56 protein-coding genes (2 of these 56 only partly in view) are annotated in these 56,673 nt (G+C 68.4%); 25 read left to right on the top strand and 31 right to left on the bottom strand.

The genetic code is table 11. The features are described 5' to 3' along the window. From BST42_RS02790 to hemE, 4 genes are all read right to left on the bottom strand, one after another. Window positions 1-527, bottom strand: partial view of a putative bifunctional diguanylate cyclase/phosphodiesterase gene (locus tag BST42_RS02790; RefSeq protein WP_133057402.1) — the 5' end (the start) only. Its footprint begins 1,882 nt before the window's first position; only the first 527 of its 2,409 coding nucleotides appear in the window; it begins with the start codon at window positions 525-527; the stop codon falls past the left edge of the window. Window positions 528-620: 93 nt separating this feature from the next. Further along, a complete protein-coding gene (gene hemQ, locus BST42_RS02785; protein ID WP_083117261.1) occupies window positions 621-1,325 on the bottom strand; it encodes a hydrogen peroxide-dependent heme synthase in 705 nt (234 codons plus the stop codon). Window positions 1,326-1,354: 29 nt separating this feature from the next. Next, entirely contained in the window at window positions 1,355-2,704 is a 1,350-nt protein-coding gene (locus tag BST42_RS02780) for a protoporphyrinogen oxidase (protein WP_083116997.1), read from the bottom strand. Then, window positions 2,701-3,750, bottom strand: coding sequence for a uroporphyrinogen decarboxylase (gene hemE, locus BST42_RS02775; protein ID WP_083117260.1), 1,050 nt, complete (start codon window positions 3,748-3,750; stop codon window positions 2,701-2,703). The genes BST42_RS02780 and hemE overlap by 4 nt, the downstream gene beginning before the upstream one ends. A gap of 139 nt (window positions 3,751-3,889) precedes the next feature. Between hemE and BST42_RS02770 the strand changes: the two genes are divergently transcribed. Further along, complete coding sequence (locus BST42_RS02770; RefSeq protein WP_036338522.1) at window positions 3,890-4,471, top strand: DUF3000 domain-containing protein; 582 nt, start codon at window positions 3,890-3,892, stop codon at window positions 4,469-4,471. 1 nt (window position 4,472) lies between these two features. After that, window positions 4,473-5,753, top strand: coding sequence for a ribonuclease D (locus BST42_RS02765; protein ID WP_083116996.1), 1,281 nt, complete (start codon window positions 4,473-4,475; stop codon window positions 5,751-5,753). Between the two features lies 1 nt (window position 5,754). Here BST42_RS02765 and dxs read toward each other — a convergent pair whose 3' ends face one another. The 4 genes from dxs to BST42_RS02745 all read right to left on the bottom strand — a co-directional run bounded on the left by dxs (window position 5,755) and on the right by BST42_RS02745 (window position 12,318). Then, window positions 5,755-7,671: a 1-deoxy-D-xylulose-5-phosphate synthase gene (gene dxs, locus BST42_RS02760; protein WP_083116995.1), complete on the bottom strand. Its 1,917-nt coding sequence runs from the start codon at window positions 7,669-7,671 to the stop codon at window positions 5,755-5,757. 28 nt (window positions 7,672-7,699) lie between these two features. Beyond that, window positions 7,700-9,022: a Na+/H+ antiporter NhaA gene (gene nhaA, locus BST42_RS02755; RefSeq protein WP_083116994.1), complete on the bottom strand. Its 1,323-nt coding sequence runs from the start codon at window positions 9,020-9,022 to the stop codon at window positions 7,700-7,702. Window positions 9,023-9,110: 88 nt separating this feature from the next. After that, window positions 9,111-10,340, bottom strand: a complete 1,230-nt coding sequence (locus tag BST42_RS02750) for a class I SAM-dependent RNA methyltransferase (protein ID WP_083116993.1) — start codon at window positions 10,338-10,340, stop codon at window positions 9,111-9,113. Further along, entirely contained in the window at window positions 10,315-12,318 is a 2,004-nt protein-coding gene (locus BST42_RS02745; protein ID WP_197935820.1) for an APC family permease, read from the bottom strand. The genes BST42_RS02750 and BST42_RS02745 overlap by 26 nt, the downstream gene beginning before the upstream one ends. Before the next feature lie 78 nt (window positions 12,319-12,396). Between BST42_RS02745 and BST42_RS02740 the strand changes: the two genes are divergently transcribed. Both BST42_RS02740 and BST42_RS02735 read left to right on the top strand, forming a co-directional pair. Then, entirely contained in the window at window positions 12,397-13,074 is a 678-nt protein-coding gene (locus BST42_RS02740; protein ID WP_083116991.1) for a potassium channel family protein, read from the top strand. Further along, complete coding sequence (locus tag BST42_RS02735; protein WP_083116990.1) at window positions 13,074-13,757, top strand: potassium channel family protein; 684 nt, start codon at window positions 13,074-13,076, stop codon at window positions 13,755-13,757. Before BST42_RS02740 ends, BST42_RS02735 begins: the two co-directional genes overlap by 1 nt. Here the strand turns inward: BST42_RS02735 and BST42_RS02730 are convergent. Genes BST42_RS02730 through BST42_RS02720 form a run of 3 tightly spaced genes read right to left on the bottom strand, consistent with a single transcriptional unit; the run spans window position 13,754 to window position 16,265 of the window. Beyond that, the gene (locus BST42_RS02730) at window positions 13,754-15,175 is read right to left on the bottom strand and encodes an MFS transporter (protein WP_083116989.1); all 1,422 of its coding nucleotides are present in this window, start codon (window positions 15,173-15,175) and stop codon (window positions 13,754-13,756) included. The genes BST42_RS02735 and BST42_RS02730 overlap by 4 nt on opposite strands. A 2-nt stretch (window positions 15,176-15,177) precedes the next feature. Beyond that, window positions 15,178-15,897, bottom strand: coding sequence for a DUF3159 domain-containing protein (locus BST42_RS02725; protein ID WP_435405998.1), 720 nt, complete (start codon window positions 15,895-15,897; stop codon window positions 15,178-15,180). Next, window positions 15,894-16,265: an OB-fold nucleic acid binding domain-containing protein gene (locus BST42_RS02720; protein WP_036338547.1), complete on the bottom strand. Its 372-nt coding sequence runs from the start codon at window positions 16,263-16,265 to the stop codon at window positions 15,894-15,896. Before BST42_RS02720 ends, BST42_RS02725 begins: the two co-directional genes overlap by 4 nt. 122 nt (window positions 16,266-16,387) lie before the next feature. On the opposite strand from BST42_RS02720, the gene BST42_RS02715 reads away from it, so the two are divergent. Continuing rightward, the gene (locus tag BST42_RS02715) at window positions 16,388-17,092 is read left to right on the top strand and encodes an alpha/beta fold hydrolase (protein ID WP_083116987.1); all 705 of its coding nucleotides are present in this window, start codon (window positions 16,388-16,390) and stop codon (window positions 17,090-17,092) included. On the opposite strand, the gene BST42_RS02710 is transcribed toward BST42_RS02715, so the two are convergent. Continuing rightward, the gene (locus tag BST42_RS02710) at window positions 17,093-17,884 is read right to left on the bottom strand and encodes a DUF3710 domain-containing protein (RefSeq protein ID WP_237159173.1); all 792 of its coding nucleotides are present in this window, start codon (window positions 17,882-17,884) and stop codon (window positions 17,093-17,095) included. After that, the gene (dut, locus tag BST42_RS02705; RefSeq protein ID WP_083116985.1) at window positions 17,881-18,345 is read right to left on the bottom strand and encodes a dUTP diphosphatase; all 465 of its coding nucleotides are present in this window, start codon (window positions 18,343-18,345) and stop codon (window positions 17,881-17,883) included. Before dut ends, BST42_RS02710 begins: the two co-directional genes overlap by 4 nt. 25 nt (window positions 18,346-18,370) lie before the next feature. On the opposite strand from dut, the gene BST42_RS02700 reads away from it, so the two are divergent. Then, window positions 18,371-18,856 (top strand): DUF3093 domain-containing protein, encoded by a 486-nt coding sequence (locus BST42_RS02700; protein ID WP_083116984.1) that lies wholly within the window; start codon window positions 18,371-18,373, stop codon window positions 18,854-18,856. An 8-nt stretch (window positions 18,857-18,864) separates the two neighbouring features. On the opposite strand, the gene BST42_RS02695 is transcribed toward BST42_RS02700, so the two are convergent. After that, window positions 18,865-19,167 (bottom strand): DUF4193 domain-containing protein, encoded by a 303-nt coding sequence (locus BST42_RS02695; RefSeq protein ID WP_083116983.1) that lies wholly within the window; start codon window positions 19,165-19,167, stop codon window positions 18,865-18,867. A 170-nt stretch (window positions 19,168-19,337) separates the two neighbouring features. Here BST42_RS02695 and cei point away from each other — a divergent pair, with 170 nt between their 5' ends. Continuing rightward, on the top strand, window positions 19,338-19,988 hold the full coding sequence (gene cei, locus BST42_RS02690; RefSeq protein WP_083116982.1) for an envelope integrity protein Cei: 651 nt from the start codon (window positions 19,338-19,340) through the stop codon (window positions 19,986-19,988). Here the strand turns inward: cei and BST42_RS02685 are convergent, their stop codons facing one another. After that, entirely contained in the window at window positions 19,989-20,837 is an 849-nt protein-coding gene (locus tag BST42_RS02685) for an inositol monophosphatase family protein (RefSeq protein ID WP_083116981.1), read from the bottom strand. Window positions 20,838-20,938: 101 nt separating this feature from the next. Between BST42_RS02685 and ppgK the strand changes: the two genes are divergently transcribed. From ppgK to BST42_RS02660, 5 genes are all read left to right on the top strand, one after another. Beyond that, on the top strand, window positions 20,939-21,721 hold the full coding sequence (gene ppgK, locus BST42_RS02680) for a polyphosphate--glucose phosphotransferase (protein WP_083117259.1): 783 nt from the start codon (window positions 20,939-20,941) through the stop codon (window positions 21,719-21,721). Between the two features lie 175 nt (window positions 21,722-21,896). Beyond that, entirely contained in the window at window positions 21,897-23,393 is a 1,497-nt protein-coding gene (locus BST42_RS02675) for an RNA polymerase sigma factor (RefSeq protein ID WP_083117258.1), read from the top strand. 211 nt (window positions 23,394-23,604) lie between these two features. Then, the gene (locus tag BST42_RS02670) at window positions 23,605-24,897 is read left to right on the top strand and encodes a serine hydrolase domain-containing protein (protein ID WP_110918458.1); all 1,293 of its coding nucleotides are present in this window, start codon (window positions 23,605-23,607) and stop codon (window positions 24,895-24,897) included. 165 nt (window positions 24,898-25,062) lie between these two features. Then, complete coding sequence (locus tag BST42_RS30270) at window positions 25,063-26,517, top strand: hypothetical protein (RefSeq protein WP_165760763.1); 1,455 nt, start codon at window positions 25,063-25,065, stop codon at window positions 26,515-26,517. Window positions 26,518-26,579: 62 nt separating this feature from the next. Further along, window positions 26,580-26,957, top strand: a complete 378-nt coding sequence (locus BST42_RS02660) for a RidA family protein (RefSeq protein ID WP_083117256.1) — start codon at window positions 26,580-26,582, stop codon at window positions 26,955-26,957. Here the strand turns inward: BST42_RS02660 and BST42_RS02655 are convergent. Beyond that, window positions 26,933-27,298 carry a DUF952 domain-containing protein gene (locus tag BST42_RS02655; RefSeq protein ID WP_083116980.1) on the bottom strand — a complete coding sequence of 122 codons (366 nt, stop codon included), beginning with the start codon at window positions 27,296-27,298 and terminating at the stop codon, window positions 26,933-26,935. The two genes, BST42_RS02660 and BST42_RS02655, sit on opposite strands and share 25 nt — an antisense overlap. A gap of 159 nt (window positions 27,299-27,457) precedes the next feature. Between BST42_RS02655 and BST42_RS02650 the strand changes: the two genes are divergently transcribed. Both BST42_RS02650 and BST42_RS02645 read left to right on the top strand, forming a co-directional pair. Next, window positions 27,458-27,649, top strand: a complete 192-nt coding sequence (locus BST42_RS02650) for a DUF7455 domain-containing protein (RefSeq protein WP_036338582.1) — start codon at window positions 27,458-27,460, stop codon at window positions 27,647-27,649. Window positions 27,650-27,709: 60 nt separating this feature from the next. Continuing rightward, on the top strand, window positions 27,710-28,717 hold the full coding sequence (locus tag BST42_RS02645) for a YihY/virulence factor BrkB family protein (RefSeq protein ID WP_083116979.1): 1,008 nt from the start codon (window positions 27,710-27,712) through the stop codon (window positions 28,715-28,717). Here BST42_RS02645 and BST42_RS02640 read toward each other — a convergent pair. Beyond that, window positions 28,704-28,943, bottom strand: coding sequence for a DUF3039 domain-containing protein (locus BST42_RS02640; RefSeq protein WP_036338588.1), 240 nt, complete (start codon window positions 28,941-28,943; stop codon window positions 28,704-28,706). The genes BST42_RS02645 and BST42_RS02640 overlap by 14 nt on opposite strands. A gap of 77 nt (window positions 28,944-29,020) precedes the next feature. On the opposite strand from BST42_RS02640, the gene BST42_RS02635 reads away from it, so the two are divergent. The 3 genes from BST42_RS02635 to BST42_RS02625 all read left to right on the top strand — a co-directional run bounded on the left by BST42_RS02635 (window position 29,021) and on the right by BST42_RS02625 (window position 31,337). Then, window positions 29,021-29,416 (top strand): DUF3099 domain-containing protein, encoded by a 396-nt coding sequence (locus BST42_RS02635; protein WP_083116978.1) that lies wholly within the window; start codon window positions 29,021-29,023, stop codon window positions 29,414-29,416. Window positions 29,417-29,533: 117 nt separating this feature from the next. Beyond that, window positions 29,534-30,523 carry a sigma-70 family RNA polymerase sigma factor gene (locus BST42_RS02630; RefSeq protein ID WP_264028713.1) on the top strand — a complete coding sequence of 330 codons (990 nt, stop codon included), beginning with the start codon at window positions 29,534-29,536 and terminating at the stop codon, window positions 30,521-30,523. A 124-nt stretch (window positions 30,524-30,647) separates the two neighbouring features. Further along, window positions 30,648-31,337, top strand: a complete 690-nt coding sequence (locus BST42_RS02625) for an iron-dependent transcriptional repressor DtxR (RefSeq protein WP_083116976.1) — start codon at window positions 30,648-30,650, stop codon at window positions 31,335-31,337. Window positions 31,338-31,344: 7 nt separating this feature from the next. Here BST42_RS02625 and BST42_RS02620 read toward each other — a convergent pair whose 3' ends face one another. Continuing rightward, the gene (locus BST42_RS02620) at window positions 31,345-32,400 is read right to left on the bottom strand and encodes a DUF4192 domain-containing protein (RefSeq protein WP_083117255.1); all 1,056 of its coding nucleotides are present in this window, start codon (window positions 32,398-32,400) and stop codon (window positions 31,345-31,347) included. 175 nt (window positions 32,401-32,575) lie between these two features. On the opposite strand from BST42_RS02620, the gene sthA reads away from it, so the two are divergent. After that, window positions 32,576-33,988 carry a Si-specific NAD(P)(+) transhydrogenase gene (sthA, locus tag BST42_RS02615; RefSeq protein ID WP_083116975.1) on the top strand — a complete coding sequence of 471 codons (1,413 nt, stop codon included), beginning with the start codon at window positions 32,576-32,578 and terminating at the stop codon, window positions 33,986-33,988. 4 nt (window positions 33,989-33,992) lie between these two features. Here the strand turns inward: sthA and BST42_RS02610 are convergent, their stop codons facing one another. Further along, entirely contained in the window at window positions 33,993-34,778 is a 786-nt protein-coding gene (locus BST42_RS02610; protein WP_083116974.1) for a trypsin-like serine peptidase, read from the bottom strand. A 186-nt stretch (window positions 34,779-34,964) separates the two neighbouring features. Here BST42_RS02610 and BST42_RS02605 point away from each other — a divergent pair, with 186 nt between their 5' ends. From BST42_RS02605 to BST42_RS02595, 3 genes are read left to right on the top strand one after another with little or no spacing between them, the layout of a single operon-like run. Further along, complete coding sequence (locus tag BST42_RS02605) at window positions 34,965-35,939, top strand: proteasome assembly chaperone family protein (RefSeq protein WP_083117254.1); 975 nt, start codon at window positions 34,965-34,967, stop codon at window positions 35,937-35,939. 17 nt (window positions 35,940-35,956) lie between these two features. Next, a complete protein-coding gene (locus tag BST42_RS02600) occupies window positions 35,957-37,009 on the top strand; it encodes an alpha/beta fold hydrolase (protein ID WP_083116973.1) in 1,053 nt (350 codons plus the stop codon). Between the two features lie 23 nt (window positions 37,010-37,032). Further along, on the top strand, window positions 37,033-37,719 hold the full coding sequence (locus tag BST42_RS02595) for a PhzF family protein (protein ID WP_083116972.1): 687 nt from the start codon (window positions 37,033-37,035) through the stop codon (window positions 37,717-37,719). A gap of 5 nt (window positions 37,720-37,724) precedes the next feature. Here BST42_RS02595 and nrdR read toward each other — a convergent pair whose 3' ends face one another. Together nrdR and BST42_RS02585 are read right to left on the bottom strand one after the other, a co-directional pair. Then, entirely contained in the window at window positions 37,725-38,189 is a 465-nt protein-coding gene (gene nrdR, locus BST42_RS02590) for a transcriptional regulator NrdR (protein WP_036338613.1), read from the bottom strand. An 89-nt stretch (window positions 38,190-38,278) separates the two neighbouring features. After that, on the bottom strand, window positions 38,279-38,761 hold the full coding sequence (locus tag BST42_RS02585; RefSeq protein WP_083116971.1) for a LysM peptidoglycan-binding domain-containing protein: 483 nt from the start codon (window positions 38,759-38,761) through the stop codon (window positions 38,279-38,281). Window positions 38,762-38,975: 214 nt separating this feature from the next. Between BST42_RS02585 and lexA the strand changes: the two genes are divergently transcribed. Further along, window positions 38,976-39,635, top strand: a complete 660-nt coding sequence (lexA, locus tag BST42_RS02580; protein ID WP_083116970.1) for a transcriptional repressor LexA — start codon at window positions 38,976-38,978, stop codon at window positions 39,633-39,635. Window positions 39,636-39,653: 18 nt separating this feature from the next. On the opposite strand, the gene BST42_RS02575 is transcribed toward lexA, so the two are convergent. Together BST42_RS02575 and BST42_RS02570 are read right to left on the bottom strand one after the other, a co-directional pair. Next, window positions 39,654-41,771, bottom strand: a complete 2,118-nt coding sequence (locus BST42_RS02575; protein WP_083116969.1) for an LGFP repeat-containing protein — start codon at window positions 41,769-41,771, stop codon at window positions 39,654-39,656. Between the two features lie 220 nt (window positions 41,772-41,991). Beyond that, window positions 41,992-43,164 carry an acyl-CoA dehydrogenase family protein gene (locus BST42_RS02570; RefSeq protein ID WP_083116968.1) on the bottom strand — a complete coding sequence of 391 codons (1,173 nt, stop codon included), beginning with the start codon at window positions 43,162-43,164 and terminating at the stop codon, window positions 41,992-41,994. A gap of 138 nt (window positions 43,165-43,302) precedes the next feature. Between BST42_RS02570 and BST42_RS02565 the strand changes: the two genes are divergently transcribed. Then, on the top strand, window positions 43,303-45,585 hold the full coding sequence (locus tag BST42_RS02565) for a molybdopterin-dependent oxidoreductase (RefSeq protein WP_083116967.1): 2,283 nt from the start codon (window positions 43,303-43,305) through the stop codon (window positions 45,583-45,585). Between the two features lie 95 nt (window positions 45,586-45,680). Then, the gene (locus BST42_RS02560) at window positions 45,681-47,105 is read left to right on the top strand and encodes a PE-PPE domain-containing protein (RefSeq protein ID WP_083116966.1); all 1,425 of its coding nucleotides are present in this window, start codon (window positions 45,681-45,683) and stop codon (window positions 47,103-47,105) included. On the opposite strand, the gene BST42_RS02555 is transcribed toward BST42_RS02560, so the two are convergent. From BST42_RS02555 to BST42_RS02530, 6 genes are all read right to left on the bottom strand, one after another. Continuing rightward, window positions 47,102-48,259 (bottom strand): PE-PPE domain-containing protein, encoded by a 1,158-nt coding sequence (locus BST42_RS02555; protein WP_083116965.1) that lies wholly within the window; start codon window positions 48,257-48,259, stop codon window positions 47,102-47,104. The genes BST42_RS02560 and BST42_RS02555 overlap by 4 nt on opposite strands. 137 nt (window positions 48,260-48,396) lie before the next feature. Further along, entirely contained in the window at window positions 48,397-49,800 is a 1,404-nt protein-coding gene (gene hflX / locus BST42_RS02550; RefSeq protein ID WP_083116964.1) for a GTPase HflX, read from the bottom strand. A 72-nt stretch (window positions 49,801-49,872) separates the two neighbouring features. Beyond that, on the bottom strand, window positions 49,873-50,742 hold the full coding sequence (gene dapF / locus BST42_RS02545) for a diaminopimelate epimerase (protein WP_083116963.1): 870 nt from the start codon (window positions 50,740-50,742) through the stop codon (window positions 49,873-49,875). A 15-nt stretch (window positions 50,743-50,757) separates the two neighbouring features. Then, complete coding sequence (miaA, locus tag BST42_RS02540; protein ID WP_083117253.1) at window positions 50,758-51,675, bottom strand: tRNA (adenosine(37)-N6)-dimethylallyltransferase MiaA; 918 nt, start codon at window positions 51,673-51,675, stop codon at window positions 50,758-50,760. Then, entirely contained in the window at window positions 51,672-52,358 is a 687-nt protein-coding gene (locus BST42_RS02535; protein WP_083116962.1) for a class III extradiol ring-cleavage dioxygenase family protein, read from the bottom strand. The genes miaA and BST42_RS02535 overlap by 4 nt, the downstream gene beginning before the upstream one ends. A 19-nt stretch (window positions 52,359-52,377) precedes the next feature. Beyond that, window positions 52,378-53,262 (bottom strand): DMT family transporter, encoded by an 885-nt coding sequence (locus BST42_RS02530; protein ID WP_083116961.1) that lies wholly within the window; start codon window positions 53,260-53,262, stop codon window positions 52,378-52,380. 214 nt (window positions 53,263-53,476) lie between these two features. Here BST42_RS02530 and BST42_RS02525 point away from each other — a divergent pair, with 214 nt between their 5' ends. Further along, entirely contained in the window at window positions 53,477-54,802 is a 1,326-nt protein-coding gene (locus tag BST42_RS02525) for a DUF349 domain-containing protein (RefSeq protein WP_083116960.1), read from the top strand. On the opposite strand, the gene BST42_RS02520 is transcribed toward BST42_RS02525, so the two are convergent. Both BST42_RS02520 and miaB read right to left on the bottom strand, forming a co-directional pair. Beyond that, on the bottom strand, window positions 54,799-55,404 hold the full coding sequence (locus BST42_RS02520; RefSeq protein ID WP_110918433.1) for an Rv2732c family membrane protein: 606 nt from the start codon (window positions 55,402-55,404) through the stop codon (window positions 54,799-54,801). The genes BST42_RS02525 and BST42_RS02520 overlap by 4 nt on opposite strands. After that, window positions 55,392-56,673: the 3' portion of a tRNA (N6-isopentenyl adenosine(37)-C2)-methylthiotransferase MiaB gene (gene miaB / locus BST42_RS02515; RefSeq protein ID WP_207569426.1), read on the bottom strand. It continues 245 nt past the right edge of the window; the window shows 1,282 of its 1,527 coding nt (coding positions 246-1,527); its start codon lies off the right edge, out of view; the stop codon is at window positions 55,392-55,394. The genes BST42_RS02520 and miaB overlap by 13 nt, the downstream gene beginning before the upstream one ends.

Below are 56,673 nucleotides of genomic sequence, written 5' to 3'. Positions count from 1 at the left end.
AGCACCGGGTAGCCGGCCGAGACCGCCACTCTCAGCCGGTCGTCGGGCGCCGACTTCCAGAGGTCCTCGAGCACGGCGATCCAGCCGACAATGCTGAAGGACCCGGCGACGACGAGCGCGTCGAGGACCAACCGCGTCCGCGACGTACGACTGAACCCCGAGGACAGCAACAACATGGCGATCGCGGTGGCAATCGGCAACGCCAGGTACGCGGCGTCCGCCACCGATGGGTATGGATGCTCGAATTCGGTCAGCCGGTAGACGAACCACAGAACAGCACCGACTGTGAAGGATCCGAGTCCGATTGCCATGGCGGCCCACGCGATTCGCACCCGGCCGTGAGCAGTCCGCGCGGTGATGACCGAGGCCACCATCGCAACGGCGGCCAGCGAGGTCATCACGTTGTCAGCGAGGGAAGCAAGCGAAATGCGCGACCCGCACAGCCATCCGGTGAGGACCAAGGCGATGGCACATGCCACGACGCCGACGACCAAGGCGATCGTCTGCCTCGCCCTCAGCCCTGTCATCGGGCCCCCGATCGTGTCGGCCGCGCAGAACTCACGGTCACGCAATCGTAGCGAACTCCGGGCCCCTGAGCGGGAGGTACGCGGACTTGTTTGCTAGGGCAGTTTGGCGACCAATTGCTCCACGCCGATCCGCGGACCGGTGAAGAACGGGACTTCCTCGCGAACGTGGCGTCGGGCTTCGGTGGCGCGCAAGTCGCGCATCAGGTCGACAATGCGGTACAGCTCAGGGGCTTCGAACGCCAGAATCCACTCGTAGTCACCCAGCGCGAAAGCAGGAACCGTGTTGGCTCGCACATCCTTGTAACTGCGGGCGGCCATGCCGTGATCGGCCAGCATCTTGCGGCGGTCCTCGTCGGGCAGCAGATACCAGTCCAGCGAACGCACGAACGGGTAGACGCAGACGTAGTTGCCCGGCTCCTCGCCGGCCAGGAACGCCGGGATGTGGCTCTTGTTGAACTCCGCGGGCCGGTGCAGGGCGACGGCGCTCCACACCGGGGTGACGGCACGGCCCAGCGTTGTGGTGCGGCGGAAGTCGTTGTAGGTCGCCTGCAGAGACTCGATCCGCTCGGCGTGCGTCCAGAACATGAAGTCGGCGTCGGCGCGCAGACCCGCGACGTCGTAGATGCCGCGCACCACCACGCCGTTGTCCTCCTGCTGTTTGAGGAACGTCGCCGTCTCGTCGACGACGGCGGCGCGGGTCTCTTCGTCGAAGCCCAGCTCGCCCGGTTCCGCCGCGAACGCCGAGAACATGACGTAACGGATCGTGGCGTTGAGCTCGTCGAAGTCCAGTTTGGCCATGGCACCCATCGTGCCACGCGGCGGTTCGCCTATCGGCGGATGGTGGCGGCCACCACAGCCTCGGCGGCGCGGCCCGCCACGCCCACGCAGGCAGGCACCCCGATGCCGTCGAGGTAGTTGCCTGCGAGGGCAAGGCTGGGCGGCAACCCGGTGCGCAGCTCGGCGGCGAGCTCGCGATGACCGGGCGAATACTGCGGCATCGCGTCCAGCCAGCGGTGCACCCGGACATCGACCGGGTCGACTGCGATCCCGAACACCGTCAAGACATCGGCCAGCGCCCAGCTCTGCAGCTCGGCGTCCGACGTCGTGCGCGCCAGGTCGTCACCGAAGCGCCCGAACGACAACCGCAACAACTCGGCGTTGCCGCGCGATCCCCACTTGCGGGTGGACAACGTGATTGCCTTGGTGTGCAAGCGTTCTCCGGTGGCGACCAGGACACCGGACTGAGCAGGCAGCGGTGTCCCGCCCGGGACGGCCAGCGCCAGCACCGCTGCGGAGGCGACCGGAATCCGGGCGGCCGCCGCGGCGGCGTCGGGCGCGACGTCGGCCATCAGCGGCGTGAGCCGGGCGGCGGGCACCGCGACGATCACGCCGTCGGCACCCCACGGCCGGCCCTCGTCATCGCACAGACTCCAGCCGGTCCCGTCGCGAGCGATGCGCTCTATCGACGTCTGCACCCATTGAAATCGGCTGCGCGCCACCAGTGCGTCGAGCAATACCTGGTAGCCGCCGTCGATGGCACCGAACACCGGACCCTGCGTGCTGCCCGGCAGTGCGCGGCGGCCGGCGTCGGTCAGACTGGGGGCGCCGGCATCAAGGGCGGCCGCCACCGTGGGCACCGCGGACCGGATGCCGATGGTGGCCGCCGAACCGGCGTAGACGCCCGACAGCATGGGATCAACCGAGCGGGCGACGACCTGGTCGCCGAACCGGTCGGCGACGACGGCGCCGACGGCCGGGTCGGCACCGACCCGCCAGTGCAGCGGCCGGCTGGGCTCGGCGGCCATCTGCGCGATCGTCGCATCGTCGACCAGGCCGGTCATCGACGCGGCCGACGTCGGAATGCCGTTGACGGTGTCCGCAGGCAGCGGATGCAGGCGGCCCTGGCTGTAGATGGTGGGACGCACCCCGGTGGTGCTGATCTGACGACCCGCCAGGCCGAGCTCGGTCAGCAGGGCAGGCACCTCGGGCCGGCGCACCACGTAGGCCTCGGCGCCGATGTCCATCGGCTGGCCTGCGATCCGCTCGGTGCGCAGGATGCCACCGAGGCGGTCGGCCGGGTCGAACACCGTGATCTCGGCATCCGCGCCGGCCAGGGTGCGTAGCCGATAGGCCGCGACCAAACCCGAAATGCCGCCTCCGACAACGCTATATCTCACAACGAGTGCACCAGTGAGACCAGATCTGTCAGGATCCCCGGGTCGGTGGGCGGCAGGACGCCGTGGCCGAGGTTGAAGATGTGCCCGGCGGCACCGGCGTCGAGAGCAAGCCGTCCGTCGTCGACCACCGCCCGCGCCGCCTGCTCGACGACCGGCCAGCCGGCCAGCAGCACGACCGGATCCAGGTTGCCCTGAAGTGCCTTCTTCGGACCCACCCGCAGCGCCGCATCGGCCAGCGAGGTGCGCCAGTCGACGCCGACGACCGTCGCGCCCGCCTCGCCCATCGCGCCGAGCAGTTCAGCGGTACCGACCCCGAAATGCGTCATCGGCACCCGGTAATCGGCCAGCGCGGCGAACACCCGCGAGCTGTGCGGCAACACATGGGTGCGGTAGTCGGCCAATGAAAGTGTGCCCGCCCACGAGTCGAACACCTGGATGGCGTCGACGCCGGCGTCGAGCTGGACCTTGAGGAAGGCGATCGTCAGGTCGGTCAACAACCCCATCAGCGCGTGCCATGTCGACGGGTCGGCGAACATCATCGCCTTGGTGCGTTCGTGCAGCTTGCTGGGCCCGCCCTCGACCAGATAGGACGCCAGCGTGAACGGAGCGCCGGCGAAACCGATCAGCGGCACCTCACCGAGCTCGCCGACCAGCAGACCGACCGCGTCCGAAACCGCGCTGACCCGCTGCAGCTCAAGACCTTTCAGCGCGGCGACATCGGCCGCGGTCCGCACCGGGTTGTCGATCACCGGGCCGACGTCGGGCACGATGTCCAGGCCGATGCCCGCAGCGCGCATCGGTACCACGATGTCGGAGAACAGGATCGCCGCGTCCACCCCGTGCCTGCGCACCGGCTGCAGCGTGATCTCGCTGATCAAAGCCGGGTCGAAGCAGGCCTGCATCATCGTGTTCTTGGCCCGCAGTTGGCGGTACTCGGGTAACGATCGGCCGGCCTGGCGCATGAACCAGACCGGGACGCGGCTGGGTTTGCGGCCAGTGGCGGCGGCCAGGTAGGGCGCCTCGGGCAGCTGGCGTCGGGTACTCATCGCGTCCATGGTCCCACGAGCCGGCGAACCCCCGGGCGCCCAGCCCATCCCCCGGGTCGCTCCGCTCCTGCCCGCCGGAAGGCACCAAATCGGCGCGCCTGCCCCCCCGACCTCGACGATAGGGCTAGCGTCATCTGGCGTGACCACTGCGGAACCCGCGCTTTTCCGCGAGGCGGTGGCGGCGATGAACACCGCCCAGGTGCGGGCGGAGATCGAACTCGGTCCGATCCGTCCCCCCCAACGCCTCGCGCCGTACAGCTATGCGCTGGGTGCCGAGGTCAAGCACCCCGATACCGAGATCGTCCCGGAAACCTCCGACGGCGATGCGTTCGGCCGGCTGATCCTGCTGCACGACCCCGACGGCTCGGAAGCCTGGGACGGCACCATGCGACTGGTCGCCTACATCCAGGCCGACCTGGATTCCAGCGAGGCTGTCGACCCGCTGCTGCCCGAGGTGGCCTGGAGTTGGCTCGTCGACGCGCTGGAAAGCCGCTCCGAGCACGTCACCGCCCTGGGCGGCACCGTCACGGCCACCACGTCGGTGCGCTACGGGGACATCTCCGGTCCGCCCCGCGCCCACCAGCTCGAGATGCGCGCATCGTGGACGGCCACCACGATGGCGCTCGACACCCACGTCCAGGCATTCTGCGAGGTCCTCGAACACGCCGCGGGTCTGCCGCCGGTGGGAGTGACGGACCTAGGTTCCCGCTCCCGCGCCTGACATGACACCAGACGATGACGCCGCGAGCACGGCGCCCGATGCCGCAGCCGAGGACGCCCCCGAGGCGACTCCCCTGCTGCGCCCGTCCGAAGGTGTGCCGCCGCTGTCGGTCAGCGCCGACGAGATCGCCCGGGCGGCCGACCAACTGGCGAAGGGCACCGGCCCGTTCGCCGTCGACGCCGAGCGCGCGTCGGGTTTCCGGTATTCCAACCGCGCCTACCTGATCCAGATTCGCCGCACCGGCGCAGGCACCGTGCTGATCGACCCGGTCAACCACGGCAGCAGTCCAATCGACGTGCTGCGACCGGTGGCCGAGGTGCTGGCCGACGACGAGTGGATCCTGCACGCCGCCGATCAGGACCTGCCCTGCCTGGCCGAGGTGGGCATGCGCCCGCCCGCGCTCTACGACACCGAACTGGCCGGCCGGCTGGCCGGGTTCGAGCGGGTCAATCTGGCGGCGATGGTGCAACGCCTGCTCGGGCTGGGGCTGGCCAAGGGACACGGCGCTGCGGACTGGTCCAAGCGTCCGCTGCCCGACGAGTGGCTGAACTACGCCGCGCTGGACGTCGAAGTGCTGATCGCCCTGCGCGACGCGATCGACGAAGTGCTCACCGAGCAAGACAAATCCAATTGGGCCGCAGAAGAATTCGAGCACCTCCGGCGCTCCGAAGCCACCCCGACCCGGCGTGACCGGTGGCGGCGCACCTCAGGTCTGCACAAGGTCCGCAACCGCCAGGCCCTGGCCGCGGTGCGCGAACTGTGGACGGTGCGCGATCAGATCGCCCGCCGCCGGGATATCGCTCCAGGGCGGATACTGCCGGACTCGGCGATCATCGCCGCGGCCGTCGCCGACCCCAAGACCGTCGAGGAACTGACCAAGCTGCCGATCTTCGGCGGCCACAAGCAGCGCCGCAGCGCCCACGTCTGGTTGGCGGCGCTGGAGTCCGCCCGCACCAACCCCGACCCGCCGGACAGCGCCGAACCGCAGAACGGGCCGCCGCCCGCGGTGCGCTGGGCCAAACGCAAACCGGAGGCGGCCGCCCGGCTCGACGCCGCCCGGGCGCGCCTGTCCGAGTTGTCCGAACGAGTGCGGGTTCCCACCGAGAATCTGGTGTCGCCGGAACTCGTCCGCAGGCTGTGCTGGGACTGGCAGGAGACCGGCGACGTCAGCGGGGCCGTCGACACAGTCCTGCGCGAAGGCGGGGCCAGGCAGTGGCAGCGCTCGCTCGTCGTCCCGGTGCTCGCCGAGGCGCTGAGTTCTGCTCCCGCCGACGAGGCGTGAGTCAGTTCGTCTTTTCGGCCGAATCGCTGACGGTCTCGTCAAGCGTTCCGAGCGCGGCCACCCAGCCGGTCACCTGACGGGCGATGTTCTGCTCGGTCAGGCCGATCTCCTCGAGCACCTCACCGCGACCGGCGTGGTCGATGAACTGTTGCGGCACACCGAGATCGCGACACGGCACGTCGATGTCGGCGGCACGCAGAGCAGCCGAGACGGTGGAGCCGATGCCACCGTGCACACCGCTGTCCTCCATCGTCACCACCAACTTGTGCGAGATGGCAAGCGGCGCAATCCCGTTGGGCACCGGAAGCACCCAGCGCGGGTCGACCACGGTCACGCCGATCCCCTGATTGCGCAGCCGCTGTGCGACCTTCAGCGCCATCGACGCGAACGAACCCACCGCCACGAGCAGGACGTCCTGACTCAGGCCGTCGGCCGGGCGCGCAAGAAGGTCCATCCCGGACACCCGCTCGAGTGCCGGAATATCTTCGCCCACTTCACCTTTGGGGAAACGGATGGCGGTCGGGCCGTCGTCGACCTCGAGCGCCTCGCCGAGTTCTTCCCGCAGGCGGGCGCCGTCGCGCGGCGCAGCCACCCGCATCCCCGGGACGACGCCCAGGATCGACAGATCCCACATGCCGTTGTGGCTGGCGCCGTCGTTGCCGGTGATCCCGGCGCGGTCCAGCACGATCGTGACCGGCAGCTTGTGCAGCGCGACGTCCATCATCATCTGGTCGAACGCGCGATTGAGGAACGTCGAATAAATCGCCACCACCGGATGTAGGCCGCCCATCGCCAACCCGGCCGCCGATGTCATCGCGTGCTGCTCGGCGATGCCGACGTCGAACAGCCGGTCCGGAAAGCGCTCACCGAACGCCGACAATCCGGTCGGGCCGGGCATCGCCGCGGTGATCGCCACGATGTCGCGCCGCTTGGCGGCGTACGAAATCAGCGCATCGGAGAACACCGACGTCCAGCCGGGTGCGGCGGACTTCGTAGCCAGCCCGGTGTCGGGGTCGATGACGCCGCAAGAGTGCATCTGCTCGGCCTCGTCGTTCTCGGCCGGCGCGTATCCCATGCCCTTGCGGGTGACGACATGCACGATCACCGGCGCCTTGAAGCCACGGGCGTGCCGCAGCGCGGTCTCCACCGCATGCTCGTCGTGGCCGTCGATCGGGCCGACGTACTTCAGGCCGAGGTCGGTGAACAGCACCTGCGGTGACAGCGCATCCTTGATGCCGGCCTTCACGCTGTGCATCGCCTGGTAGCAGGCTTCGCCGATGATGGGCATCCCGCGGACGGCGACCCGGCCGCGCTCCAGCACCCGCTCGTAGCCCGGCTGCAACCGCAGCCCGGCCAGATGGTCGGCCAGCCCGCCGATGGTCGGCGCGTAGGACCGCCCGTTGTCGTTGACGACGATGATCACCGGCCGCTTGGCGGCGGCGATGTTGTTCAGGGCCTCCCAGCACATGCCGCCGGTCAGCGCCCCATCGCCCACCACCGCCACCACGTGCCGGTTGCGATGTCCGGTCAGCTCAAAGGCCTTCGCGAGGCCGTCGGCATAGGACAGGGCGGCCGACGCATGGCTGGACTCCACCCAGTCGTGCTCGCTTTCGGCCCGCGCGGGATAACCCGAGAGGCCGTCCTTCTTGCGCAGCGTGTCGAAGTCGGCGGCACGGCCGGTGAGCATCTTGTGCACGTAGGCCTGGTGGCCGGTGTCGAAGAGGATCGGATCGTGCGGCGAGTCGAAGACCCGGTGCAGCGCAAGGGTCAATTCGACAACACCGAGATTGGGGCCGAGGTGGCCGCCCGTGGCAGCGACCTTGTGGATCAAGAACTGGCGAATCTCGGCAGCCAGTTCGGTCAGCTGCGCCTGGGACAGGTGTTGCAGATCTGCGGGGCCGCGAACCTGTTCAAGCATCTGGCCAGTCTACGCACCGTCGTAGAGATCAGTCCTGTCCAGACTCGTAGATGTCGGGCACACCATCGTGGTCGAGGTCGCGGTTCTCCAGCTCCCACACCAGCCGGTAATGCCGGTTGCGCAGCCGCAGCACCACCGACGCGAGCAGGGCGGCCAGCAAACTTCCTGCCAGCACCGCGACCTTGACGACATCCTGGCGCTCAGAGCCCGGATCGTAGGCCAATTCGCCGATCAGCAGGGACACCGTGAACCCGATGCCGGCCAGCATCGACATGCCGAACACGTCAACCCAGCGCAAAGCCGAGTCGAGCCGGGCGCGGGTCACCGCGGCAAGTACCCAGGTGGTCCCGAACACCCCGACGGTCTTGCCCACAACCAGCCCGCCGACGATGCCCACCGCGATCGGATCGGACAACGCCGTTATCAAACCGTCATAGCCGCCGAACGTGACACCGGCGGCGAAGAACGCGAACACCGGCACCGCGAAGCCCGCCGACACCGGACGCATCCGGTGCTCGAAATGTTCGGCCAGCCCGGGGCCTGCCTCCGGACCTCCGGCGGCTTCGCTGCGCATGACCGGCACCGCGAACCCCAGCAGCACCCCCGCGACCGTCGCATGCACGCCGGACTCGTGGACGAAGGCCCAAGTCAGCGCGGCCAGTGGGATCAGCAGCCACCAGGACCGGATCCGGCGCTGTACCAGCACCGTGAACAGTGCCAGTGGGATCAGTGCGGTCAGCAGCGCGGGGAGATTGATCTTGTCGGTGTAGAACACCGCGATCACCGTGATCGCCAGCAGGTCGTCGACGACGGCCAGGGTGAGCAGGAATGTGCGCAGCGCCCCCGGCAGATGCGTGGAGAGGACGGCCAGCACCGCCACGGCGAACGCGATGTCGGTCGCCGTCGGGATGGCCCACCCTCGAGCCGCGCCGCCACCCTCACCGAAGGTGAACGAGACGAAGATCACTGCCGGCACGACCATGCCGCCGACGGCGGCGGCGATCGGCAGCGCGGCGCGACCAGGATCACGGAGGTCGCCTGCGACGAATTCACGCTTGAGTTCGAGCCCGACGACGAAGAAGAAGATGGCCAACAACCCGTCGGCCGCCCAGCCGCCCAGCGTCAGATCGAGGTGCAGGCCCAGCCGGTCGGTGCCGACGTGGACCTGCCCGAGCCGGTGATAGGCCGCCGACCAGGGTGAGTTCGCCCAGATGAGGGCTATCGCCGCGGCCACCAGCAGCAGCGCCCCACCCACGGTTTCCTTGCGCAGGATCGTGCTGATGCGGGATGTCTCCGACCACGACCCCCGGGCGAACAGCGAGCGGGAGACATACGAGTTTCGGTCGGCCACCAATCTCCTCAGACCTCGACGAGCACGGGAAAACTATCGCCGACCAGACTTCCCGGCACACCTGCGGACCGAGTCTAGTCGCCCGACGTCACCGGGTGAGTATCGCGACGCACTCGACATGATGGGTGAGCGGAAACGAGTCGAACACCCTCAGCTCCTCGACGGTGTAGCCCTGCTTGCGATAGAGCCCGATGTCGCGGGCGAATGATGCTGCCTCGCAACCGATGTGGATCACCCGTGGAACACCCGCGGTCGCGAGCTGGTCGATGACCTCCCGGCCGGCGCCGGCTCGCGGCGGGTCGAGGACCGCGACGTCGGCACGGTGTGGCTGTGCGCTCAGCGCCCGCCGGACCGAATCGGTGACCACCGATACGCAGGTGAGGTCGGCCAGCGCCGCGTGCGCCGCCCGGGACGACCCGCGCGAGGTGTCGACGGTGATCACCTGCCCGGTGTCACCGACGCCGTCGGCCAGCGCCGCCGCGAAAACGCCCGAGCCGCCGTACAGATCCCACGCCGTCATCCCGGCGTCCAACTGTGCCCACTGACCGATCAGGCCGCTGTAGACCCGGGCCGCATCGCGGTGCGCCTGCCAGAACGCCGTCACCGGTATTCGCCAGAGCCGGTCGCCGACCCGTTGCACCGCTTCGTAATTGCCCTCGACGACCCGTGTCGAGACCTTGCGGCCCGACCGCGGCCCGGACTGCACGACGTGCCGGTCGCCGTCGTCGTCGACCGCCACATGCACGTGCGCCCCCGGCGCCCAGGCGACATCCGCAAGCCCGTCGAGCATGCCGGGTGGCAGCTGCGCGCAATCCAGATCGGTGACGAGTTCCGAACTGTGATAACGGTGGAACCCCACCTGGCCCGCAGCGGTGGTGTCCAGCCGCACCCGGGTTCGCCAGCCGCGCGCCGCGCCGTCACCGAGCGGTTCGGCCACCCCGTCCCAGTGAAAATCACCGAGCCGGGCCAGCTGATTGGCCACCACCTGCCCCTTGAGCACCCGGGCCGCCTCGGGCGTGGCGAACGCCAGATCGCAGCAGCCTGCCCCGCCGACCCCGGCGATCCGGCAGTGCGACTCCACCCGGTCGGGTGACGGCTGGATGACCTCGATTGCCTCTGCGTGCCAATAGGATCCGCGGTCTCCGGTCACCCGGGCCCGCACCACTTCGCCGGGCAGGGCATACCGGACGAACACCACCCGGCCGTCGTGGCGTGCCACGCAGCTACCCCCGTTGGCGGCCGCGCCGGTGGTCAGTTCCAGCTCGACCGTGTCCCCCTGACTCACTATCGATTCACTCCAAAAAGCCCCGTCGTACATCGCCCGGAGCGTTCTGCGACTGCAACTCGTGCACGCGCTCCGACGAATTGAGTTGCCACGGAACCGAAGTCACCATCACGTTGGGCATGAACAGCAGTCGACCCTTGAGTCGCAGCGCGCTCTGATTGTGCAGCACCTGCTCCCACCAATGGCCGACCACGTATTCCGGGATGAAGACCGTCACCACCGTGCGGGGCGCTTCCTTGCTGATCCGCTTGACGTAGTCGAGGACCGGACGGGTGACCTCTCGGTACGGGGACGCAACGACTTTCAACGGAACAGTGATGTCGCTGTCTTCCCACTTGTGGACCAGCTGACGAGTTTCGGAGTCGTCGACGTTGACCGTGATGGCCTCGAGCACATCAGGCCGGGTGGCCCTGGCGTAGGACAGCGCGCGCAATGTCGGCATGTGCAGTTTGGAGACCAGCACGACGGCGTGGTTGCGGCTGGGCAGCACCACGTCACCCTGCTCGGCTTCCTGCTCGGCCAGCTCGCGGGCGACGGTGTCGTAATGCTTGTGGATCGCCTTCATCAGAATGAAAAGGCTTGACATGGCCAGGATTGCGATCCACGCTCCGGCGACGAACTTGGTGACCAGCACCACGATCAGCACCGCGCCGGTGGCGAGGAAGCCGATTGTGTTGATGACCCGGGAGCGCATCATGTGCCTGCGGGCGCGGGGATCTGTTTCGGTGCGCAAGTGGCGCGTCCAGTGCCGGACCATGCCGATCTGGCTGAGCGTGAACGACACGAAAACGCCGACGATGTAGAGCTGGATGAGCGCGGTCACCTCGGCCCGGAAAGCCACCACGAAAGCGATCGCGGCCAACGCCAGGAACACGATGCCGTTCGAGAACGCCAGCCGGTCACCGCGAGTGTGCAACTGGCGCGGCAGGTAGCGGTCCTGAGCCAGGATCGAACCCAGCACCGGGAAACCGTTGAAGGCGGTGTTGGCCGCCAACACGAGGATCAGGGCGGTGACACCGGTGATCAGGAACAGGCCGATCGGGAAGTCGTGGAACACCGCGTCGGCCAGCTGCGCCACCAACGTCTTCTGCTGGTAGTTCTGCGGCGCACCGACCAGCTGGCTGGCGGGATCGTCGGCCACCTTCACCCCGGTCGCCTTGGCCAGCAGGATGATGCCCATGAACAGCGAGATGGCGATCAGGCCGAGCATCGCCAACGTTGTCGCCGCGTTGCGCGACTTCGGCTTCCGGAATGCGGGCACACCGTTGCTGATCGCCTCGACACCGGTCAGCGCCGCGCACCCGGACGAGAACGCCCGCGCAACCAGGAACACCAGGGCGAAACCGAGCACCTTGCCGTGCTCGTTGTGCACCTCGAAGCCAGCGGACTCGGCGCGCAGCGGGATGTCGAGCACGTAGATCTGGAAAAGGCCCCAGCCGAGCATGATGTACATGCCGAACATGAACGCGTAGGTGGGAATCGCGAATGCGGTGCCCGACTCGCGGATCCCGCGCAGGTTGATCGACGCGAGCAGCACGATGGCCGCCACCGCGAACCACACCTTGTGGGTGTCGACGAACGGGATTGCCGAGCCGATGTTCGACATCGCCGAAGCCATCGACACCGCGACGGTCAGCACATAGTCGACCAACAGGGCGCTGGCCACCGTCAGCCCCGCCGTCGGCCCGAGGTTGGTGGTCACCACCTCGTAGTCGCCCCCGCCGGACGGGTAGGCGTGCACGTTCTGGCGGTAGGAGGCGACCACCACGAGCATCACGAGCGCGACAGCCAGCCCGATCCACGGCGCCATGGTGTAGGCCGACAGGCCCGCCACCGAGAGCACCAGGAAGATTTCCTCGGGGGCGTAGGCCACCGACGACATGGCGTCGGAGGCGAACACCGGCAAGGCGATGCGCTTGGGCAGCAGCGTGTGACTCAGCTTGTCGCTGCGGAACGGCTGCCCCAGGACCAGCCGACGTGCGGCGGTCGAAAGCTTAGACACGAGTGCCAAGAGTAAGCCTTCACCGATTTGGCTGTAGCGTTCCCCATACGGTCGGGTCGGCGCACGGCAAAGTCGAGAGGACACCAGGTGCGGGTAGTGGTGATGGGATGCGGCCGCGTCGGCGCCTCGCTGGCCGACGCGCTGTCCCGGATAGGCCACGAGGTGGCGATCATCGACCGGGACCCGACGGCCTTCCACCGGCTGTCCCCCGACTTCTCCGGCGAGCGGGTGCTGGGCATGGGCTTCGACCGAGAAGTCCTGCTGCGCTCGGGAATCCAGAACGCCGATGCGTTCGCCGCGGTGTCCTCCGGGGACAACTCCAACATCATCTCGGCGCGCGTCGCCCGCGAGACGTTCGGCGTGCAGCGCGTGGTCGCACGCATTTACGATGCCAAACGCGCCGCGGTCTACGAACGGCTGGGAATCCCCACGGTCGCCACCGTGCCGTGGACCACCGACCGCCTGCTGGGTGCGCTGGTGCGCGACACCGAGACCACCAAATGGCGCGATCCCACCGGCACGATGGCCGTTGCCGAGGTGGCCCTGCACGAAGGCTGGGTAGGTCACCGGCTGACCTCGCTTGAAGTTGCGACCGGCGCGCGAGTCGCGTTCGTGGTCCGGTTCGGCACCGGCATCCTGCCCGAGCCCAAGACCGTGCTGCAGGCCGGCGACCAGGTGTACATCGCGGCGGTGTCCGGGCGCGCCGCCGAAGCGCTGGCCATCGCCGCGCTGCCACCCGGCCCCGACGTCGGAGAGGGGCACTGATGGGCGACAAGCGGCTCAAAGTGGCGATCGCCGGGGCAGGCGCAGTCGGCCGGTCGATTGCCCGCGAACTGCTCGAGAGCGAGCACGAGGTCACGCTCATCGAGCGCAATGCCGAGCATCTCGACGTCGACGCCATCCCGGCCGCGCACTGGCGCCTCGGCGATGCCTGCGAGATCAGCTTGCTCGAGTCGGTGCACCTGCAGGAGTTCGATGTCGTCGTCGCCGCCACCGGCGACGACAAGGCGAACGTGGTGCTGTCCCTGCTGGCCAAGACGGAGTTCGCGGTCTCGCGCGTCGTGGCCCGGGTCAACGACCCGCGCAACGAGTGGCTCTTCGACAGCTCGTGGGGCGTCGACGTCGCGGTGTCCACACCGCGGATGCTGGCCTCGCTGGTGGAGGAGGCCGTCGCGGTCGGTGACCTGGTGCGTCTCATGCAGTTCCGCCAGGGCCACGCCAACCTCGTCGAGATCACCCTGCCCGACGACACCCCGTGGGGCGGGCGGCCGGTCCGCAAGCTGATCCTGCCGCGGGACGCCACGCTGGTGACGATCCTGCGCGGGCCGCGGGTGATCGTGCCGGAGGCCGACGAGCCGCTGGAGGGCGGCGACGAGCTGCTGTTCGTGGCCGCCCCGGAAGTGGAAGACGAGTTGCGCAAGACCGTGCTGTCGGCCTCGACCGGCTAGTCCGGGTACACCGGCGCCGGGGGCGGCCCGTCCCGGTCGTGACACGCCGCGGCGGCGGCCGACGACTCGGCGGACAGCGCAGGCGCGTCGTCGCGGATGCCCACCGCCGAGACGATGCCCGCGATCACCAGGAGAACCGCGGCAGTCATTACGCCGTGGCGGAAACCGTCGAAAGTCATTGCGCCACCGACGATGACCGCGGTGAATGCGATCGCGATCAAACCCGCCACCCGGGCGACAGCGTTGTTGATCGCCGAGCCGATGCCGCTTTGCGACGTCGGGACGGCGGCCAGGACCGCGGCGGTCAGCGGGGACACGGCCACCGAGAGCCCCACCCCGAACAGCGCCATGCCCGGCAGCGTCTGCAGCCACACGTTGCCTGCGCCGATCGCCATCCATCCGAACCCCGCCGCGGCGATCAGCGGCCCGACCGCCATGAAGCGGCGCGGGCCATAGCGGCCGGCGAGCTCACCGAAGCGGGCCGCCAACAAGAACGACAGGACCGGCACCGGCAGTGTCGCCAGGCCGGCCTGCGCGGGCGACAGTCCCCCGACCTCCTGCAAGAACAACGCCACCAGCAGCTGGCCCAGTGAGATGCCCGCATAGAGGAACACGGTGGCCAGGTTGCCGACCGTGAAGTTGCGTGCCGAGAAGACCGCGGGCGGCAGCATCGGATGGCGGGCGCGGCGTTCCCACCAGCCGAACGCGATCAGGCTGGCGGGCCCGACGATGAGCGCGGTGACGATGGCCGGATCGTGCCAGCCCAGCCGCTGCTGTTCGATCATCGCGAAGACCGTCGCGCTCAGCCCCAGCGCTGTGAGGACCGCGCCGACTGCGTCGATGTGTGCACCCGTCCGGGGTGTCCGATCGGTCAGCTTGCCTGCGAGGATGAGCGTGACCGCGAGTGGGACCACGTTGACGGCGAACACCCACCGCCAGCCCAGCGTTTCGACCAGCACACCGCCCAGCAGCGGCCCGATGACGAATGCGGTGCCGGTCCAGGCCGTCCAGACGCCGATCGCGCGGGACTGTTCGGCGCCGGTGAACCGGGCGTTGAGCATGGCCAGTGAACTCGGGACCAGAAAGGCCGCGCCCAGTCCCTGGACGCAACGGCCGACGACCAACACCGGTCCGCTCGGTGCGGCCGCGCACAGCAGTGATGCGACGCCGAACACCACGAGCCCGGCCCGCAAAACCGTCAGCCGCCCGAAGGTGTCGGAGATCGCGCCGGCAAGCAGAATCAGCGCACCCAGCGTCAGCAGGTACCCGTCGACGACCCATTGCTGGATGACAAGTCCGCCGCCGAGTTCGGCACCGATGGCAGGCAGGGCCAGATTCACCACCGAACCGTCGAGAAACGCGACGAACGACGCGAGTACCGCGACGGCGACGAGCAGACGGTCGTCGCGCCCAACCACAGTCAGTCTTCGGCGGGCGCGACGTCGCCGTCGTGGCTGCGTGCGTGGGCGGCGTGGATGGCGCGTTGCGCGGCGCGGATCGCCAGGTAGGTCACCAGGGCGGCCACCGCGGTCAGCGGCCAGCCCATCGCGATCCGGGCCACCCCGAGCCAGCCGGTCTGATCGGCGTCGTACAGGTGGCGCTGCACCGCGAACCGGGAGGCGAACACCAGCACCCAGGTCAGCGTCGCGATGTCGAAGGCGAACACCGCGCGCCGGTTTCCGCGCCAGGCACGGTCCTTGTTGCTGATCCAACTCCAGGCGTATCCCACAATGGGCCTGCGGATGACGACCGAGAGTGCGAACACCGCCGCCCAGATCAGCGACGTCCAGATGCCCAGCAGGAAGTAGCCCTTCGACGCGCCGACGATCCAGGCGATCAGCGCGCTGATCCCCACGCCGATGAACCCCGAGATGGCGGGCTGCACCGAATCGCGACGGTAGAGCCGCCACACCAGGATCAGGGCGGCGACGCCGAGCGCCGCACTGATCGCGGGCACCAGGCCGAAGGCGGTGTTCACCGGGACCAGGACCACCACCGGCAGTGCCGAGTAGATCAGGCCGCTGACGCCGCCCATCTGGGCGAGCAGGGCCTGCGCGGGCGTCGTCTCCTCGGGGGTTCCCGCTGGGGTGTCGGCCGGCGCGTCCTGACTGCGATCGCTGTCTTCGACGGGACGGCTCAAGTCTGGATCTCGTAGTGCGGGTTGTAGATGGCCTTGGTGCCGTTCTCGAGGGTGCCCAGCCGGCCACGCACTCGCAGGGCGCGGCCCGACTCGATACCGGCGATACGGCGCTGTCCCAGCCAGACCAGCGTGACGGTGTCGGTGCCGTCGAAGAGTTCGGCGCGAACGCCACCGGCGCAACCCTTGGCGTTGGTCTCCACACTGCGCAAGGTGCCCACCATCGTCACCTCTTGGCCGCGCTGGCAGTCAATTGCTCGCTGGGCGCCGGTGCCGGCGGCTTCATCGGTGAGTTCCTCGACGTCGCGCTGCTCAGGGTCTTCCGTCAACCGACGAGTGAGACGTCGAACGAAACTTTCGGCCGTAGCCATGGCCTCTCCTGATACTCCAGCGGATCACAATGCCAACGCAACGGTAGACCTCTTGGTGCCGCGATGCCATGTGGCATACCCGCGGCGGGCGTTGCCCATACGTAACAGGGCACGATCATGAGATGACGATCACTTTTCGCGGTGTGACGGCAGTGCTGCTGCCCGGCACGGGAAGCGATGACGACTACGTCTACCGGGCGTTCGCCGGTCCCCTGCACGGTGTCGGCGCGGTGGTCGTCACGCCTGCTCCGCAGCCCTCCCGGCTGGTCGCCGGCTACCTCGATGCGCTCGACGACGCCGCCCGGGGCGGCCCGGTCATCGTCGGCGGGGTGTCCATCGGCGCGGCGGTGGCGCTGGCCTGGGCACTGGCCCACCCGGGGCACGCGGTCGCGGTGCTGGCGGCGCTGCCCGCCTGGAGCGGTGCGGCCCAAACCGCTCCGGCCGCGTTGTCGGCCCGCCACACCGCGCATCAGCTGCGTACCGAGGGGCTGGTCGCCACCACCACCCAGATGCGCGCCTCCAGCCCCGCCTGGCTGGCCGACGAGCTGGCTCGGAGCTGGCTGGCCCAGTGGCCGCTACTGCCGGACGCGATGGAGGATGCCGCCGGCTACGTGGCGCCGGGCGTCGCCGAGATCGGACGGCTCGGTGTGCCGATGGGCGTCGTGGGGGCGACCGACGACCCGATCCATCCGCTGGAGGTGGCCCTGGAGTGGGTGGCGGCCGCGCCGCGGGCGGCGCTGCGGACGGTCAGCCTCGACGACTTCGGACCGAAGCCGGAAGTACTTGGTTCGGCGTGTCTGGGAGCGTTGACCGACGCCGAAGGATGATCAGCCGCCGGTACTGGAGCTGCGCAGCTGCTGCATGGCCGAGCCGGAGGCGCTGCGCCGTTCGGTCGGCGGCTGGGCCTGGCCCTGCTGCTCCTGGATCGTCGCCTGCTGCGCGGCCGCCATCTGAGCCTGCTGGGCGGCGGCCTGACGCAGCTGCTCGAGCATTGGTTCGGGCAGCTGGACCTGGAGCGGGGTGCGCACCGGCAGCGGCGTGTCACCGCGACGAACAACAGTGTCGCTCAACGCTTCTCGCGCCTCGGCAACCAGATTGCCCATGGCTTCGGGAGCGCCGTTGACCACACAGCGGATCATCCAGCGATAGCCGTCGACGCCGATGAAGCGCACTACGCCGGCGCCGGTGCCGACCACCTCGCGGCCCCACGGGCCGTCTTCGATGGAGACCTGTGCGTTGTCCTTGCGCAACGAGTCGGCCAGCTCGCCGGCCACCTCACGCCACAGCCCGGGCGACTTCGGCGCTGCGTAGGCGGCGATCGTGAACCGGCCGTGCGGCGTGACCACCCACACCGCGCTGGGCACGCCCACCTCGTTCAACTCGACCTGGATCTGCCCGGCCGCCGGCATCGGCACCAGCACCGAACCCAGGTCCAGGCGGGCTTCCGCGGCGTCGGCCGGGTTGTCGAAGTCCTCAATGTCGAACGGGCCACCGTCGTAACCGTCGTCGACGTCGTCGGCGTCGTCGACGTCGGCAGCGGGGTCCTGGACCGCCGGGGCCTCTGCCGTCGCGTCCGCGCCGGTGTCTGATTCGTTCTTTCGTCTGCCGAATGCCATCACAAACTCGCATGTCCGCCGGAGGATCCGTGGCCGCCTTCGCCACGGGTGGTGTCAGCCAGTCCGGCCTCGTCGAACGAGGCCACCTCGACCAGCTCTGGAAGTTCGACCCGCTGGACCAGCAATTGGGCAATGCGGTCGCCACGCCGGATCGCGATCGGCGTTGCGGGGTCGAGGTTGATCAACGAGATCTTGATTTCGCCGCGGTAACCGGCGTCGATCGTGCCGGGGCTGTTGACGATCGAAAGGCCAACGCGCGCAGCCAAACCGGAGCGCGGATGGACCAATCCGACCATGCCGTGCGGAATTGCCACGGCGATGCCGGTGGCGACCAGCGCACGCTCACCGGGCGCCAGGTCGACGTCCTGCGCGCTGAACAAATCCACGCCCGCATCGCCGTCGTGGGCGCGGCTGGGCAGTGGAAGATCGCGGTCGAGGCGAACCACCGCGAGAGGAGTCGGCACGATGGGAAAGACTACCCTTGGCCGCGTGTCTGGTTCGCGTGTGACCTCGCAAACCGTGCGGTACCGCGAGCGGCTCTGGGTGCCGTGGTGGTGGTGGCCGCTCGGTCTGGCCTTGGCGGCATTGATCGCCAAGGAAGTCACGATGGGTGTGCGCACGCTGCCGGTGTGGCTGCCGTACGTGGTGCTCGGTGCCGTCGCGGTGGGCGTGCTGCTGTGGATGAGCCGCACCGAGGTCCGGGTCGTGACCGGCGGCGACAACGGCGACGACGTCGAATTGTGGGCAGGTCAGGCGCATCTGCCGACGTCGGTGGTGTCCCGGTCGGCTGAGATTCCCCGAACGGCGAAGTCGGCGGCACTGGGCCGTCAACTCGATCCGGCAGCGTTCGTGCTGCATCGCGGCTGGGTGGGCCCGCTGGTCCTGGTGGTGCTCGACGATCCGGACGATCCGACGCCGTATTGGCTGGTCAGCGCCCGCCACCCGGACCGGGTACTCTCCGCGCTGCGGAGCTAATCAGCTAACTAAGCCGCACAGTCCGTGCAGAGCAGCACACCGTTCTTGTCGCTGGCCAGCCGGCTGCGGTGATGCACCAGAAAGCAACTCGAGCAGGTGAACTCGTCCGCCTGCTTCGGAACGACGCGGACCACCAACTCCTCGCCCGAGAGATCCGCCCCGGGCAGCTCGAAATTCTCCGCGGAATCCGTCTCGTCGACGTCTACTACGGCCGACTGCGCCTCGTTGCGGCGCGCCTTGAGTTCCTCCAGCGAATCCTCGGACACCTCGTCGGTCTCGGTGCGCCGCGGGGCGTCGTAGTCGGTAGCCATCTTTTGTCCCCTCGTAACCTCAGCATGGCTTTGTATCAGCGTGGAACGGATCCGCCAAACGATTCGTGCCCAGATCCCCCTTACGCCGTATGTGATTTACGTCACATGTATTCATTCTGATCGACGGGCGTGTTGGGCCAGGATGCGCCCGGTGCCTCTAGAGTGCATCCGTGGTCGCTCAAATCACGGAGGGCACGGCCTTCGACAAGCACGGTCGCCCGTTCCGTCGACGCAACTACCTGCCCGGACTGATCGCGCTGGGCGTGATGTTCGTGATCACCGCGATCGTGTGGGGATTTGTACTGACCCGCCCCGTCGACGTGCGGGAGGCCGCGGCCTGCAACCCGCCGCCACCGGCCGCCGAGCCCGGTGCGCCCACCCTCGGCCAGCAGGTGTCGCATTCGTCGATGATCGACGTTGCGCCGGCCAAACTCGTCGACACCAAGATCCGGGTGCTCAACGCCAGCGGCCAGGGCGGGCAGGCCGGCGAGGTCGCCGGTGCACTGCGCGACCTCGGCTTCGCCCAGCCCACCGCGGCCAACGACCCGATCTACACCAGCACCCGGCTGACCTGCCAGGGCCAGATCCGCTTCGGCGCCGGCGGCCGGGCCGGCGCGGCCGCGGTCTGGCTGGTGGCACCCTGCGTCGAACTGTTCCAGGACGACCGCAAGGACGACTCGGTCGACCTGGCCATCGGCACCGACTTCACCACGCTGGCGCACAGCGACGACATCGACGCCGTCCTGGCCGGTCTGCGTCCGGACGCCACCGAGCCCGCCGATTCGACGTTGCTGACCAAGATCCACAACGGCACCTGCTGATCAGGCCAGCGGCCGCAATCCGCCGAAACCCGCCAAGGCGTCGGTGAGCGCGGACGCGATCCCCGGCGCCGCCACAACCAGCAGCGCGCCGTCCTCGTCGGGCTGCGGCAACGCCACCACCGCGCCCGCCTCGGCGGCGATCAGCGCGCCGGCCGCCCAGTCCCACACGTGCAGGCCGTGCTCGTAGTGGGCGTCGAGACGGCCGGCGGCGACCATGCACAGATCCAGCGAGGCCGACCCGATCCGCCGGACGTCCCGCACCAGCGGCAGCAACTGCGCCAACAAGGCGGACTGCTCGGCGCGCCGCTGCGGGGCGTAGCCGAAACCGGTGCCCACCAACGCCATCGACAGATCCGTCACCGGGCCGGCCCGCAGCTGCAGGCGCTGCCCGTCGCGGGACACATGGGCGCCGTGACCGACGGCCGCCGAGTACACCTCCCCGCCGGCCACGTCGGCGACCGCGCCCGCCACCGACACGCCGTCGATCTGGGCGGCGATCGAGATCCCATACGCCGGAATGCCGTACATGAAGTTCACCGTGCCGTCGATCGGGTCGAGCACCCAGCAGACCGCACCGTCAGCGCCGGCCGCCGGACCGCCGCCCTCCTCGCCGAGAATCACGTCGTCGGGACGCAGCGCGCCGAGCCGATCACGCAGTAGCAGTTCGGTTTCGGTGTCCACAATGGTCACCGGATCGGTCGGCGTGCTCTTCGTCTGAACCGAATGCGCGGCGATCGAGCCGTGCCCGTCGCCGAAGACTTCCGCGCGCCTGCGGCGGACGAACGCGGCCGCTTCGGCGGCCAGCTGCTCGGCCAGTGCCCGTAACTCTTGTCCCCCGTTGTCAGTCACCCGACCATCGCAGCACAGACCTCCCGACACCGAACACAAAGGGCCGCGCAGCCACTAGTGTGTGCATCGCGCAGACCGCCCGCGTCGCCGAGGAGCAGCCCATGCCCGAGACCGAATCCCCCACCACCCCCGGACAGAACCGCGGCTTCGGCGTCGACGTCGGTGGCAGCGGGGTCAAGGGTGGGATCGTCGATCTCGACACCGGCAAACTGATCGGCGACCGCTACAAGTTGCTGACCCCGCAGCCGTCCACCCCCGAGGCGGTCGCCGAGACGGTCGCCGAGGTGGTCCGGCACTTCGATTGGACCGGCCCGCTGGGTGTGACCTACCCGGGTGTCGTCGTCAACGGCGTCGTGCAGACCGCGGCCAACGTCGACAAGGGCTGGATCGGGACCAGCGCCTCCGAGGTGATCGGCGCGGCGCTCGGCGGCCAGCACGTGGTCGTGCTCAACGACGCCGACGCCGCAGGCATCGCCGAGCAGCGCCATGGCGCCGGACGCAACCGGGACGGCGTGATCGTCTTGCTGACCTTCGGCACCGGCATCGGATCCGCGGTGATCCACGGCGGTCAGCTGCTGCCCAACACCGAGTTCGGCCATCTCGAGGTCGGCGGCAAGGAAGCCGAACACCGCGCGGCTTCCTCGGTCAAGGAGCGCAAGGACTGGAGCTACGAGCGGTGGAGCGAGGAAGTCACGAAAGTCCTGGTCACCATCGAGAACGCGATCTGGCCCGACCTGTTCATCGCCGGCGGCGGCATCAGCCGCAAGGCCGACAAATGGATCCCGCTGCTGAAGAACCGCACCCCGGTGGTGGCCGCGGAGTTGCAGAACGAGGCGGGCATCGTCGGGGCTGCGATGGCGGCTCAGGCCGACGTCACACGCTGATTTTTCGTCGCTCGGCGCGGTAGCGGCCCACACTGTCGTTACAATGGTCGATGGCGGCCGCCTACCGGATAGCGGCGAGAATCCACCACGAGATCCACGCCAATAGTCCTCATAGCCGACGCTTTCGGTGGCGCGCCCACGCCCGCCGAGAGCCAGCACGACCGAAAGGGTGTACGTGGCAGCGACGAAGGCAAGCCCGGCAACCGATGAGCCGGTGAAGCGCACCGCCACCAAGACTCCCGCGAAGAAGCCGGCAGTTAAGGCGGCCAACGGTTCCGCGCCGGCCAAGCGAGCCACCAAGGCCGCTCCCCGCGCCGCCGAAGCCGAAGCCGGCGATTCCGAGATCACTGAGGCAACGGCCGCGCCCACCAAGGCGCGTGCCACCAAGGCTGCCGCCAAGAAGGCGCCCGCCACCCGTGGCCGAGCCAAGAAGGATGCCGCCCCCGCGGACACCGACGCCGAGGCCGGCGCCGATGACGAACTCGACGGCGACCTCGACGTCGATCCCGAACTCGACGTAGCCGAGGACGACATCGAACTCGAGGACCTCGAAGACGTCGCCGAGGATTCTGACGAGGCGGCCGACGAGGAAGGCACCCCGGCTGCGGGCGCCCCGGCCGCCGAGGGCGAGTCCGGCGACGACGAAGACATCGCCGAGCCGTCCGAAAAGGACAAGGCCTCGGGCGACTTCGTCTGGGACGAAGAAGAGTCCGAGGCACTGCGGCAGGCGCGCAAGGACGCTGAGCTGACCGCATCAGCGGACTCGGTGCGCGCCTATCTCAAGCAGATCGGCAAGGTCGCACTGCTCAACGCCGAGGAGGAGGTCGAGCTCGCCAAGCGGATCGAGGCCGGCCTCTACGCCACCCAGCTGATGGCGGAGAAGACCGACAAAGGCGAAAAGCTCCCGGTCCAGCAGCGCCGCGACATGCAGTGGATCTGCCGCGACGGCGACCGCGCTAAGAACCATCTGCTCGAGGCCAACCTGCGTCTGGTGGTGTCGCTGGCCAAGCGCTACACCGGTCGCGGCATGGCGTTCCTGGATCTCATCCAGGAGGGCAACCTGGGTCTGATCCGCGCGGTGGAGAAGTTCGACTACACCAAGGGCTACAAGTTCTCCACCTACGCCACGTGGTGGATCCGCCAGGCGATCACCCGCGCGATGGCAGACCAGGCCCGCACCATCCGTATCCCGGTGCACATGGTCGAGGTCATCAACAAGCTGGGTCGCATCCAGCGCGAGCTGCTTCAGGACCTGGGCCGCGAGCCCACTCCCGAAGAGCTGGCCAAGGAAATGGACATCACGCCGGAGAAGGTGCTGGAGATCCAGCAGTACGCGCGTGAGCCGATCTCGCTGGACCAGACCATCGGCGACGAGGGCGACAGCCAACTCGGCGACTTCATCGAGGACAGCGAAGCTGTGGTGGCGGTCGACGCCGTCTCCTTCACCCTGCTGCAGGATCAGTTGCAGTCGGTGCTCGAGACGCTGTCCGAGCGTGAAGCCGGGGTGGTGCGGCTGCGGTTCGGCCTCACCGACGGCCAGCCGCGCACCCTCGACGAGATCGGGCAGGTGTACGGCGTCACCCGTGAGCGGATCCGGCAGATCGAGTCGAAGACCATGAGCAAGCTGCGGCACCCCAGCCGTTCTCAGGTGTTGCGCGACTACCTCGACTGAGGCCGAACCAATTCCGTTGCGCCGCGGCCGCTTTCAGTCGGCAGCTCGCGTTGCCGGGTGTGTGCTGCTGACCCTGGTCACGGCGTGCTCTCACGGTCTCGCGCCACACGCCACGGTGACCGAGACCGCACGCGCGGCCCCGGTTCCCACGTACGCGCCGGTGCGACCAGCGCCACCACCCACATCCGATCTTCCCGCGGTGTCGACGATCATGACCGAGGCCGTCGCGGCGAACCGCCTGCCCGGTGCGGTGGTCCTGGTCGGGCATGGGGGCACAGTCGTGTTCCGCAGGGCCTACGGGGTGCGCAAGCTGGCCGGTGAACGGGGCCTTGACGGGGTGCCCGCGCCCGCCGAACCGATGACCGAGGACACCGTCTTCGACCTCGCGTCACTGACGAAACCCCTTGCCACCGCGACCGCTGTCATGCAGCTTTACGAGCAGGGCCTGCTGGCATTCGACGACCCGATTCAGAAGTATCTGCCCGACTTCAACACCGGCAACGACCCCAAGCGCGCCGAAGTGACGGTGCGGATGCTGCTCACCCACACCTCAGGTGAAACCGGTGACGTCGAACTGAAGGATCCGTGGGGGCTGGGCTCCCCCGACCGGGCCGAAGGTTTCCGTCGCGCGCTGACCACACCACTGGAATCGCTTCCCGGAGAGGGCTTTCGCTACTCCGACATCAACTTCATCCTGCTCGGCGCACTGATCGAGCGAATCACCGGTGAGCCCGAGGACGACTACGTGCACCAGCACGTGTTCGTCCCGCTGGGCATGGCCGACACCCGCTATCTGCCGCTGGCGAAAGTCTGCGGCCACCAGACGATCACGGGTGCCGCAGTCCGGTGGTCACCCATCGAGTCAACCGAATGCAGTGCAGGCCAATGGAATACGAGCCTGCTACCCCGTATCGCACCGACAGCGTGGGATGAGGACAACCCCGGCGAGCCGAACCGCAACCCCGACTTCGGCCACCTGTTGCGCGGCACCGTGCACGATACGACGGCGCGACGGATGGGCGGGGTGGCCGGACATGCCGGGGTTTTCTCCACCGCCGCCGATGTCAGCGTCTTCGCCCAGGCGCTTCTCGACCGCCTTGCCGGCAGGCCAAGCACTTTTCCGCTGATGCAGTCGACCCTCGAGCTGATGACCTCCCCGCAGCAGCCGGGCCACACCGCGGGACAACTCGACGCGGCCAACGCCGCGCGGGGGAAGCCGGGCGGTCTCGCGCGGTACCCGGCGATCCCGGGTGCGAACCTTCGCGGCTTGGGCTGGGACATCGACACCGGCCAGTCCAGCACCCGCGGCACGGTGTTCCCGGTCGGCAGCTTCGGCCACACCGGGTTCACCGGCACCTCCCTGTGGCTGGATCCGGGCTCGGACACCTACGTGGTCCTGCTGTCCAACGCGATACACACCCGCGGTAGCTCACCGATCACGTCACTGCGCGCTGACGTGGCCACCGCCGCCGCGCGAGCGCTGCGCCTCTACGGCAGCCGCTGAGTGGGTCCCACGACCCCCAGCCCAACGGACACGCGATTATTTTCCTTGCCGTCACAAATATCGACCTCAGCACTGGCCGCCATGTGATGATCGGCGTGATCAGCTCGCCCGGAGCTCCCACGTCGAAGGGTTGCCGTGTCGCCATACAGTGCTCGCCGCCTTTTCTTGACAGTTCCCACGACGACGTTGTCGCTCACCTTCGGAACTGCATTCGCCGGTGCCGGTCTGCTGTTGGCCACCGCAGGCCCGGCCGCCGCAGCACCCGCTGAGCCGCCTTCGCCCAGTGGCCTGCAGTGCCTGATGACGAACACCGAGTGCACCTCGGCCGGTCCGGTGCAGACCCGCGCAACGCCGGTTTCCCCCACCGTCCTGGCCGCCGCCGTCAGCGACATAACGGTGCGTGACATCCCCATCATCGGCATCTTCATCGGCAATGGCGCCGACGCCCAGCCCGGTTGCGTCGGCAGCGCCTGCAACGGCGGCAACGCCGGACTGCTTTTCGGCAACGGCGGTAACGGGCTCGACGGCGGCAGTGGCGGAGCCGGTGGCTTTTTCTTCGGCCGCGGCGGGAACGGCGGAGCCGGTATCACCGGTGCCGCCGGCACCCTTCCCGGCGACGACGGCGGGAACGGCGCGAACGGCGGCAGCGGCGGGGCCGGTGGGTTCTTCTTCGGCCGCGGCGGGAACGGCGGAGCCGGCGGCGTCGGCGGCAGCGGCGCAAACGGGGCCACTGCCCCGACCCTCGGCGACAACGGCGGCCAGGGCGGCAACGGTGGGGACGGCGGGGCAGGCGGGCGAGGGGGTTTCTTCGGCCTCTTCGGTCTCAACGGCTGGACCGGCAACGGCGGCAGCGGTGGGACCGGCGGCGCCGGAGGCGGCTCGTTCACGACCCAATTCGCCGGTGCCGGCGGCCAGGGCGGAAGCGGCGGAAACGGTGGCCAGCTCGGCGGCCAGGGCGGTACCGGCGGCGCCGGCGGCATCGGCCAGTCCGGCGGCGCCGGCGGCAACGGCGGGCAGGGCGGGACCGGTGTCGCCGGCGGCAGCGGCGGCACCGGTGGCGCAGGCGGCCTGGCATCCGAAGGCAACGGCGGTCTCGGCGGCAACGGCGGCCAGGGCGGTACCGGTTCGCAGATCGGTGGCGCCGGCGGCACCGGCGGCTACGGCGGGACCGGCGGACCGGGCGGTAACGGCTTCGACGGCGGGGCCGGTGGCGCAGGCGGCACCGGCGGCCAGGGCGGCACGGGAGCAACCGGCGGAGCCGGCGGAAGCGGCGGCACCGGTGGCTTCGGCGGGGTCAACTTCGACTTCGGCCAGACCAACAACGCCGGCGCCGGCGGCACCGGCGGCGCAGGTGGTGCCGGCGGTCTGGGAACCGTGAAGTCGGGCGGCCGTGGCGGCACCGGCGGCACCGGCGGTTTCGGTGGCAACGCCGAGAACGGACAGACGAACACCGGCGGTGCCGGTGGATCGGGCGGTTCCGGAGGCAAGGGCGGCTCGGGCGCCAACGGCGCCAATCCGGGCAGCACCGGCGGCAGCGGCACTGCGGGCCAAGCTCAATCCGGTGGAGTAGGTGGCAAGGGCGGCTCCGGCGGTGGGGGCGGTACGGGCGGCGCAAGCTGAATCCCGCTCAGCCACCCGATATTCAGGTGCGCGAGCATGCCGCGCCCGCTTACCCTGGCGCCGTGCTCAGCAGGGTGAATCTGTCCTCAGAATCGGCCTACGAGTCCGAAGTCGGCTACTCCCGGGCGGTGCGTATCGGCCCGCACGTCGCGGTCTCCGGCACCACCGGCGCAGGCGACGACGCCGTCGCTCAGACCCGAAATGCATTGCAGCGCATAGCAACAGCGCTGGACGATCTCGGCGCCTCACTGTCCGACGTCGTCCGCACCCGGATCTACGTCACCGACATCTCCAGCTGGCGCGCGGTCGGCGCGGTGCACGCGGAGTTCTTCGGCGCGATCCGCCCGGCCGCCACCATGGTCGAGGTCGCCGCCCTCATCGAGCCCGGGCTACTGGTGGAGATCGAAGCCGACGCCTACATCGACGGCTCGAACGGCTGAAACCGGCCGTCCGGCCCCGGCCGATACGGCGTGACTTTCATCACCGCCGTGGTGGGCAATCGGCCGTACAGATGCGGGAACCGCATCGACTCGGGATCCGTTGGAACACCGTGTTCCCAACGCAGCGGCGCCTGCAGCTGTTGAGGGTCGATGTGGAGCAGCACCAAATCGGTTCGGCCGGAGAACAACCGGTTGGCCGGTAGGTGCACCTGCTCCGGTGTCGAAAGGTGAATGAATCCCGCTTCGCTGCGCGATGCGGGGCAAAGTTCGCCACCGGCCTGCGCGGTTTCCCAGTCTCGCTGTCCGCACAGGTGGAGTAAGAATTCCGGATTCGGGTACATACGACCACACTGCATCACCCGCAACACGAGAAGGCGTGAGACACGACACAGCTGTAAACCCCCGGGGAACAAGGCCGGAACACAAAACGTCTGAGACAGTAGAGATACGTGACGGTGGCGACCAGTCACCGAAGCGCTGAGCACCTTACGGAGGAGCCCATGAACGCGACCCTGACCAGTCCTGAATTGACCAAGGCTGATCGCTGCGACCGCTGTGGTGCAGCGGCTCGGGTGCGCGCCAAGCTTCCTTCCGGTGCCGAACTCCTGTTCTGCCAACACCACGCCAACGAGCACCAGGCCAAGCTGATCGAGTTGGCCGCCGTGATCGAAGTCAGCCCGTCGGAGGCGTAACCACTACTCACGGCCGCGTCGCTGGGCAGGATCGCCGACGTCAGGAATGCTGGACTGGTCATGACTGACCAATCGGCCAAGCCCTCTCGTCACCACGTATGGCGGATCTCGAAACGCACTCTGTCCAAAAGCTGGGACGACTCGATCTTCTCGGAGTCCGCCCAGGCGGGTTTCTGGTCGGTGCTGTCGTTGCCGCCGCTGCTGCTCGGCATGCTCGGGAGCCTGGCTTATATCGCGCCGATGTTCGGGCCGGACACCCTGCCGACCATCGAGAATCAGTTGATCAACTTTGCGAACAGCTTCTTCTCGAAGAATGTGGTGAACGAGATCATCCAGCCGACCGTCCGCGACATCGTGGCGGGCGCGCGCGGTGAAGTGGTGTCGTTCGGTTTCGTGATCAGCTTGTGGGCCGGCTCGTCGGCCATCTCGGCGTTCGTCGACTCCGTGGTGGAAGCCCACGACCAGACGCCGCTGCGACATCCGGTGCGACAACGCCTCTTCGCGCTCGGGCTCTACGTGGTGATGCTGGTGTTCGTCATCGCCAGCGCACCGTTTGTGGCGCTCGGGCCCCGCAAGATCTCGTCGTATCTGCCGGACAGCGGGGACAACGTCCTGCATTACGGCTACTACCCCGCGCTGGCGGTGACCCTGGTACTGGCGGTGACAATCCTCTACCGGGTGTCGCTACCCAAACCGCTGCCCACCCATCGCCTGCTGTGGGGCGCGATTCTCGCGGCCGCGGTGTTCGTGGTCGCGGCGATGTGCCTGCGGTTCTACCTGACCTGGATCACCAGCACCGGCTACACGTATGGCGCGCTGGCGACCCCGATCGCGTTCCTGCTGTTCGCGTTCTTCCTCGGCTTCGCCATCATGATCGGCGCCGAACTCAACGCCGCCATCGAAGAGGAGTTCCCCGCTCCCGCGCCGCACGCCGAACAGGTGCGAACGTGGTTGCGGCGCAAGGCCAAGTCGAGGGGTGACAACGACAATAAGGACGAGGCTCCCGAGGATCAGCCGCAGCCAGCACCTGGCGAGACGGCTGAACCCGCCCCGGTCAGCCCTTCTTGAGGTTCTCGTAGACCCGCTTGCAGTCCGGACAGACCGGCGAGCCGGGCTTGGCCGCGCGGGTCACCGGGAACACCTCGCCGCACAACGCGACGACGTGGGTGCCCATCACCGCACTCTCGGCGATTTTGTCCTTCTTGACGTAATGGAAGACCTTGGGGGCATCGTCGTCGGTCCCGTCGTCGACGCGTTCGTCGGCGTCGGTGCGCTCGATCGTCTGGGTCTGCATAGGAGACATTGTGCCCGGTAAGACAGCCGTAAGAAACCGGCATGCATATCGATCACAAATTGTGGAACAGTAGAGCTATGAAGCGTGAGCTGGGATTCGACGACGAAGGTCGGCCCGTGCTCATCACCGCCGCGGCAACGCCCTACGAAGAGCAGCATCGCCAACGCGTGCGGAAGTACCTGACGATCATGTCTTTTCGGATTCCGGCACTCATCTTGGCGGCCGGCGCGTACGGCCTGTGGCACAACGGATTGATCTCACTGGCGATCATCGCGGTGTCGTTGCCGCTGCCATGGATGGCCGTCCTGATCGCCAATGACCGCCCGCCCCGGCGCGCGGAGGAGCCCCGTCGCTTCAATGACACCCCGCAGCGGACCCCGCTGTTCCCGCGGGCCGAGCATCGCGCACTCGATGCCGGGATCTCGGCTGCGCAACCGCATGCTGCCGGTGGTCCCGACCGCGGTTCCCGCTGACCGCCGACCCGGCCGTTTCTCAGGACATTCTCAGGGCTTCTCGCTATTCCCGCACGTCAGAGGGTGTGAACCGACGCCGGCGCGGGAACTCTTTGTTCGGATCGCACGTTGAACGCTTTGACAGTTGCAGCCGATCAGGAGGCCACCATGGCAAATGCCACCACCAGCCGATTTGATAGCGACCTGGACGCCCAGAGTCCAGCCGCCGACCTGGTGCGCGTCTATCTGAACGGCATCGGCAAAACCGCCCTGCTCACCGCCGAGGACGAGGTAGAGCTGGCCAAGCGGATCGAGGCAGGCCTGTTCGCCCAGCACCTGCTCGAGACCAAGAAGCGACTCAGCGAGAACCGCAAGCGCGACCTCGCCATCATCGTGCGCGACGGGCAGGCCGCCCGCAGTCATCTGCTCGAGGCCAACCTGCGCCTGGTGGTGTCGCTGGCCAAGCGCTACACAGGTCGCGGCATGCCGCTGCTGGACCTCATCCAGGAAGGCAACCTCGGCCTGATCCGCGCGATGGAGAAGTTCGACTACACCAAGGGTTTCAAGTTCTCGACGTATGCCACGTGGTGGATCCGTCAGGCCATCACCCGCGGCATGGCCGACCAGAGCCGCACGATCCGGCTGCCCGTCCACCTCGTGGAGCAGGTGAACAAGCTCGCCCGGATCAAGCGTGAGATGCACCAGAGCCTGGGCCGGGAGGCGAGCGACGAGGAGCTGGCCGAGGAGTCCGGCATTCCGGTCGAGAAGATCAACGACCTGCTCGAGCACAGCCGCGACCCGGTGAGCCTCGACATGCCGGTCGGCAGCGACGAAGAGGCCCCCCTCGGCGACTTCATCGAGGACTCCGAGGCCATGTCGGCCGAGAACGCCGTCATCGCCGAATTGCTGCACACCGACATCCGCCACGTGTTGGCGACGCTGGACGAGCGGGAGCAGCAGGTGATCCGGCTGCGGTTCGGCCTCGACGACGGCCAGCCCCGCACCCTCGATCAGATCGGCAAGCTGTTCGGCTTGTCCCGCGAGCGGGTCCGCCAGATCGAGCGTGAGGTCATGTCCAAGCTGCGCAACGGCGACCGGGCCGACCGGCTGCGGTCGTACGCCAGCTGAGTAAGCAACCCCCTCGAGTGTGCCCGTCGGCGGAGCCGGCGGGCACACTGCTGTGGGCGGAGGTGTTGCACGTCCATTTACGCAGCTAGCCAAGTAGACTCGGGGCAGACGAAGGGTGTCCTTAATGAACGATCTGGTCGATACCACTGAGATGTATCTGCGCACGATCTACGACCTCGAAGAGGAGGGCGTGATCCCCCTGCGCGCACGCATTGCCGAGCGGCTCGAACAGAGTGGCCCGACGGTCAGCCAGACCGTGGCCCGCATGGAACGTGACGGCCTGCTGCATGTGGCCGGCGACCGGCACCTTGAACTGACCGAAAAAGGACGTGAATTGGCGGTTTCGGTGATGCGCAAGCATCGCCTCGCCGAGCGGCTCCTGGTGGACGTGATCGGCTTGCCGTGGGAAGAGGTGCACGCCGAAGCCTGCCGCTGGGAACACGTGATGAGCGAGGATGTCGAGCGCCGGCTGGTGCAGGTTCTCGACGACCCGACGGTGTCCCCGTTCGGCAACCCGATCCCCGGTTTGTCGCTGCTGGGCCTGGACATGAGCAAGTTCGAGGACTCCAACCTGGTGCGCCTGACCGAACTGCCCGCCGGCTCCCCCGTCGCCGTGGTGGTCCGCCAGCTCTCCGAGCATGTCCAGGGTGACGCGGAACTGATCGGCCAGCTCAAGGGTGCCGGTGTGGTGCCCAACGCCCGCGTGCAGGTGGAGAACGGTCCGCACGGCGGTGTGACGATCCTCATCGGCGGCCACGAGAACGTGCACCTGCCCCACGAGATGGCCCACGCGGTCAAGGTCGAGAAGGTCTGAGTCCGGCTCACACCGCGCGGCCGAACATCCGGCGCGGCGGAAGCCGCACTCCCAGCCGCTTGGCCAGCCGGTACCCGGTGCCGGCGAGCTCTCGGATCTGCTCGGGCCGCATGCCTGATTGCAGCGCCCGGTCGAGCATGCTCGCCATCTGGTGGTCGGGGTTGTCGCGTAGTGCCGCCTCCAGCGACAGCCCGGCCAGCGGCCCGTCGCCGCGCGTGTAAGCCGAAAAGGCCAGCAGCACAAGCGCTTCGGTTCGCCACGGGTCCGGAAGAGTCCGCGCCAACACAGTCCAGAGCGCCTCGGCGTCGCCGGCCACGGCACCGACCGCGAGCGCGTACAGCGTGTCGCGGACCGCGACGTCGGTCAGCGCGCACGCGAGCATCGCGAGTTCGGCGTCCTCGAGTTCCGCACCATCACTCACCCGGGCGGCGATGGCCATGGTCGCCTCGATATCGCGGCGACCGCACCCGTCCGGATCGGCGCGCCAGTCGGCCTCCCGCACCTCGGCGTGTGCGGTGATCGCCGGCACCAGCGAAGCCGCGCGGCTGGCATCGGCGACCGCGACCACCGCCTGCAGATCGGACCGGCGTGGATACAGCCGTCGTCCCTCGAGTACGGCGGCCGCGGCGAGCGGGGAGGCCATCGGATCCTCCACCGCGCCGAATGCGCCGCAACCATCGACGCAGTGCCACCGGCCGCCGGCCTCGATCCGGTCGACCACGTGGGTGGCGTAGACGCTCATGTCGTGGGCGGACAGCGCCGCGTTCAGCTCATCGCACATATCGCGGTAGTCCTGGTTGCACATCGGGCACGGGGCACCGTCGGCGTCGACGATCACGGCCACCACTGTGTCCGCGCCAGAGGCGGCGGCGACGTCTGCCAGGTGAGTGAGGTCTCCGTCCATCGCCTTGGACAGGTCGACGCGCATGACGGCTCCCATGTCGCGGTCCTCCAGGGCCACCAGCACCAGTGATTTCTCCGGGACGAAGCCGAGAACAGCAGGCAGTGCGGCGATCAGGGCGCCGGGGCGGGTGAAGCGATAGTCAGGTTCGTGTGTGGTCATGGCCCGACAGTCGCAACCGGCGCCGACCAAACCGGCCCGCCGGACACCGACGAGCGTGCGGCTGGGGATGAAGTCGGATCTGGGGATAGCGGCCGGATCGCCCGGACACATTGTTCATGTCGTATTGACACGGTCGGCATGCAAGATTCGGTAAACCGGCGTACACCTTGTCCTCATGAGTGTGGAATACGACCTCGTCGTCATCGGCTCGGGGCCCGGCGGTCAGAAAGCGGCGATCGCGGCAGCCAAGCTGGGCAAGTCGGTGGCAGTCATCGAGCGCGGGCAGATGCTCGGCGGTGTCTGTGTTCAGACCGGCACGATCCCGTCGAAGACGCTGCGCGAGGCCGTGCTCTACCTGACCGGTATGAGCCAGCGCGAGCTCTACGGCGCCAGCTACCGGGTCAAGGACAAGATCACTCCCGCCGACCTGCTGGCCCGCACTGAACACGTGATCCGCAAAGAGGTCGACGTGGTGCGAAACCAGTTGATGCGCAACGGTATCGAGCTCTACGTGGGGCACGGCCGGTTCATCGACGAGCACACCGTTGAGGTCGAGGACCCCACCCGCGCCGAGCACATCACCGTCAGCGGCCGCTACATCATCATCGCCACCGGCACCAAGCCGGCGCGGCCAGCCGGGGTCGAGTTCGACGAGAACCGGGTGCTGGACTCCGACGGCATTCTCGACCTGAAGACGATCCCGGGCTCGATGGTGGTCGTCGGCGCCGGTGTGATCGGCATCGAGTACGCCTCGATGTTCGCCGCGCTGGGCACCAAGGTCACCGTCGTCGAGAAACGCGACACCATGCTCGACTTCTGCGACCCCGAGATCGTCGAAGCCCTGCGCTTCCACCTGCGCGACCTGGCGGTGACGTTTCGGTTCGGCGAGGAGGTGACGGCGGTCGACGTCGGCTCGGCCGGCACCGTCACCACGTTGGCCAGCGGCAAGCAGATCCCGGCCGAAACCGTCATGTACTCGGCCGGACGGCAGGGCCAGACCGACCACCTGGATCTGGCCAACGCCGGGCTGGAAGCCGACAACCGCGGCCGGATCTTCGTCGACGAGAAGACATTTCAGTCCAAAGTCGACCACATCTACGCCGTCGGCGATGTCATCGGCTTCCCCGCCCTGGCGGCCACCTCCATGGAACAGGGCCGGCTCGCGGCCTACCACGCGTTCGGCGAGCCGACGGCCGGCATGACCGTGCTGCAGCCGATCGGCATCTACTCGATCCCTGAGGTGTCCTACGTCGGCGCCACCGAGGTCGATCTCACCAAGGCGGCAGTCCCCTACGAGGTCGGGGTGTCCCGCTACCGCGAACTGGCCCGCGGCCAGATCGCCGGGGACTCCTACGGCATGCTCAAGCTTCTGGTGTCGACCGAAGACCTGAAGGTCCTCGGCGTCCACATCTTCGGCACCGCGGCAACTGAATTGGTGCACATCGGCCAGGCGGTGATGGGCTGCGGCGGAACCATCGAGTACCTGGTCGACGCGGTCTTCAACTATCCGACGTTCTCGGAGGCCTACAAGGTCGCCGCGCTCGACGTGATGAACAAGCTGCGCGCCCTCAACCAGTTCCGCCGTTAGGCGCTCAGCACTCGCTGTCGAACGACGCCGGCGCGTCGTCGCCCGGTCCCCCCGCTTCGGCGCGCGCCAGCAGTGCCGCCGTCGCCCCGTCGAACGGTGCCGAGTACGAGACGTTGTCCTCGCAGCCGCCGCCGTTGCGCCCGCCGATCACACCGATCACCGTCGCGCCGGCGATCCACGGGCCGCCGCTGGTGCCGTCGACCAGCCCGTTGCAGCGCAGGGCGGGATAGCCGTCCTCGATGCGGGCGACCGTGTCACAGCCCAGCGGGGGCCCGCCGTCGCCCACCGGGTACCCGATCACGGTCACCGGCGCGGACTCGGCAGGTGCCGCACCGAGGGTCAGCGCCCGACCCGCGACGGATTCGACGGTGCCGCCGGCGGAGCGACTGACCCGCGCGAACGCGTAGTCCGCCTTGGGGTCCTGAGTGCTCAGCCAGCGGGGATCGAGGTAGACCGTGTCGACGGTCCAGACGTCGCCGGGAGCGGCGCTCTCGTTGAATCCGGGCACGAACGTGGCGGGCAGACCCGCGGCCAAGCAGTGCGCGGCCGTCAAGATCAGATCCTGACCTGCCGAATGAACCACCGAGGCGGTGCAGGTGTGGGTGTCGGTGGCGCCGAGGAACAGCGCTCCCACCGCCGGCCGGGCCGCCACCGGCTGGGCACTCGCCGTCGATACCGCCGCCGCGATCGGCTCCTCGGCGGCCTTGGCCCGCGGCTCGGCGGTGGAATGGCACCCCGACACCAGAACCGTGGTCACCACCAGGTTCAGGGCCGCCGCAACCATCCGCATGGCTCGATCATGCCCGATCTGCACGCTTTCGACCCGGCTGAACGGCCGGTGCTGGGAACGACGGGTGCCTCACCGGCGTTGTGCAACACGAGCGCTATGGTCAGCGCTCAGCCAATTCTGAGAGACACTGGTTGTCACGGTACAAGGGACGACGACGTGCCCGGGCACCGCGAGGAGGCGGAGACGATGACTGACGAGCAGGGACAGCCCTACCAACCCGAGCAGACCGGGATGTACGAACTGGAGTTTCCGGCGCCGCAATTGTCCGCACCCGACGGGCGTGGCCCGGTGATGATCCACGCTCTCGAAGGCTTCTCCGACGCAGGCCGCGCCATACGCCTGGCCGCCGACCACCTCAAAGCCAAGCTGGACACGGAGTTGGTGGCTTCGTTCGCGATCGACGAGCTGCTGGACTACCGGTCCCGCCGCCCGCTGATGACGTTCAAGACCGACCACTTCACCGACTACGACGATCCTGAGCTGAATCTGTACGCCCTGCGCGACAGCCTCGGTACACCGTTCCTGCTGCTCGCAGGACTGGAGCCGGATCTGAAGTGGGAGCGATTCATCACCGCGGTCCGCCTGCTGGCCGAGCAGCTCGGCGTGCGCCAGACCATCGGGCTGGGCACCATCCCGATGGCCGTTCCGCATACCCGGCCCGTCACGATGACCGCGCACTCTAACAACCGGGAATTGATCAGCGAATTCACCCCGTGGGTCGGCGAGGTGCAGGTCCCCGGCAGCGTGTCCAACCTGTTGGAGTACCGGATGGCCCAGCACGGCCACGAAGTCATCGGCTTCACCGTGCATGTGCCGCACTACCTGGCGCAGACCGACTTCCCACCCGCCGCGGAGGCGCTGCTTGAGCAGGTCGCCAAGCTGACTTCGCTGCAGGTGCCGTTGCGTGGGCTCACCGATGCCGGAGCGGCCATCCGCACCAAGATCGACGAGCAGGTCGAGGCATCGCCGGAGGTCGCTCAAGTGGTGACCGCGCTGGAGCGACAGTACGATGCTTTCGTTGCCGCTCAAGAGAACCGGTCGCTGCTGGCACGCGACGAAGAACTCCCCAGCGGCGACGAATTGGGTGCGGAGTTCGAAAAATTCCTCGCCCAGCACGCCGAGGACTTCAAAGACGGTTTCAACGACAACGGCGAGACCTAGCGGAGTCCACCGCACCGATGACAGGGTTGGGGCCAGTGACTCAGCAAAAGTCTCAGCGAAAGCCAAATCTGCAGCCGGTGCGGGATGTGACGCCCACCCTGCACTTCCGGACCATTCATGGCTACCGCCGAGCCTTCCGGGTGGCCGGGTCGGGACCGGCGCTGCTGCTGATCCATGGGATCGGTGACAACTCGACGACGTGGCATCCGGTGCACAGCAAGCTCGCCCAGCGGTTCACCGTCATCGCCCCGGACCTGCTGGGGCATGGACAGTCCGACAAACCACGAGCCGACTATTCGGTCGCGGCCTACGCCAACGGGATGCGCGATCTGCTGAGTGTGCTCGACCTCGACAAGGTCACCGTTGTCGGGCATTCACTCGGCGGCGGAGTGGCGATGCAATTCGCTTACCAGTTCCCACAATTGGTGGAGCGGCTGATCCTGGTCAGCGCGGGCGGCGTGACCAAAGAAGTGAACGTAGCGCTGCGGGCCGCCTCGCTGCCGTTGGGCGGGGAGGCGCTGGCGCTGCTGCGACTGCCGATGGTGCTGCCGGCGTTGCAGCTTGCCGGCCGCGCGCTGGGGAGCGTCTTCGGCTCTACCGGGTTGGGCCGCGACCTGCCCGACGCCCTGCGTATCCTGGCCGATCTGCCCGAGCCGACAGCCTCGTCGGCCTTCACCCGCACACTGCGCTCAGTGGTGGACTGGCGCGGCCAGGTGGTCACCATGCTGGACCGCTGTTATCTGACCGAATCCGTTCCGGTGCAACTCATTTGGGGCGACTTGGATGCCGTCATCCCGGTCAGCCACGCTCGGATGGCGCACTCCGCCATGCCTGGTTCCCAGCTCGAGATCTTCGGCCGCTCCGGCCACTTTCCGTTCCACGACGACCCTGACCGTTTCGTCGAGGTCGTCGAGAAGTTCATCGACGGGACCGCTCCGGCCGAATACGACCAGGACGCCCTGCGAGAACTCCTTCGCACCGGACTGTCCGAACGTTTGGTCACCGGGTCGCTGGACACCCGGGTCGCAGTGCTCGACGCCCTCGGCGCCGACGAGCGCAGTGCCACCTGACTTCAGCGTCGTAGAGTCGGGTGATGACCGTCGACGTAACCGTGTTGCGGGTATTCACCGATGAAGGTGGCGAGTTCGGCAATCCGCTGGGTGTGGTGGACGCCGCCACCGTGCCCGCCGGTGATCGCCAGCGCATCGCGACCGAATTAGAGTACAGCGAAACAATATTCATCGATCTGCCGACCGACGGGGCGAGCACAGCCCACGCCCGCATTTTCACTCCGGCCACGGAATTACCGTTCGCCGGGCATCCCACCGTGGGCGCGGCCTGGTGGCTGCGGGATCGCGGCACGCCGATCCACACCCTGCAGGTTCCGGCCGGCATCGTCGGAGTCACCTACGGCGACGACCGCACGGTGATCCGGGTCCGGGCGGAGTGGTCGCCGGAGTTCGCCATCCACGATCTGGACTCGGTCGACGAAGTGCTGGCCGCCGATCCGGACGACTACTCCGACGACGCGGAGCACTACCTGTGGGCGTGGATGGATCGCGACGGCGGGCACATCCGGGCGCGGATGTTCGCCGCCGACCTCGGCGTGCCGGAAGACGAGGCCACCGGATCGGCGGCGGCACGGCTGACCGATTACCTGAGCCGCGACCTGACGATCACCCAGGGCAAGGGATCGCAGATCTTCACGACTTGGGACGCGCAAGGGTGGGTACTGATCGCGGGCCGAGTGGTCAGCGACGGTGTGCGACAGCTGGATTGAGCTGCTCAGCCGGATGTGCCGACGGACCGATGGGCGCGCAGCGCCTCGATCTCGCGCTCGAAGTCCTCAGCCGAGCTGAACGAGCGGTACACCGACGCGAACCGCAGATAGGCGACCTCGTCGAGTTCACGGAGCGGGCCGAGGATGGCGAGTCCGACCTCGTGGCTGGGGATCTCAGGTGAGCCGGCGGCGCGCACCGTGTCCTCCACTTGCTGGGCGAGCAGATTCAGCGCGTCGTCATCGACATCGCGACCCTGGCAGGCGCGGCGGACACCGCTGACGACCTTCTCCCGGCTGAACGGCTCGGTGACGCCGCTGCGCTTTACGACGGCCAGCACCGCGGTCTCCACAGTGGTGAACCGCCGGCCGCACTCCGGACAGGAGCGGCGACGCCGGATGGCCTGGCCTTCATCGGTCTCGCGCGAGTCGACAACGCGGGAGTCCGGGTTGCGGCAGAACGGACAGTGCATGACCGCTCCTTCGCTCAGTGGCCCGATATGTCGAACCACTGAGAGCCTACCTGCGCCGTGCGCGGGAACGGCTGCGGCCGGCACGACGGTCAGCCGATCGGCGCGATCAACGTCTGCCCGGCGTCCAGCGACGCCGATTCGAGCTTGTTCAGGTCGCGGATGCGCTGCACCACCTGTCCGGCGGGCGCATCGGGCGCGACCCGTCCGGCCAGCTGCTGCAGCGTCTCCCCCGCCTGGACCTGGACGACGGCGAGCTGGTCCGGCATCTGCTCGGTGGCCGCCGGGGTGGCGCTGAAGTGGCCGACCATGCCGAGCCACAGCGTGATCAGCGCGGCCACCCCGGCAAGCGCGATCGTGACCGCGGTGCTCACCGGCCGGCGGGCATGGGGCGCCCGGGAGAACGCCACACCCGTGCCGCGGTACTGCATCGGCGCGATCGCCGGCCGTGCCGGGTGCGGCCGGTGGGCGCGGGCGCCGGCCGGGCGGCGTCGAGCAGGGGCAACGGGCGCGGCGGCCGTCCGCCGGTACACCGGTGCCGAGATGTAAACCTGTCGATCATCGATGACTGTCACGTCCGTGTCCTTCCTTCAGGGCCGCCCCGGTTCGCTCTTGTGTTCGAAATATACTCGATCATGCGTTCGAAAACCGAACATGTGAGCGAGCGTGTTGGAAGAATAAATCCGGCCACCGACAAGTTCTGTTCCGCGGACCGCCGGCCCACCCGGAATCGCGACACGGTCGAACAAATGTTTGAATTTTGACGCGGGCCGGGCTAGATTCGGCGTCATGAGCGAGCGCAGTGAGACATCCGGGCTTACCGAGCGACAGCGAACCATCCTCGACGTGATCCGCGCCTCCGTCACCAGCCGCGGCTATCCCCCCAGCATCCGTGAGATCGGCGACGCCGTCGGTCTCACATCCACGTCATCGGTGGCCCACCAGCTACGCACACTGGAGCGCAAGGGCTATCTGCGCCGCGATGCCAACCGGCCGCGTGCGGTGGATGTGCGCGGAGCCGACGACACGGTGAGCCCGGTGCGCACCGAGGTCGCCGGTTCGGACGCGCTGCCCGAGCCGACGTTCGTGCCGGTGCTCGGCCGCATCGCCGCCGGCGGCCCGATCCTCGCCGAGGAAGCGGTCGAGGATGTGTTCCCGCTACCGCGCGAGTTGGTCGGCGACGGGTCGCTGTTCCTGCTCAAGGTCGTCGGTGAGTCGATGATCGACGCAGCGATCTGCGACGGCGACTGGGTCGTGGTCCGTCAGCAGAACGTGGCCGACAACGGCGACATCGTCGCAGCGATGATCGATGGCGAGGCCACGGTGAAGACGTTCAAGCGCACCAGCGGCCAAGTCTGGCTGATGCCGCACAACCCGGCGTTCGACCCCATTCCCGGTAACGACGCCGCGATCCTCGGCAAGGTCGTCACCGTTCTCCGGAAGGTCTAGCGGACGGGGGCGAAAGCCTCACTCCGCCTTGTGGAATCCGTTCGCCTGCGCGAGTTCCTCACTGGCGAACCACACTTCCGGCACCGTGTGGTCATAGAGCGCCGAGTCGGGGGTGTAGTACAGCCCCGAATGCGTGTTGGCCTTGACCACATAGCCTTCGGGCGCCTGATACGGATCCGAGAGCGGAAGGTGGATAGCCGGGCGATTGGCTGCGGCCTCGGCATGCACGTCGGACTGCAGGACTTCCGCCGGCTGCGTGGAGTCTTCTTCCTCGACGTCGACGACGTCGGGCTCGACCATTTCCTCCGGCGCCGGCTCGGGCTCCGGTGGGGCATCCGGTTCGGCGGCGCGACGCCGCCGCGGCGTACCGATCTCGCCCATGTCGAGGCGCCACATCGATTGCGACTCCCCGAGGTTCACCGCCGCATGGCGGCCCGAATCGCTCGACTCCTCGTCTTCGATGTCCTCGACCTCGGCGTACTCGAGTTCCGCGGGCACCTCGTCGGCTTCGTCGGCCTCGTATCCGCCGGTTTCGGCGGGAATGCGGGTCGGCGTTGTGTCGATGGAGTCCTGATCGCCGTCGAACACGTCCTCGGACCCGGGCTGCGACTTCTCGTCTTCCTCGGGCGCCCAGCCGAAGCCCGGCGCAGCGGCGACCACCGGCACGCCGCCGTCGGGATACGTCGAGAAGCGCGAGGCGGCGGCCGCGTCAGCCTCACCGGCGACCTCACTGGGCCAGTGATCGTCGTCGTAGTCCGAGTCCTCGAAGTCGTCGTCGATCTCCTCGGCACCGCTGCGGCGGCGCTGCAGCCACAGCACACCAAGCCCGATCACGGCGAGCAGCAACAGGACCGGGACGATGATCAGCAGCCACCACCAGTGGAACGTCAAGCCGCTACCGGACTTGGTACCCGCCGGGCCGGACTGCGGACCGGCGGCCGGAACCTGAACACCGGACAGCGAGCCGGCGAGCTCCGGCGGTTTGGTCGTGAACGTGTTGCTGGCCTTGTTCCAGGAGATTTCGCCACCGCTGAACTTTTGCGTCACGGTGTCGCCGTTGACGCTCTGCTCGCCGGTGGGCACGCCAAGCTTGCCGGTGGCCCCGCCCAGCTTGGTCCAGGCGGCGTTGATCGCGCCGCGCACCACGATCGCGCCGGTGTCGGGCGTCCAGAAGATCACCGGTTTGTCGGCGGCGCTGAAGGCGCTGACCCGGCTGTTGGGGGCGCCGCCGTCGGCTTCGGTCCCGGTCGGCAGGCCCAGGTCGCCGGTCGGACCGCCCTGCGCCTCGTACTTGGCCAGGATCGCGCCCGTCACCGCATGCGCACCGGTGGCCGGCGAGTAGAAGATCTTGCCGCCCGCGTAATCCTGGGCGGCGCCGTCGGCACCGATGGCCTGCTGGGCTCCTTGGCGGGCACCGAGCGGTCCCGCGAGACCCCCGGCGGCCCGCCAGGCCTGGTTGATCGCCGTCGTCGCGTCGCTGGGCACCTCGACACCGGCCAAGTTGCCTGCGAGCTCAGGCGGAACGGTGGTGAACGTCTTCGCGGCCGTGTCGTAGGAGATCTCGCCGCCGGTGAACTTCTGGCTGATCACAGTGCCGTTGAAGGTCTCGTCCCCGGTGGGGACGCCCATCGTGCCTGCCGAGCCGCCGAGCTTGTCCCACGCCGCGTTGATCGCGCCGCGTACCACCCACGCACCGGTGTCGGGCGTCCAGAAGATGGCCGGCTTGTCACTGGCACTGAACGTGCTGACCTGGCTGTCCGGGCCGACCAGACCCGCGACCGCGTCGATGGTGGGGAATCCGAGGTCGCTGTCGGCCGCCCCGCCGAGCGCCTGGTACTTGTCCAGGACCGCCCCGAAGAGCAGGTGGGCGCCGGTGGCCGGGGTGAAGAAGATCTTGCCGCCGCTGAAGTTCTGGGCGAATCCGTCGCCGATGGCGTAGACGTCGCCGTCCTTGGTGCCTACCGGAGAACCGTCGCCGCCCGCGGTCTCCCACGCCTGATTGATGGCGTCGCTCGCGTCGGTCTCGGGGCTCGCGATCGCCCCGGGCGCCCACAGCAGCGCGGCCGCAGCCGTCGCCAAGACGCCGAGCGCCATCCGCCCGACGCCTCTACTGAGACGACTTCCAAGCCTGGTCATGCACTCTCCCCGCAGTGTCGGTCAAGATGCTTCCCCTCATCCTCCGCGTCAACTGTGCTTCAGCACCTCACGACACGCGGCGTTTCTACGAGATAACCGACGCGTTGACGGGGGAAAACACCCGAAATCCCCAGGACAAACCGGGGCACGTGACCAGCGCCCGCCGCTTCGGCAGCCGAGTGACGGGGAACCAAACCGCAGTTCAGACCCGCTTGCGTGGTTAGACGCCCAGGCTGCGGCCGATGATCTCTTTCATGATCTCGGTGGTGCCGCCGTAAATCGTCTGCACGCGGGCATCCAGGTAGGCCTTGGCCACCGGATACTCGCGCATGTAGCCGTAACCGCCATGCAACTGCAGGCAGCGGTCGACGAGATGCACCTGCTTCTCGGTCGAGTACCACTTGGCCATCGAGGCCTGCTCTGCGGTCAGGTTGCCGTCGAGGTGCAGCCGGATGAACTCGTCGACCATGATACGGATGGCGGTCGCTTCGGTGGCCAGCTCGGCCAGCAGGAACCGGCTGTTCTGCTGGCTTCCGATCGGCTTTCCGAACGCCTTGCGCTCCTTGGCGTACTGCAGGGTCTGTTCGAGGACGCTTTCCATCGCGGCGGCCGCCATCACCGCGATGTTCAGGCGCTCCTGCGGCAGGTTCTGCATCAGGTAGATGAAGCCCTGGCCCTCCTCGCCGAGCAGGTTCTCGGCAGGGACCTTGACGTCGGTGAAGGACAGTTCGGCCGTGTCCTGGGCGTCCAGGCCGATCTTGTCCAGATGACGCCCGCGCTCGAAGCCCTCCATGCCGCGCTCGACGACCAGCAGCGAGAAACCCAGCGCACCCTTCTCGGGGTCGGTCTGCGCCACCACGATCACCAGATCGGCGTTGACGCCGTTGGTGATGAAGGTCTTCGAGCCGTTGAGCACGTAGTGATCGCCCTGCTTGACCGCGCGAGTCTTGATGCCCTGCAGATCACTACCGGTGCCCGGCTCGGTCATCGCGATCGCGGTGATGTACTCGCCGCTGCAGAACTTGGGCAGCCAACGCTGCTTCTGCTCCTCGGTGGTCAGCTCCAGCAGATACGGGGCGACGACGTCGTTGTGCAGGCCGAATCCGAGGCCGCTGTAGCGTCCGGCCGCGGTCTCCTCGGTCAGGATGACGTTGTAGCGGAAGTCCGCGTTGCCGCCGCCGCCGAATTCCTCCGGGACGGCCATCCCGAGGAAGCCCTGCTTGCCTGCCTCGAGCCACACCCCGCGATCGACGATCTTGTCCTTTTCCCACTGCTCGTGGAAAGGGGCGACGTGCCGCTCGAGGAACGACCGGTAGGCCTCACGGAACAGTTCGTGCTCGGGCTCGAACAGGGTCCGCTCGTACTTGACGGTTGCGTTCTTCTCGACAGCCATGACTTCCCTCCGGACGGCGCTGTGGGTTTGCAGACGAGAATAACCAACCGGATGGTTGGTCGTCACGGTGGCCCCGCGCGACGGCCGACGGATTCGCCAACGTCGCTGGTGGAAGCGTCGCCCGCCTAGACTCCTGACGTGCCCGACGCCCGCACCAGCCTCGCCCACTGGGGAGCGTTTCGCGCCGACGTCGCCGACGGCGAGATCACCTCGGTCAGCCCGTTTCCCGGCGATACCGACCCGTCTCCCCTGCTCGGCAACCTGCCCGGGTCGCTCCGACATTCGTCGCGGATCGCCACCCCCGCCGTCCGCCGCGGTTGGCTGCGCGACGGCCCCGGGCCCAGCAGCGCCCGCGGCGCCGACGAGTTCGTCGCGGTGGACTGGGGCGAGCTGACGGAGCTTCTCGCCGGCGAGTTACGCCGGGTGGTCGACACCTACGGCAACGAGGCGATCTACGGCGGGTCCTACGGCTGGGCCAGCGCGGGCCGGTTCCACCACGCCCAGAGCCAGGTGCACCGATTCCTGAAACTGCTTGGCGGATATACCTTTTCGCGCCACTCGTACAGCCTGGGGGCCACCGGCGTAATCATGCCTCGGGTGGTCGGCACCCACGACGACCTGTTCAAGCGGTCCACCGAATGGAATGTCATCGTCGAGCACACCGACCTGTTGGTCTGCTTCGGCGGCGTGAACCTGAAGAACACCGGGATCAACCACGGCGGCACCACCGGACACCCGGCCCGCGAAGCGCTGCACCGGTTCCGGGCGAACGGCGGACGGATCGTCTCGATCAGCCCGCTGCGCAGCGATGTCGACGGCGACTGCGAATGGCTGCCGGCCGTCCCCGGAACCGACGTCGCGATCATGCTGGCGCTTGCCTACGTGCTGGCCACCGCCAACCTCGCCGACCGCGCATTCCTCGACACCTACTGCACCGGCTACGAGCAGTTCGAAAAGTATCTGCTCGGCACCGAGGACGGCGTGCCGAAATCGCCGCAGTGGGCCACACAGATCTGCGGCATCGACGCCACAGTGCTCACCGAGCTGGCCACCAGGATGGCCGCGCAGCGCACGATCATCACCGTCAGCTGGTCACTTCAGCGCGTCCGACACGGCGAGCAGGCGCCCTGGATGGGCTTGACGCTGGCGGCCATGCTCGGCCAGATCGGCCTTCCCGGAGGCGGATTCGGCCACGGGTACGGCTCGATGAACGAACCCGGCCTGCCGCCGCTGCGACACCGGTTGCCGTCGCTGCCGCAGGGGCTCAACCCGGTCCGCACGTTCATCCCGGTCGCGGCGGTCAGCGACATGCTGCTGCACCCCGGTGAGACGTTCACCTACAACGGCCGCACCCTGACCTATCCCGACATCAGGTGCGTGTACTGGGCCGGCGGTAATCCCTTTCACCACCACCAGAACCTGCCCCGGCTACGTCGCGCGCTGGGCCGCGTCGACACCGTGGTGGTGCACGAGCCGTACTGGACGCCGATGGCCCGGCACGCCGATATCGTCGTGCCGTCCACCACCGCGTTTGAACGTGATGACTTTTCCGGGTCCCGCAACGACCCTCTGCTGGTGGCAATGCCCGCGCTGGCGCAGCCGTACGCCCAGTGCCGCGACGACTACACCACCTTCGCCGGGCTCGCCGAGCGACTGGGCTTCGGCGCGCAGTTCACGCAAGGCCGCACCGCCCGGCAGTGGCTGGAGCACATGTACGAAAAGTGGTCGGCAGAAATCGATTTCGCGGTCCCAGACTTCGATCAGTTCTGGGCCGACGGCGTGTTGCGGCTTCCGGTGGAGAGCGGGCTGACTCTGCTGGCCGACTTTCGCGCCGATCCACAGACGCATGCGCTGGCCACTCCGAGCGGCAAGATCGAGATCTTCTCCGACGACATCGCGGGCTTCGAGTATCCGGACTGCGCCGGTCACCCCCGCTGGTATGAACCTGTTGAGTGGCTGGGCGGCGAACGCGCCCAACGCTTTCCGCTTCACCTGATCGCCAACCAACCGGCCACCCGGCTGCACGGCCAACTCGACGGCGGCGCGGTCAGCCAGAATGCCAAAGTCCAGGGCCGCGAACCCATCCGGATGCATCCGTCCGACGCCGCGCCGCGGGGTCTGTCCGGCGGTGAGGTGGTGCGGGTGTTCAACGACCGGGGATCGTGCCTGGCCGGGGTGGTCATCGACGAGGCGCTGCGACCGCAGGTGGTGCAGCTGTCGACCGGCGCGTGGTACGACCCGCTGGATCCCACGGACCCGGATTCGATGTGCGTGCACGGTAACCCCAACGTACTGACCGACGACGTCGGCACCTCGTCGCTGGCTCGCGGCTGCACCGGCGCCGCCGTACTGGTGCAGGTGGAGAAGTTCGCCGGTCCGCTGCCGCCGGTACGGGCACACCAGCCCCCGGTCATCCGATGACCGATTTCTCAGCTTTTTCTCACATTCGAGCTACGGCATAAGTTCTGTCATGCCATGATCACAGCAATCTCGATATCGCCAAAGAAAGTTTGCTGATGCGTAAAAATCTCCGCACCGCCGCGCGCTCGGCGATGGTGGCCGCCCTGGCGCTGCTCGCCGCGACCGTTCTCGCAATAACCAGCACGATCACCTCGGCGATCAGCCTGGCGGCGGTGGCGCTGATCGTTCCCGGCACCGGCACCCCCGACCCGTCGGTGCCACCGCTCGGCACTAACTACATGCAAAACGCAGTGAATTACTACATTCAGCCGTTGGATCCAGCTTGCGCGACGGTCTGCACTCCCGCGCCGGTCCCCTACACCGCGCAGTTCTGGCCGTTCCCGTTCGCCGGCTGGGGCGGCCTCAACGGCGCCAAGTGGAACGTGTCGGTGGCCAGCGGCGTGCAGAGCCTCAACGATCAGATCGACGCGGTCGATCCCAGCGAGGACGTCGTGATCTTCGGCTACTCACAAGGCGCGACGGTCTCGAACATCGTCAAGCATCAGCTCGCCGACGCCAACGGCGGAGTCATCCCCGACCGGTACTCCTTCGTCCTGATCGGTGACCCTCAACGCCCGAACGGCGGCTTGTTCGAACGCCTGGCGTGGCTGGGCACGGTGCCGATCCTCGACGCGACCTTCGGTCAGCCGGCTCCCACCGACACCACGGTGCTGCCGACGGTGAACACCACCGACATCGCATTCCAGTACGACGGTGTCGCCGACTTCCCGGCCAACCCACTCAACCTGCTGGCTGACCTCAACGCGCTCGCCGGGTTCTGGTACATCCACGGCAACTACCTCTCGCCGCGGGGCACCCAGCCGTCGACCGAGCTCCCCTACGGCTACACGATTCCGGAACTCGAGCAGGCCATCGACTGCTCGCAGAGCCCGAAGAACTGCCAGACCTTCAACGACACGCTGTACATCACGATCCCGGCCAAGACGCTGCCGATCATGCAGCCGCTGCTGGACATCGGCGCCGCGACCGGCACCACCGCGATCATCAAGCCGTTCGTGGACCTGATCTCCCCGGTCACCCGCGTGCTGATCGAAACCGGTTACGACCGAAGCAATTACGGGCAGCCGACGCCGTTCACCATCTTCACGCCGATCAACCCGGTGAAGCTGAGCGTCGATCTCGCCAAGGCCGCCGTCCAGGGCATCCACGACGCACTCGGCGACCTCGGCGTGGCGGTTCCCGCGGCACCGTCCGCACCGGCCCCCTCTCCTGCGAGCACCCTGGTCGCTGCGGCCACCAGCGAGCCTGCCACCCAGAAGGCGGCCACCGAAACCGTGTCCAAGCCGGTGCAACGCAAGGCATCCGCCAAGCCCAGCCTCACGGCCAAGTCCGACAAGTCCAAGACCGGTAGCGAGGTCAAGAGCGCCGGCAAGCCGGCGAAGTCCGGCACCGCCAAGAGCGGAAGGCCCGCTGCGGCAAGCGCTTCCGGGCACGGCAGCTCGGCGAAGGACGCCGCTTAAGCCGCTGCTCGAGAAGAGCTTCCGGGGACCCGGCGCCCCGTTGCCCTACCTGACACACCCGAGTGTCCGGTGCCGTTCGTGGGTACGCGGGCCGATCTGAAACCCCCGCGCGGGCCGGCGATCCTCGGGCCGCGGCCGCCTGGCGCTGTCGTGGTCGCCGGAGGTTTGAGCACCAGCCGTCCGTGCGAGAAGTACGGTCCCGCTCCAGGGTTGAGCCTTGAATAGCCGGCATCGACGACGGGCTTGAGCGTCGAGTTCAGGAACTCGACGGCCTGTTTCGGCACACCGAGCTGTTGAAGCGGCTTCAGGAGAGGCAGCGTGGGCGCCGGAAGCATGTAGGTCGTGGTCGTTCCACCCAAGCTGCTGGTCACCTGCGACACCACCACCGCATCGGACGGCGTGGCCAGAGGCGTGGCGTCGTGAAAGTAGACCATTCCGGCCAGCGAGTTCGCCATGGCCAAAAGATTCCACGGCCGGTCGGGCGGATCGCCCCAGAAGTCGTACTGATGGAAGACGACGCTGACATCGTATTGGCTGTCCGCGAGATCGTGTGCGGTGTAATCCATCAGCGGGACCCAGGAACCCGCCCGAAGATAGATGTCAGCGAGGCCCAGCTCCGGGCTCGCATACATGGTGAAGGAAACCAGATCGGCCGGCGGCGCGTTCGGAGATGTTGCCAAATGCGCCAACTCGCGATTGACAACGAGAGTCCCTTCCGACAGCGCGGCGACCACTACGGGGTCGCCGCCGGCGACTGCACTCCTGATCTGGTCATCGAGCGAACCGCGCCCCGCGGCGACCGCGTCGTCAACGCCCGGCGCGACCAGACTGAAGCTCAGCAGACCCATGCTCGCCGGGTAGTCGACTACCTGGGCAGTGCTGCCGGGGAACCACTTCGCTCCGATCTGGTGATTCAGCAAGTCGTAGCCATCCAGAATCGACACCGGCGGCCCCGCGGCCTCAGGTGTTCCGAAAAAATACAGCCGACCCAGCGGTAGGTGGGTCACGGCGTCCGGGTAATAAAGCGGTCCCGCACCCGGAACGGTAATTCTGGTCTGAGCCTGCGCCCGGCCCGCCGAGCACACCCCGATGGCGGCGACCGCGGAAACCAGTACTGTGATCGCCGCCCCGCGCAGCAGTCGTAACCCCTTCATCCGATGCCCTCCCCGGCCCGGCGCACCTCACACTGGGTCAAGCCTGCTGCAGGCCGACGCAGGCCATCTAGAGCAATTGGGCATGTCCAAGAAGGCCATCGGCACTCGAACCACCGTGCCGCACCCAGGGACGCCGCTTAACTGCTGAACTCGCGCAGGCCTGCGGCCAGCGCGGCGGGCACCCGGGCTTTGAGGCGGGTGCCCGCTTCGGTGTGCTCGACCGCATCGACGTGCCCGTCGCTGTGCAGCCGCGCGACCAGATCACCCCGGTCATACGGGATCGTCACGTCGACGGTGATCTCCCGCGGCTCGACGAGCTCACCCAGCCGGGCGCGCAGCCGCGGCAATCCCTCACCGGTGTGCGCCGAGACGAAGACCGCACCGGGCAGCGCGCGACGCAGCTGTGCCAGCATCAGGTCGTCGGCCGCGTCGATCTTGTTGACCACCAACAACTCCGGGGCGGGCGGCGCGTGGTGGTCGTTCTGCACTTCGCGGATGACCTGACGGACCGCCTCGATCTGCGCCAACGGATTACTGTCGGAACCGTCGACCACGTGGACCAGCAGGTCAGCGTCGACCACTTCTTCCAGGGTGGAGCGGAACGCCTCGACCAGCTGGGTGGGCAGGTGCCGGACGAAGCCGACGGTGTCGGTCAGTACGAACGGCCGCCCGTCGTCGAATTCGCCTCGGCGAGTGGTGGGTTCGAGGGTGGCGAACAATGCGTTCTGCACCAGGACGCCGGCACCGGTCAGCGCGTTGAGAAGACTGGACTTGCCGGCGTTGGTGTAGCCGACGATCGCGATCGAGGCGGTGTCGCTGTGCAGCCGCCGGCTGCGCTGCGTGTCGCGGATCTGCTTCATGTCCTTGATCTCGCGGCGCAGCTTGGACATCCGTTCGCGGATACGACGCCGGTCGGTCTCGATCTTGGTCTCACCGGGGCCGCGGGTACCCACGCCGCCACCCGCACCACCGGCCCGGCCACCGGCCTGCCGCGACATCGATTCGCCCCAGCCGCGCAGCCGCGGCAGCATGTATTCCATCTGCGCGTACGCCACCTGCGCCTTGCCCTCCCGGCTGGTGGCGTGTTGGGCGAAGATGTCCAGGATCAGTGCGGTCCGGTCGATCACCTTCACTTTGACCACTTTTTCCAGCGCGTTGAGCTGGGCGGGGCTGAGCTCGCCATCGCAGATCACAGTGTCGGCGCCGGTCGCGATCACGATCTCGCGGAGTTCCTGCGCCTTACCGGAGCCGATGTAGGTGGAGGGGTCTGGCTTGTCGCGGCGCTGGATCAGCCCTTCGAGCACCTCGGAACCGGCGGTTTCGGCGAGGGCGGCCAGTTCGGCGAGGCTGGCCTCGGAGTCGGCGGCACTGCCCTCGGTCCACACCCCCACCAGGACGACCCGCTCCAGCCGCAGCTGGCGGTACTCGACCTCGGAGATATCGGTGAGTTCGGTGGACAGCCCGGCTACCCGCTTGAGGGCGGCGCGGTCTTCGAGCGCGAGTTCGCCGACGCTGGGGTCGGGAGCGTCAGCTTTTGTCATAGGCGTTTCTGTCATAAGCGGTAATCGATGGTGCCACGGGAGTCCAACGTCGTGCACCTGAATAACGTGCCGTCAGAGTTGGGCCGCCCACCAGTCGTCGGCGAGCTCGCCGTGCGCGACAAGGACCGAAGGGCCCCGCAACGAGCTCGAGGTGTGGCTGACCTCGACGGTGACCTCACCGCCGGGGATGCGGACTCGCAGCGTGCCCGTCGACAGATTGAGGTGAGCCAGGGCCGCGACCGCAGCGGCGACCGTTCCGGTTCCGCAGGAGCGTGTTTCGCCGACACCCCGTTCATGTACCCGCATGCTGACGGCTCCATCGCGAGCGATCGTCAGCACCTCGATGTTGACACCGTCCGGGAACTGGCCGCGGTCGAACAGTACCGGCGCGGCGACGTCGAGGTCGGCCAGCGCTTTTTCGGTGAGGTCGGGATCCAGGCAGGCCAGGTGCGGGTTCCCGACGTCGACGCCGACGCCGGTGAAGTGCCTGCCGCCGACGGTGGCCGTCCCGGTCCCGAGCAGGTTGACCTTGCCCATGTCGACGGTGACCTCGGCCGCCACAGCGTCGGCGCGGTGTACCACCACGGGGCGCGGCCCGGCCAGCGTGCCGACCACGAACTCGTCACGCTGCTCCAGGCCGCTGGCCCTCAGATAGTGCGCGAACACCCGGACCCCGTTACCGCACATCTGCGCGATGGAACCGTCGGCGTTGCGATAGTCCATGTACCAGTCGCCGCTGTCCACGCCCTCGGGCAGCCGGTCCAGTACACCGGCATCGACGACGGCCCCGGCCGTGGTGACCCGCAGCACGCCGTCGGCGCCCAGGCCCCGGCGTCGATCGCACAGCGCGGCGACGGCGGCGGGCGCCAGCTCCAGCTGAGCGGGCAGGTCGGGCAGCAGCACGAAATCGTTTTCGGTGCCGTGCCCCTTCGAGAAAATCATGCGAAGATCACCTGATCAGGATACGTCCCGCCACCGCGCGATCACCTGGTCGGCAAGCTCGGGGGCAGCACCGTCGAGCCAGTGGATGCGATGGTCGCGGCGAAACCACGACCGCTGCCTGCGCACATAGCGCCGGGTGCCGATGAAGGTCAGCTCGCGCGCCTGAGCCAGGTCCTCATCTGTAGCGCCGGCATCCAGCGCGGCGAGGACTTGGGCGTAGCCGATGGCGCGCGCGGCGGTCACGCCCTGCCGGAGTCCGGCGTCGAGCAGCGCGCGCACCTCGTCAACCAGACCGGACTCGAACATGAGGTCGGTGCGGCGCGCCAGGCGATCGTCGAGAATGCCTGTGTCCCAATCCAACCCGAAGATCACCGTGTCCCAGCGTGGCGCGCCGATCTGGGGCGCCGAGGCCGCGAACGGCTGGCCGGTCAGTTCGACCACCTCCAGCGCGCGCACGATCCGGCGACCGTCGGTGGCCAGGATCGACGCGGCGGCCGCCGGGTCGCGGCGGCCCAACTCGGCATGCAGCGCGGCCACGCCGATCTCGGCGAGCTGCTGCTCCCACCGAGCCCGCACCTGCGGATCGGTGGCCGGGAACGCCCAGTCGTCGAGCAGCGACTGGATGTAGAGCATCGAGCCGCCCACGATCACCGGCGGAACACCGCGGGCCGCGATGGCCTCGACGTCCGCGGCGGCGGCCTCCTGATAGCGCGCGACCGTCGCGGTCTGCGTCACGTCGAGGACGTCGAGCTGATGGTGCGGGATGCCGCGCCGTTCGTCGACGGTGAGCTTGGCGGTGCCGATGTCCATGCCGCGGTACTGCTGCATGGCGTCGGCGTTGACGATCTCCCCGCCGAGGCGTTCGGCGACGTCCAGCGCCAGCGCCGACTTCCCGGTGCCCGTCGGCCCGATGACGGCAATCGGTCTCGTCACGGCACCCACGTGCCGACGAAATAGCCAACCCCGTACGGCGCACCCCGCACGAGCTGCGTAGCCGAGCGGGGGCCGGGCTCGGTCAGTCCGGCCAGCACCTGGTAGGCGACCCGGCCGACGATGCTCTCGGGGAGCCCGGCGAGCGCAGCAGCGTCACCCGCGGCCAGCGCATCGTCGAGGGCGGCTTGCACGGCCGCCGCATCGGGGTCGTAGCCGCCGGGCGCGGGCGGGGTCAGTGTGTTGGCGCCGTCGGCGACCACCACGACACCAACGGGTCCGTCGGTGGCGTCGATCTCGGCGCGCAACGCGCGGCCGAATTCGTGTGCCGTGTCGGCGTCGTGGCCGGCGTCGTACACCCGGACCTGCGCTCGGGCCGCGGGGTTCGCCTGGTCCCGCAACCACCCGGTGAACAGCGCGCACAGCGGCAACCCCCGCACCTCCGGGACAGAGTCCGGCGACAGCGCGACAGGAACGTCCACCCCGAAGCCGGCGAAGGTGCCACGGGCGTCGGGCTCGATGGTCTGATCAGCCGGGCCGACGCCGATGGCGATCCACCGCTCGGGCAGCGCGGCGGCGGCCGTCAGCGCGGCGTCGCGAAATTCGGCGACCTCGGCGGCGGCCGCGCCGGCCAGTTCGGGGACCAGGACGGGCGCCGAGGGCGTCAGGACAACGGCGGACAGCACGCCCCCACGCTAGTGGCCGTCAGCCGGGCAGCGACTCGGCGGGATCCGGCACGGGCGCGGCCTCGGTGCGGGCCAACTCGACGGTGGCCGCGATCATCACGACGACAGCGATCACCAGAAACACCCACCCGGACCGGCCGGGGCGCAACATCTCCCCGAGGATGGCGACGCCGAGAACCGAGGCGACCAACGGCTCGCTGACCGTGACCGCCGGAAGCGACGCGGCCATCGACCCGGCCCGGAACGACGATTGCTGAATCGCCGTCGCCGCGATAGCCACCACCGCCCACACGTAGAGCTCGGGCAGCTTCAGCACCGCCACGATCCCGTCGTCGAGTTCGTCGACGACACCCTTCATCAGTACGGCGAACAACCCCCACAATGACCCCGCCACCAGCCCCAGCAACACCGCCGCCACCGGTTTGCCGCGAAATATCCTCGAGCCCAACAAACACAGCAGCAGTAGCGGACCGAGCGTGGCGACCACCCAACTCCACATCTCGAACCCGGCCCGGGCCTGCCCCTTGGACGGGTCGCCGACCGTGACGATCACGGCAACCGCGGCAGCCAGCAGGACCGCCCAGATCCACTGGTAGCGGGTGATCCGCCGTCCGGCGAAGCGCGCGCTCAGCGGCAACGCGAACAGCAGAGACGTCACGATCAGCGCCTGCACCAGCAGGACCGAGCCGAACCCCAGTGCGGCGGCCTGCAGCCCGAATCCGCCGGCGGCCACCAGGCTGCCCAGCCACCAGGTCTTGTCGCGGAGCAACTGCAGGAACAGCGCTATGGGACCGACCTGCTCGTCGGTGACGTCATGTGCGGAACGTTGCTGGATGACGTCACCGATGGCGATCAACAGCGCGGCCCCGAGGGCGAACAGGGTGGCGATGTCCGACCTGTGCATCACTGATCTCCTCGTGCTCGGGCAGTCAGCGTGCCCGCCGATTGCCGTCGTCCGCAACCTCAGACCAACCAACCCGGACGCACGGGCCGCATCGACCTGGTTCAATACGAACCAGGACGGCGGCCGCGACCAGGGTCGCCGCCGTGTAGCAGTGGCGCCGCGTCGCGCGGCAGATGCGCGGGAACACCGCGCGGAGGGTAGGTGAGGCGAGTCCATGACGATTGACCAACCCAGCGCCGACGGAGCCCCGAAGCCGGCTCCCCGACCGGGACCGCCGCGACCCGTACCCAAACCTCACGCGCCCACTGCCCCGGTGGTGTTGCCGCCGTCCAGTGACCCGCACCGCTTCGGCCGCGTCGATGACGACGGCACGGTCTGGCTGATCACCTCGGACGGCGAACGCAACATCGGCTCGTGGCAGGCCGGCGACACCGAGGCGGCCTTCGCCCACTTCGGCAGGCGCTTCGAAGATCTCGCCACCGAGATCACGCTGATGGAGACCCGACTGGCCTCCGGCACCGGCGATGCCCGCAAGATCAAAGCGGCGGCGGCCTCTCTGGCTGAAACCCTATCCACGGCAAGCGTTCTCGGTGACCTTGACGCACTGGCCGCGCGGCTGGCCGCGATCCGCGACCACGCCGAGGAAACCGCCGCGGCCGATCGGGCCCGTCGCGAACAACACCGGGCCGAGCAGACCGCGCGCAAGGAGGCGCTGGCCGCCGAAGCCGAGGAACTGGCGACGAGCTCCACCCAGTGGAAAGCCGCCGGCGACCGGCTGCGCGCGATCCTCGACGAGTGGCGCACCATCACCGGCCTGGACCGCAAGACCGACGATGCGCTGTGGAAGCGCTACTCGGCGGCTCGCGAAACGTTCAACCGGCGCCGGGGCTCGCACTTCGCCGACCTGGACCGCGAACGCGCCGGCGCCAAGCAGGCCAAGGAACAGTTGTGCGTGCGCGCCGAGGAGCTGTCCGGCTCCACCGACTGGTCGGCGACGGCGGCGGCGTTCCGCGATCTGCTCGCCGAGTGGAAGGCGGCCGGCCGAGCCGCCAAGGACGTCGACGACACCCTGTGGCATCGGTTCAAGGCGGCCCAGGACACCTTCTTCGCCGCGCGCAACGCGGTAAATGCCGAGCGCGACACCGAATTCCAGGCCAACGCCGCCGCCAAGGAGGCCTTGCTGGCCGAGGCGGAGAAGATCGACGCATCCAACCCGGACGCGGCCCGCTCGGCGTTGCGGACCATCACCGACAAGTGGGATGCGATCGGCAAGGTGCCGCGGGAACGGTCGGCCGATCTGGAACGCCGGCTGCGTGCGGTCGAGAAGAAGGTGCGCGACGCCGCCGACTCGGGGCGGACCGATCCGGAGGCGCAGGCTCGCGCCGAGCAGTTCCGCGCCCGCGTCGAGCAGTTCGAGCGGCAGGCCGAGAAGGCCGAAGCCGCGGGCCGTACCAAAGATGCCGAAGCAGCCAGGGCCAGTGCGGAGCAGTGGCGGCAGTGGGCCGACGCGGCAGTCGAGTCGCTCAGTAAGAAGCGTTAACCCGCGGCGGGTGGCTGCTTGCGCTCACGATGGTCGACGTCGTCGAGCAGGCTGCGCGACTGGCCTTCCCTCGCGGCGGCGCGGCGCTGCTCCTCAGCCGCCAACTGCACGGCGGTTCGGGTCCAGACCACGCGTGCCCAGTGGAAGGTCAGCAGGATGACTGCCACCCAGCCCAGCAGCAACCCGATGCCGGGGCCGGGATGGCCGTGCACGGCGGTCTGACGGGACCAGACGGCCAGCAGCCCGAGCGCGCAGGACAGCGCCGACCCGGCGAGGGCGACCCAGGCCAGAACCCAGCGCCGGGTGGTCAACGCCAGCATAGAGAAGCCGACACCGAACACCAGCGCGAACCAGGTGAACAGCCGAGACGGTAGGGCGATGCCCACACTGAGTGCCTTGTCGTCGCCCATCAGGACGTCGACGCCGCGGGCGGCGCCGGTGTGCGGCAGGATCAGCGACACCAGCAGGACGAACACCAGGATCGCCACCACCATGGCGCGGGCGCCCGGCTGGATCTCACCGGCGACCTTGCGTTCGGCCTTCTCCATGTCAGAGCGGTAGGCCTCGCTCGGGTCTTCGTCGTGGCGACTCATCGCTGGCATCCCGTCGTTTCCTCGATCTGCGGTCTGCCCACCGGCGGCAGCCCCAAACCGACGGTACGGGGCCGTTGCCCGGCGGCGTGGGCGTCACCCGCGCGGGTGCGACGGTGACTGTCCAGCGGCGCATCGGCGATCAGGTGGTGCGGAGCGGCACCGGTGACCGTGGTGGTCACGATGTCGCCGGGGCGCGGGGCGGCATCGCCCGGCGTGAAATGCACCAGCCGGCCGTCACGGGCGCGGCCGCTCATCCGGGCGGTGCTGGCGTCTTTGCGGCCCTCGCCGGTGGCCACCAGCAATTCGACCTCACGACCGATCTGGGCGGTGTTCTCCTCGAAGGAGATCTGCTCCTGCAGCTCGATGAGCCGGTTATAGCGTTCCTGCACAACGGCTTTGGGCAGTTGACCGTCGAGTTCGGCTGCCGGGGTGCCGGGCCGCTTCGAGTACTGGAAGGTGAACGCGGTGCTGAACCGGGCCTGGCGCACCACGTCCAGGGTGGCGGCGAAGTCGTCCTCGGTCTCGCCGGGGAAGCCGACGATGATGTCGGTGGTGATCGCCGCGTGCGGCATCGCCGCGCGCACCCGGTCGATGATGCCGAGATATTTCTCGGCACGGTAAGAGCGCCGCATCGCGCGCAGCATGCGGTCCGATCCGGACTGCAGCGGCATGTGAAGCGCGGGGCAGACATTCGGGGTCTGGGCCATCGCCTCGATGACGTCGTCGGTGAACTCCGCCGGGTGCGGCGAGGTGAACCTGACCCGCTCCAAACCGTCGATGCGCCCGCATTCGCGCAGCAGCTTGGCGAACGCACCACGATCGCGCGGCGTGCCGGCGTCGGCGAACGACACGCCGTAGGCGTTGACGTTCTGCCCAAGCAGGGTGATCTCCAGCACGCCCTGATCGACCAGCGATTGCACCTCGGCGAGGATCTCATCAGGCCGGCGGTCCACTTCCTTGCCCCGCAGCGCGGGCACGATGCAGAACGTGCAGGTGTTGTTGCAGCCAACCGAGATGGAAACCCATGCGGCGTAGGCAGATTCGCGTGCAGCGGGTAGTGTGGATGGGAATTCCCGCAGCGATTCGGCGATTTCGACCTGAGCCTCGCGGTTGTGCCTGGCCCGTTCGAGCAGCGTGGGCAGTGAGCCGATGTTGTGGGTGCCGAAGACGACGTCGACCCACGGCGCTTTCTGCAGCAGGCCTTCGCGGTCCTTCTGGGCAAGGCAGCCGCCGACGGCGATCTGCATGTCGGGGTCGGCCTGCTTGCGCGGCGCCAGG

It is taken from the genome of Mycolicibacterium rhodesiae (assembly GCF_002086695.1).
GTDB classification, from domain to species: domain Bacteria; phylum Actinomycetota; class Actinomycetes; order Mycobacteriales; family Mycobacteriaceae; genus Mycobacterium; species Mycobacterium rhodesiae.
Note: the sequence above shows the minus strand (reverse complement) of the source record. Positions and strands in the feature narration are given on the sequence as shown.

What these genes read in the sequence shown, in the direction of transcription:
- hemQ (WP_083117261.1), bottom strand. Translation starts at nt 1,325, where the DNA reads ATGGCCAAACTGGACTTCGACGAGCTCAACGCCACGATCCGTTACGTC.
- hemE (WP_083117260.1), bottom strand. Translation starts at nt 3,750, where the DNA reads ATGAGTACCCGACGCCAGCTGCCCGAGGCGCCCTACCTGGCCGCCGCC.
- BST42_RS02765 (WP_083116996.1), top strand. Translation starts at nt 4,473, where the DNA reads ATGACACCAGACGATGACGCCGCGAGCACGGCGCCCGATGCCGCAGCC.
- dxs (WP_083116995.1), bottom strand. Translation starts at nt 7,671, where the DNA reads ATGCTTGAACAGGTTCGCGGCCCCGCAGATCTGCAACACCTGTCCCAG.
- BST42_RS02750 (WP_083116993.1), bottom strand. Translation starts at nt 10,340, where the DNA reads ATGTACGACGGGGCTTTTTGGAGTGAATCGATAGTGAGTCAGGGGGAC.
- BST42_RS02735 (WP_083116990.1), top strand. Translation starts at nt 13,074, where the DNA reads ATGGGCGACAAGCGGCTCAAAGTGGCGATCGCCGGGGCAGGCGCAGTC.
- BST42_RS02720 (WP_036338547.1), bottom strand. Translation starts at nt 16,265, where the DNA reads ATGGCTACGGCCGAAAGTTTCGTTCGACGTCTCACTCGTCGGTTGACG.
- BST42_RS02715 (WP_083116987.1), top strand. Translation starts at nt 16,388, where the DNA reads ATGACGATCACTTTTCGCGGTGTGACGGCAGTGCTGCTGCCCGGCACG.
- BST42_RS02695 (WP_083116983.1), bottom strand. Translation starts at nt 19,167, where the DNA reads ATGGCTACCGACTACGACGCCCCGCGGCGCACCGAGACCGACGAGGTG.
- ppgK (WP_083117259.1), top strand. Translation starts at nt 20,939, where the DNA reads ATGCCCGAGACCGAATCCCCCACCACCCCCGGACAGAACCGCGGCTTC.
- BST42_RS02670 (WP_110918458.1), top strand. Translation starts at nt 23,605, where the DNA reads ATGACCGAGGCCGTCGCGGCGAACCGCCTGCCCGGTGCGGTGGTCCTG.
- BST42_RS02655 (WP_083116980.1), bottom strand. Translation starts at nt 27,298, where the DNA reads ATGTACCCGAATCCGGAATTCTTACTCCACCTGTGCGGACAGCGAGAC.
- BST42_RS02650 (WP_036338582.1), top strand. Translation starts at nt 27,458, where the DNA reads ATGAACGCGACCCTGACCAGTCCTGAATTGACCAAGGCTGATCGCTGC.
- BST42_RS02645 (WP_083116979.1), top strand. Translation starts at nt 27,710, where the DNA reads ATGACTGACCAATCGGCCAAGCCCTCTCGTCACCACGTATGGCGGATC.
- BST42_RS02640 (WP_036338588.1), bottom strand. Translation starts at nt 28,943, where the DNA reads ATGCAGACCCAGACGATCGAGCGCACCGACGCCGACGAACGCGTCGAC.
- BST42_RS02635 (WP_083116978.1), top strand. Translation starts at nt 29,021, where the DNA reads ATGAAGCGTGAGCTGGGATTCGACGACGAAGGTCGGCCCGTGCTCATC.
- BST42_RS02625 (WP_083116976.1), top strand. Translation starts at nt 30,648, where the DNA reads ATGAACGATCTGGTCGATACCACTGAGATGTATCTGCGCACGATCTAC.
- BST42_RS02620 (WP_083117255.1), bottom strand. Translation starts at nt 32,400, where the DNA reads ATGACCACACACGAACCTGACTATCGCTTCACCCGCCCCGGCGCCCTG.
- sthA (WP_083116975.1), top strand. Translation starts at nt 32,576, where the DNA reads ATGAGTGTGGAATACGACCTCGTCGTCATCGGCTCGGGGCCCGGCGGT.
- BST42_RS02610 (WP_083116974.1), bottom strand. Translation starts at nt 34,778, where the DNA reads ATGCGGATGGTTGCGGCGGCCCTGAACCTGGTGGTGACCACGGTTCTG.
- BST42_RS02605 (WP_083117254.1), top strand. Translation starts at nt 34,965, where the DNA reads ATGACTGACGAGCAGGGACAGCCCTACCAACCCGAGCAGACCGGGATG.
- BST42_RS02600 (WP_083116973.1), top strand. Translation starts at nt 35,957, where the DNA reads ATGACAGGGTTGGGGCCAGTGACTCAGCAAAAGTCTCAGCGAAAGCCA.
- BST42_RS02595 (WP_083116972.1), top strand. Translation starts at nt 37,033, where the DNA reads ATGACCGTCGACGTAACCGTGTTGCGGGTATTCACCGATGAAGGTGGC.
- nrdR (WP_036338613.1), bottom strand. Translation starts at nt 38,189, where the DNA reads ATGCACTGTCCGTTCTGCCGCAACCCGGACTCCCGCGTTGTCGACTCG.
- lexA (WP_083116970.1), top strand. Translation starts at nt 38,976, where the DNA reads ATGAGCGAGCGCAGTGAGACATCCGGGCTTACCGAGCGACAGCGAACC.
- BST42_RS02575 (WP_083116969.1), bottom strand. Translation starts at nt 41,771, where the DNA reads ATGACCAGGCTTGGAAGTCGTCTCAGTAGAGGCGTCGGGCGGATGGCG.
- BST42_RS02570 (WP_083116968.1), bottom strand. Translation starts at nt 43,164, where the DNA reads ATGGCTGTCGAGAAGAACGCAACCGTCAAGTACGAGCGGACCCTGTTC.
- BST42_RS02560 (WP_083116966.1), top strand. Translation starts at nt 45,681, where the DNA reads ATGCGTAAAAATCTCCGCACCGCCGCGCGCTCGGCGATGGTGGCCGCC.
- BST42_RS02555 (WP_083116965.1), bottom strand. Translation starts at nt 48,259, where the DNA reads ATGAAGGGGTTACGACTGCTGCGCGGGGCGGCGATCACAGTACTGGTT.
- hflX (WP_083116964.1), bottom strand. Translation starts at nt 49,800, where the DNA reads ATGACAAAAGCTGACGCTCCCGACCCCAGCGTCGGCGAACTCGCGCTC.
- dapF (WP_083116963.1), bottom strand. Translation starts at nt 50,742, where the DNA reads ATGATTTTCTCGAAGGGGCACGGCACCGAAAACGATTTCGTGCTGCTG.
- BST42_RS02530 (WP_083116961.1), bottom strand. Translation starts at nt 53,262, where the DNA reads ATGCACAGGTCGGACATCGCCACCCTGTTCGCCCTCGGGGCCGCGCTG.
- BST42_RS02525 (WP_083116960.1), top strand. Translation starts at nt 53,477, where the DNA reads ATGACGATTGACCAACCCAGCGCCGACGGAGCCCCGAAGCCGGCTCCC.
- BST42_RS02520 (WP_110918433.1), bottom strand. Translation starts at nt 55,404, where the DNA reads ATGCCAGCGATGAGTCGCCACGACGAAGACCCGAGCGAGGCCTACCGC.